Origin of the sequence: Actinoplanes subglobosus, assembly GCF_042650585.1 — a bacterium.
Classification (GTDB): Bacteria; Actinomycetota; Actinomycetes; order Mycobacteriales; family Micromonosporaceae; genus Actinoplanes; species Actinoplanes subglobosus.
Map to the genome: position 1 here is coordinate 1 of NZ_JBHSBL010000016.1, position 50,451 is coordinate 50,451.

The window sequence follows — 50,451 nt, forward strand, 5'->3', positions numbered from 1 at the left end:
GGCGAGTGCTTCCACTGCGAGGACGGCCTCGTCGTAAGCCTTATCCGGATCCGGTTGGCGACCGTATGCCGCCGACCATGCGGCAGCTAGATGATCGGCCGCTTCAGGATCAGCATGATCCCAGGCATCCGCGACCAATGCAGTGGTGGTTGGGTCCTGTCGCCGTTCCAGTCCCTGCCATGTCGCCCGCCAGGCGGAGTTCGCTGCTGCCAGCATGTCTTCCAGCGTGAGGGGATTGCCGTGATTGTCGACCCATAGCCGGGCCGGCGTATTCCAGTCGATCGAGTGGATCGTTGCGTCGACCGCATCCAAGAAGGCTGGGTCCTCAGGCTGTAAGAGCCATGGCTGGGTGGCGGTACGAACGCGCAACATGACCTGACGGGTGTAGTCGCTTAGGCCGTGGCCTGCTCGTAGCGCCCTTCTCGGTCCGTCGGCGTTCTGCAGAACCATGTAAAGCCAGTCGGCCACCTGCGGATAGAGCCACTCCGGCATGCCGTCGACGAGACCATCCATCGGCAGTCCAGCGTTGCGTCGGCTAAGGGGTATCCACGACGAAGCGGCGTCCGGTTGGGCGTCAGTCACCGCGGTGACACTACTCCGCGCACTCGCGGCGGCTCTGTTCCGCTTCTTGCTTCCGGAACGGTTCAGATTTCGGAACGGGGAGGTAGTGGTGTCCACCGTTTCGTTGAGGGCACCCGTCCAGGTGCCGACACCGGCGACGACGTAGCCGTCTGGTCCGGCGCGGTGTGGTCGGGGGTTAGGCCAAGATGGGTCGATGACTGGTCCTGGAGGCGGGCAGCGGCGGCCGTGGTGGCGGTTGCCGCTGCTGGAGGCGTTTCTGTTCGTCGTGCTGGGGGCGTTGACGAACGTCTTCACGGGTCTGCTTCCGGAGTCGTGGAAGTGGGCGCATGACCTGCGGTTGATGGGTGGGGCGTTCGTGGTGGCCGCGGTGCTGACCATCGTGGTCACGTTGGTGCGGCAACGCCGGGACCGACAGGAAGCGGCTGGTGAGCCGGTGCCCGCGGAGCGTGCGGTGACCGCCCGGACGGTGCATGGTCCGGTGATGACTGGGGACGGCGCGGCTATTGCGGGGCCGGTGGTGATCGGCGACGGTGCGACTGTCGTGCAGCATGCCGCGCCGTCGGAGTTGGCGGCGCCGGCGGCGGTGCCGGTGCCCGATGGTCTGGTCAACGTGGTGTCGCCGGGGGTGTTCGTGGGCCGGGCCGCTCAGTTGGCACGGCTCGACGCGGTGCTGGAGCAGCCGGAGACCGTCGTGGTGCAGGCGGTCCATGGGTTGGGTGGGGTGGGTAAGAGCACGCTGGCCGCTGAGTGGGCGTGGCGTCACCGGGATCGGTATCGGCCGGTGTGGTGGATCGACGCGGACACTGCGGCGGCCATCGATGCGGGGTTGGCGGCGTTGGCTGCCGCGTTGCAGACCACGGCGACGGCGGGTCTGCCGTTGGAGGTGTTGCGGGAGCGGGCGGTGCAGTGGCTGGCCTCGCATGACGGCTGGCTGCTGGTGCTGGACAACGTCGATGATCCGCGGGACGTCGCTGCGGTGGTGGGACGGGTGGGCACTGGCCGGGTGTTGGTGACCAGCCGGCGGGCCACCGGCTGGGCGGGTATCGCCACACCGGTCGGTGTGGACGTCCTCGCCCTTGACGATGCCGTGGAGCTGATGCGCCGGGTCCTGGCTCCCGCCGGCCGTGACCACGACGATGCCGGGCTGGCGCGGGTGTGCCGGGAGTTGGGGTGTCTGCCGCTGGCGGTGAAACAGGCCGCGTCGTATCTCGCCGAGACGGGTCTGTCACCGGACGGCTATCTGGATCTGTTGAAGGCCTATCCCGCTGACGTGTTCGCGCACGGTGGCGAGGGCGACGGTGAACGCACCATCGCCCGGGTCTGGCGGGTCACCCTGGACCGGCTTGCCGACACCCCCACGGCCGGGGAGATTCTGCGGGTCGTGGCCTGGTATGCCGCTGACGGCATCCCCCGTAGCCTGCTCGACGGGTTGGCCGACCCGCCAGCGATCGCGCGGGCGGTCGGCCGGCTCACCGCCTACAGCATGATCACGACCGATGAGAGCACGCTGACCGTGCACCGGCTGGTCCAGGCGGTCGCCCGGACCCCTGACCCTGAAGACCCGCACCGGCGACCCGACGACATTCGCACCGGACGACGCCGAGCAGCCACCCAACTGCAGGCCGCGATGCCGGACACCTGGCGGCAGCCGGTCGACTGGCCGCGCTGGCGGGTGCTGGCGCCACAGGTCGAGGCCCTCGCCCAGCACAGCCCTCCGAGAGACGACGACGTGACGGCCAGCCTTCTGTACAACCGGACAGCCTTATTCCTTAAGGATCAGGGTGCCCTGGGTCGGGCGGTGCCGTTGTACGAGCAGGCGTTGGCCGATCGTCGTCGGGCGCTCGGTGACGATCACCCGCAGACGCTGGTCTCGGTGAACAACCTTGCCGGCGCCTACGAGTCGGCCGGGGATCTGGGGCGGGCGGTGCCGTTGTACGAGCAGGCGTTGGCCGATCATCGTCGGGTGCTCGGTGACGATCACCCGCAGACGCTGACCTCGGTGAACAACCTTGCCGGCGCCTATGAGTCGGCCGGGGATCTGGGGCGGGCGGTGCCGTTGTACGAGCAGGCGTTGGCCGATCGGCGTCGGGTGCTCGGTGACGACCACCCGCAGACGCTGAACTCGGTGAACAACCTCGCCTACGCCTACGAGGCGGCCGGGGATCTGGGCCGGGCGGTGCCGTTGTACGAGCAGGCGTTGGCCGATCGGCGTCGGGTGCTCGGTGACGATCACCCGCAGACGCTGACCTCGGTGAACAACCTTGCCGGCGCCTACGAGGCGGCCGGGGATCTGGGGCGGGCGGTGCCGTTGTACGAGCAGGCGTTGGCCGGCTGTCGTCGGGTGCTCGGTGACGATCACCCGCAGACGCTGACCTCGGTGAACAACCTCGCCTACGCCTACCGGTCGGCCGGGGATCTGGGGCGGGCGGTGCCGTTGTACGAGCAGGCGTTGGCCGGCTGTCGTCGGGTGCTCGGTGACGATCACCCGGACACGCTGACCTCGGTGAACAACCTTGCCGGCGCCTACCGGTCGGCCGGGGATCTGGGGCGGGCGGTGCCGTTGTACGAGCAGGCGTTGGCCGGCTGTCGTCGGGTGCTCGGTGACGACCACCCGACAACCAAGATCGTTCGAGAGAACCTTGCTGCGGCTATCCAGGAGCGGTGAGATCTGTCGTTCCACTTCCATGGGCTGCGGAACGCGAGTTGCGCGGCGGGGGAGACGGGGAGCGGGCCCAGGTTGGTGCTGTTCCGGAAGTCGTTCCACAGAGCGCCGTTCCGGAATCGGCGGTCGCGGCGACCTTCGGAACGTTCGCGAGTTGCTGTCATCGCTTGGTCCGGGTGGAGCAGATCGTCGTACGGTCCGGCCGAGCGCGTCTGTCCATCTGACGGGGCCGGTGGTCCCCGCCGGGCTACGTAGCTGTGCTCGACGAGGGCCTGGCGCACGCCGGCGTCGAGCATCGCTTGGGCGATGCTGGCCGTTGTAGCCCTCGCGACGAGGGCAAGGTGCGTAGGGGCGGATGGTGTCGGTCATCAGCGAGTACAGCGCTTCGCGTTCCCACTCGGTGCGGCGCCGTGCGTCCGGGTGGTCGAGAACGTACGACGTGGTCTCGTTGCGGGAGAGGCCCTGGGTCTTGGCCTGTCCGGCCAGGCGGATGGCCAGCCGCGTCACGGTGTGCCAGTCGCCGCCCTGGTACCAGCAGCAGCCCCGGCCACCGCGGCGAGGTACGAGCTGGCGGCCGAGCCTGCGCCACCACGGTTCCGGACTGCCGCGCGCCAGCGCGGTCCGGTCGGCTCAGTCCGGGTCCGGAGTCTGCCGAACTGAGGGGTAGCGGGGACGCCTGCGGCTGGCGGAAGCCATGCGTCACTGGGGGTCATACGCACCCGCCGGCCCGGGCGCCACCGCGCTACGTCCGGACCGGCATCTGTGGGGGGTTCCGCTGCTGAGACCGCCCATCGCGCCGATGCGCGCTACCGGTGTGCCTGATCTGCCGGGCCCGGGTGACTGCCGCGGCGGTTGCGTCTACCAGCCGAAATTCGACGGCTGGAGAGCGCTGCTGTTCCGGCGGGCCGACGGCACCGTCTACCTGCAGTCCCGGCAGCTGCGGGACCTGACACCGTATTTCCCCGACATCGCCGCCGCGGCCGCGGCGACGCTGCCACCGGAGACCGTGCTCGACGGCGAGCTGATCGTATGGGACCCGGCAGCCGGGCGGACCTTGTTCCCTGCCTTGCAGGCCCGGGTCAGCGCCGGACGGCGTCTGCCGACGCTTGCTGCCGCGCAGCCGGCCACGTTCGTGGCGTTCGACGTCCTGGAGCTGTGCGGGACGCTCACCACCGGCGCGCCGCTGTCCGAACGTCGGACCATGCTGGAGGAGATCCTCGGCGATGGGCCGGCGGCGCTGCCGGTGTGCCCGCAGACCGGCGACCTGGACCAGGCACGGCAGTGGTTCGACGAGCTGGCCTGCACCGGTTGCGAGGGCATCGTGGCCAAGGACGATGCCGGCCGGTACCGGGCCGGGCGTCCGGGCTGGTGGAAGATCAAACGGCGCACCACCACCGAGGCCATCGTGGCCGGGGTCCTCGGCACGGTCGAGGCACCCGCGGTGCTGCTGCTCGGCCGGTACACCCCTGACGGCCGGCTGCGGTACGTGGGCCGCACCGTGCCGCTCGCCGCCGTCCAGCGGGCCGAGCTCGCCGGGGCCCTCACCGCGGCCACCGGCGTGCACCCGTGGCCGTGGCCGCTGCCGGCCGCCTGGTCCGGGCAGCTGGACCGGCGGGAACAGCAGGACTACCTACCGGTGGACCCGCGGGTGATCGCCGAGATCGTCGTCGACGAAGCCCACGAACACGGCCGATGGCGGCACCTGGTGAGACTCGAACGGCTGCGCGGTGATCTGCGGCCGCAGGACGTGCCGCCCCCGCCGTGACCGCCGGCCACGGCCAGACCGGCTCAGACCTTCACCCGCAGGCCTTGCCCGGCGACCATGCCCACCGCGGAGGCCCACCACCAGGCGTGCCCGTCGACGTACAGGCACGGGGCGCTCGCGGTGATGTCGTCGCGGATCAGCGGCAGCGCCACGCCGGGGATGAGCAGCCGGATGATGTGGTTGTCGGTGTAGTGCAGGTTCCAGCCGTACCGGCCGTCCCGGTCGGCGGCCGGGTCACGTACCGGCTCGCCGGAGGGTTCGGCGACCCTGGTCATGATCGTCAGGTCGGCCTTCTCGGCAGCCCGGACCCGGACATCGGCGAGAAACGCCTCCAGGGCGATGGCGGCGAGGTCCTCGCTGGCCTGTTCGATCGGCGCGGTGCCAGGGTTGATCATGCCGACACGGTACGCCCGGAACCGGAACCCGGCTTCCCGCCGCGACGTGCGGTGCTCCGGCGGGGCGGCTGTCCCGGGACACGCAGCGAGCGCCACGGGTCGTCCGGCGGCGGGTCGGCCGGCCGGGGTTCCCACAACGCGTTACCCGAGGCCGCAGGTGCTGCCTGGCCCGGTGACGACGGGGCCGGGGGCGGGGGGATCTGGGCCGGCTGGCTGGGGGTGGGTGGCCAGGCCAGTGCTCCGGAGCGGGGGCGGGCGGCGGCGCCGCGGCCGGAGGCGCGCAGGTCCAGGTGCTGGCGGCGTAGCCGGCCCCGGCCAGCGCCGAGACCGGTCCACGAACGGCCGGTGGCTTCCAGGGTCAGGTCGGTGCCAGGCCACGGCTGGGTGGCGATCAGGATCGAGTCCCGGGAGCGGGCGCGGGCCTGCAACGCCCGGGCGACCGACGCGGTCACCGGGCCGGGCGTGTGGACGGCGACGGCGGCGACACCATCCAGCAGCGCCGCGACGATGCTGGGCCAGTCCGGTCCGGGGTCGGGTACGAGCGCGAGCCGGTCCAGCGGGATGCCGGCCTCGGCGGCCGCGACCATCCCGAAGTCCGGCATCCCGACCACGGCCGCCCACGACCCGTCGCGCATCGCCCCGGCCAGCAGCACCTGCAGCACCGTGACGGAACCGACGGCGGCGATGCTCGCCCCGCGGCGCAGACCTCCCGGCCACGGCAGCAGCGGGAGCAGCTCGTTGACGGCGGGCGCGATCCGGGTGAGATCGAGGGAGACGAGCTCGGCGTCGTCGCCGGTCTGCACGGCATGGGCGAGCGCCCCGGTGGTCGCCCGCTGTTCGGCGGCCCGGGCGACCAGGGCCAGCGTGGCGCGCACGTCGGCGGCACGGCCGATCCTGCCGGGGCCGGTCCAGGGGCTGCGGGTTTCGCCCACGGTCACTCCCTTCGGTGGCGCTTGGTGCCGAAGGGGAAGCGGCATCACGGCTGGTCAGATGTCATCGCGACAGCATTTATTAGAACAGGCGTTCTAAGGCAAGGATAGCTGTTGATCATGATCTGTGCACCTGATGGAGTCCGGGTCGCCCGGCGGTCGGGCATCAGAACCAGGCCTCCTCCTGCGGCTGTGCCGCAGTCGGGGCTGACGTCAAAACCGTCAAGCACGGGGAAAGCGTCCGTCGTGGGCGCGCCCGGCCTCCCGCGCGAGGTCGCCCGGGCGGTCCAGGTGAGGTCAAGAGCTGGCACCGGCGGCGGGGGTGGCGTCCGTCGTGGGTGCGCCCGGCCTCCCGCGCCGGGTCGCCGGGTGGTCCGGGTGAGGTCAAGAGCTGGCACTGTGACGGCCGTCTGCGGTGGGCGCGGTTGTCGTCACCGTGCGGGGGTCCGTAGCGGGTCACCGTTACCCCGGCGAGGTCCGGCCCGGTCGCCCGCCAGTGGCGTGGGCAGGCAGGCGAGTCGCCCCTCTCGCAGTCGCTGATGCTGCTGGCCGAATGCAAAGTGCCAGCTCAGCAGCCACATTTTAGTTCCAATTCTCGATCTTTCGGATGGACGCGGTAAGCCAGAAAGGGTATCATTATATATGTGAGGGCGGGACGGCAAACCCGACCGCACAACCAGAAGTCCGCATCCCTGGAGGAAACCGTGAGTACCGAGACCAGCACCGCCACCCCGGTCGAGCGCGACAGCGAGTTCGTCCGTGCCGATCCCCGTGAGCTGATCGTGGGAGCCAACGTCCGGCTCGACCCCCGCCTGGACAAGGGGTTCATCGCCAGCGTCCGCGAGCGCGGCGTGCTCCAGGCGATCACTGCCTACCGCGACGATGAGCAGCGCCTGATCGTGCTGTACGGCCAGCGCCGCACGGTCGCGGCGGTCGAGGTCGGCCTGCCCACCGTGCCGGTGATGGTGGTCGCCCGGCCCGACGAGGTCGACCGGCTCGGCGACCAGGTCATCGAGAACGACCGGCGGGCCGCCCTGACCGTCGGCGAGCGGGTCACCGCTTTCGAGCAGATGGCCGCGTTCGGCCTCAGCGCCGCGCAGATCGCCAAGCGCACCGGCAACCAGGGCAAGGACGACGTGGCCACCGCACTGACCGTGGCCAAGAGCCCGCTGGCCAAAGGCGCGGCCCAGCGCTACGACTTCCTCGACCTGCAACAGGCCGCCGTCGTGGCCGAGTTCGCCGACGACAAGGACGCCGTGACCAGGCTGATCGGCGCCGCGAAAGCAGGCCAGGGCTTCGGCCACCTAGCGCAGCGGCTGCGCGACGATCGCGCCGAGCAGCAGGCGAAGGCCGACAAGACGGCCGAGCTGGCCGCCGCCGGACTGGCCATCGTCGACCAGCCCGAACACGCCGACCCGAAGGTTCGGGAGCTGTACCGCCTGGTCGACGCCGACGAGCAAAAGCTGGACGAGGCGAACCATCGGGAGTGCCCCGGCCACGCCGCGTTCGTCAAACGCGACTGGTACCGGGTCGAGATCACCGACGAGGCCCCCGAGCCCGAAGACGACGACCACGAGGACGAGGAGGACGCCGAGGGGGAGTCGGGTGGCCGGACTCGGGAGGTCTTCGGCTGGACGCCCAAGTTCGTGTGCACCGACTACACCGCCCACGGCCACCAGGAGCGGTTCCGCGCCACCGGAACCAGCGGCCAGCCGAAGGTGGCGGAGATGACCGACCAGGAGCGCGAGACCAAGCGGGCCGAACGCCGGGACGTGATCCAGTCGAACAAGGACTGGGGCAGCGCCACCACGGTGCGCCGCGAGTGGCTGGCCACGTTCCTCACCCGCAAGACCCTGCCGAAGGGCGCGGCGGTGTTCCTCGCGGCCGGTCTCGCCCGGCCGGACATGGACCTGGCCCGGGCCTACGACCTGGCTTACGGACTGCTGAAACTGGACGGCAAGCGGCCGTCCTGGCAGTACGGGCAGGACGCGTTCACCGTCCTGGTCGGTAAGGCCACCGAGGCCCGCGCCCAGGTCCTGGCTCTCGCTCTGGTCGTGGCCGCGTTCGAGTTCCCGCTGAAGGAGAGGAACTCCTGGCGCGGCGCGGACGCGAACACCGTCCGGTACCTGCGGTTCCTGCAGACCTGCGGGTACGAACTCGCCGCGATCGAGCGGCGCGCCTGCGGCGAACCGGCCCCGGTCGCCGACCAGGACACCTCCGACCCCGACAGCCAGGACTGACCGATGCGGTGGCCCGGGTTACCGGGCCACCGCCACCGTCCCGTTGAGGCCCGGCCCGGCCTGGCCCGCCAGCGTCAACTCCCTGGCGGGCCGGGCCGGGCCCGACCGTCGAAAGGACACCCCGATGCCGGTGAGAACCCGGGCCACGACGTGCGCCACCCCGGACGCCGTCACGCCCGGAGGCGATACAGTGACGTCCTCCGCGGTGGACCAGGTCCGCAGCGGACTTCTGGAAGGCGGCCGGGGGGTTGCCGGCGCTGCTTCGGTGGCGTTTCTCCCCGGCCGCCGCCATGACCAGCCAACCGGGACAACGGTGGAGATCAGAACCGTCAGCGGACAGCCGGCCACCGACCGTGCTGGAGCCGCCGAACGCCTGGGCCTGGCCCTGAACACCGTGCGGATGTTCTCGTCGCCGGCCCAACGTGCCACCCGTGGCTTCCCCGCCCCGCTGGCCGAACGCGCCGACGGCCGGGACTGGTTCGCCCTGGCCGACCTCGACGCCTACCAGGCCGCCCGCCCGGTCCCGGCCACACCACCGGCATCCGGCGATCCGGAGGAACTCGTCGACGTCGCCGGCCTCGCCGCTCTGCGTGGTGTCGACCCGGCCACCATCACCGGCTACGTCAAGCTGTCCCGTCCCGACTGGGACGCCGGCCGCGACGGCTACCTGCCGTACCCCGACCATATCGAGCCAGCCGACCACGGCCACACCTACCAGTGGAAACACGCCCGCGCGTACGCATGGGTCGCCCAGCTGCGCCGGAGCCCCGGCCGCACTCCGGGAACCGCCCCCACCGTCGCCGACCTCGAAGCGGTGCTGGCCGAGTCCGGCGACACGACGCTGAAGAACCGCGAGATCGCCGCCGCGCTCAGCGCCCGGCTCGGCGGCCGGCCGGTCAGCATCCAGGTCGTCCAGCGACTCAACCGCAAACGCCACGGACACTCCGCCGGCGACGACACCCGTGAACATGGCTGAACGGTGAGGTGCATGAGGGCGGCTCCCCTGCCGGCGGTGTCTCCGGTTACCTCTTGCTCCATACCAAAGCCGTCGGCGAGGTTGGTGGGATGGTCCCAGCCCGGCCTGGCAGACCGTCGATAGCGGGCCGCTTAGAGCTTGTCTTCGATCTCCTGACCATGACGGCATACCGTCACGACGGAGATCGAGTAGGCGTCACGGTGACGGTTCTGCGTCATGGTCGGTGCCGTGTGCGATCGTGCGGCGTTCCCGCCATGCCCGGGTACGGCAGGCGTTTGAGCAGTACACGGCGTTACGACGACGGTGCACTCGCTTCCACACCACCACGCCGCAGACGGGACAACGCATCATCGCCATGACGTTCTCGGCGCTGGCCAGCGCGGCGGCTGTGGCGTCGGGTACGAAGGGCGTGGCGTACGCGCGGATCACGAACGCCTGGATCTTCTTGGCGCGCTCGGCCCGGCGGCGAGCCCGGTATGCGCGTGCCACACACGCTGGCGAGCAGTATTGCTGACGCGTACTCGCGTCGCGGGCGAGAGCAACGCCGCAGCTCATGCAACGTCTCGGCGGTTGTCCAGCGGACACAGTCTCAGGATCGACTCGCCGACCGCGTTCGTCTACAGCAGGCGTTCGTACGGGCGTCACGGTGACGCCAGAGCGAACGGCCCCCGCCAGCAACATCACTCGGTATGCCTGTTGAGCTGGGAAGACAGGATCAAAGACAAGCTCTTAGCGGGGTCTGCAACGCGGCGTGAGTTATCCACAGCTGCGGGTTGTCCACAGGCCGGAGCGGATTCGGGTGGACGGGCATTGATCGGGTGTATCAGGCTGCCGGGCATGGAGTACATCGAGGCCGCGGCAGCGGTCAGTGACCATCTGGGCGCCGGGGACGACGAGCTGGCGCCGGCTGGCGCGGTGCATCTGGGGCTGACGGCGTGGCAGCACCTGGTCGGCGAGGACCGGATCTGGGACCGGGTGGGGACGGTGCTGCTGGAGGTCCAGGGCCGGCTCTACCTCGATCAGGCCGTGACGATCGAGGCGCAGCCACCTCGGGACGATCCGCAGACCCGGGCCGCGGTGGCGGGTCTGCTCACTGCCCTGGCCCGGCACCACCAGGAGCGGGCCACGGCCGGCGCCGGTGAGCTGCACCTGCGCCTGGACCACGACGCGGCCGCTCAGCAGCTGCGCGCGGCCGCGGCGGTGCTGGCGTGACGATCGGGCATTGGCAAGCCGAGGCATCAGCCGCACTACAGACGGCCGACCAGGCGATGCGAGGACAGTCGGCCACGGCCGCGGAGGCCTATGCGGTGATCGACGCCCGGTCGCGGGTTTACGGGCAGTTGGCCCGGGGCGTGGAGCAGCTCGCCGGTGGCCGGCCGGTGGCCGAGGTTCCCAGCCGGGAGACGGCCGCGCTGCTGATGGACCGTTCAGGGCAGAGCTTGACCCGCCTCTACGTCGGGTTGAGGCTGGCGATGACGGACGGCCGGTACCCGCCGCTGCCGGCGGATCCGGGTGCCGTCGCGGTCGCACTGCGGCGGGCTGCGGATGCGATCGGGGTCGCCGGGGACATCCTGGCCACCCATCTGCCGTCGCGGGGCCGCCGGGCCAGTCCTGAGGGCAGGGCGATCCGGTCCGGTGGCGGTGTGGCGGCGGCGCTCGGCGACATCGCCCGGCTGACCCGGCTGGCCCTGGAGGTCGACGCCCGGCTGGTCGACTGGCTCGACGATCGGTCACCGGCGGCGGCGGAGACGTACCGACCGGTGCTGGAGGCGGCCTGGTGGACGACACAGGGCCGGCTGGCCGACGCCGCCGGTGACCTGGTCGCCGGGGCAGCCGGCCAGCCGCGTCTGCTGGACGAGCTGGAGATGAGCCGCCAGCCATTGGACCCGGTCCCCACGGTCGAGACCGCCGCCGAGGCGATCGCCGCGGTGACGGCCGCCCGGGACTGGTTGTGGCAGCACCGGGACCAGACCGTGGTCGAACACCTACGGCTGGCCACCCGCCTGGGCCTGGAGGTACACGTCGCCCTGGCCGTCGGCGCCGAGAACACCGCGCCGACGCCGGAACTGACGCAGTGGCGGGCGGCGGCAGTGGCGGCCGCCCAGCTGCGGGGGACGCCGGCGGCCTTCACCGCCCGCGACGCGACGGCGGAGCTGGCCGAGGCGCTGCGCTGGGTTCACGGCAACGGCCCGGTCGGCGCCGTCCGGGACCCCTCGCGGGTCCCGGAGCTGGCCCGCCTCGCCGAACGTCTCCCAGGGCTGGCGAACACCCTCTACGCGGGGCTGCGCGACGCCGTACAGCGGGGCGACGTCTTCGTCCCGGGCGAGGCCGTGTTGGTCAGGCCACGGGGGGCACTGGTCTACCGGGCGGTCCAGCAGTGGCGTCCAGGAGTCGCCGCCGACGACGAGGTCCGTGCCGTGGGCCAGATCCTGATGCGGTTGTCCGGACCGGTCGCGGGGGCCGCGGTCGCGGCGGCTGGCTTCCCGGCCCCTACTCGTACGGCGCAGACCTCTACCCGTGCTGTGAAGCCTGCCGGTGGCGTCCCTGCGGCCCGCCGAGGGACCGCCGGCCCGGTCAAGGACGACGGTGACCGAGCCCGCTGAGGCGGCGCTGTCTACGGAAACGGCGACTGTAGGGGAACCCCGTGCGGCGACTGAGCCGCGTCGACCACGACCGCGACACAACGACGACGGCCCGGACAGCGCCAACGCCTGTGCGGGCCGTTCTGGAGCAGGTCGGGTCTGCGGTGTCGGACATGCTTCCTCCGTGCTCAGGCGGTGGTGACGTGCTGCGGCTGCGCGTCGCCGGGGGCGGCCGCGGTGCGGGAGACGTCCTCGGGCGTGTGCGGGGTGGGCGCCGGCCGGGCCGGGGTTCGCCGGGCGGCCCGGGCGGTCGCGGCGAGCGGTTCGGTCAGGCCGAGCTGGTGCAGCTCGTCGGTGCTCCAGCCGTTGTCGCGCAGTCTGGCCAGGGCGGTGACGTACTGCTCGTTGATGTTGTCGAGTTCCCTCAGGGCCACGTCGAGGCGGTGTTTGAGGACTGCAGCCTCGCCGATGCCCGCTGCCCTGCTGCTGAGCAGCTCCAGGGCGGCGCGTTCGGCCCGGGCGTGGATGGTTTTGGGGCTCTCGCGGGTCATCGTCATGCCTCCCCGTGCATTGATGATCTACGTTGCACAACTGCTGAGGGTAGCGGTGTCGATCATTATCTGTGACCCTGGGCTGCGTGATAAGCGTCGGCATGAGCCAGGACAACATGATCGATGACGTGATCTCGGACGTCAGCCGGGCGTTCGCGAAGATGGTCAACGCGTCGAGCGATTTCGCCATGGCGCTGATCGAGTTGCGTATCCAGCGGCTGAGGGAGGCCGCGCGCCGCGACGATGAAGCGGCCCGGGCGGCGCGCGAACAGATGCGGGTGCACCACTTGGCCGACTCGGCGGTGTGGCGCGCGGCGATGCGCCCGCAGTGGTGGCGCGACGCCGGTGCGGAGGACATCAGCCGGGTGTGGCGGGCGGCGTCGACGTGGCAGCACGTCGACCCTCGGGCGGCCGAGGCCCGCCAGGTCGTCATCGACCGGCTCGCCGATCGTGGCGTGCACGTCGACCCGGCGGCGCTGAGCCAGTCCAGCCCGGAGGACATCGCGTGGCTGTCGGACGCGCTGGACCGGGCAGCCGCGGACCGGGCAGCCCGCGCGGCCGCGGCCGGCACCAGGCCCGGCAAGGTCCGGCCGGACCGGGAGCGCAGGAGCGCACCGGGCGAGAACCCGACGGTCATCGACGGTGAAGTCGGGCAAGAGCCGGACCCGCAAGAGCCGCGCCGCACGTGGGCGGAACGCGAGCAGAAGGCCGCCGAGCATGTCCGGGGTGCATGGTCACCCGAGCGCGCGGAGCGGGTGATCGGGTGCGACGCGTGGGGCGTATTGGCGAACCAGCTTGACCAGGTGGAGCAGGCGGGCCACGACGTACAGGCGCTGTTGCGAGGCGTGCCGGACTTCGTCGACCGGGCGCATACCCCGGCCGCGTTCGCGTTCCGCTCGATCGAGGACCGACTAGACGGGCTGGTCGACCTGGGCACCCAGAGCAGCAGCGACTCCCGCGCCACAGCACAGCCGAGTGCGGTGCCGGAGGCAGCACAGGGCAGCCCCACCGTGGGCGGTGCGGAGGCGTCGCGGAGTAGCGCACCGGCACCCGACACGGTCCCGGCGGTTGTGCCCGCTCAGGTTCCGCCGGACGTTTCCGTAGGCGGGGCGCAGGACTCCGTCGGTGACGGCCAGGCCGTGCAGGTCGCCGCCCAGGCGTACCCGATCGCGACCAAGGATGCGGTGGCTGCCGTGGCCGAGAGGGCCGAGGCGGTTACGGCCTCCGCGCCTGCTGGTACACGATCGACGCCTTCGCAGCCCCGCCCACAGCAGGTCCGGAAGGAGCCGCGAGGACTCTGAGTTTCAGCAGTGAATCTTGCGTGACAACTACAGGCTGAGGGGCGCCGCGCGATCGCGCGGCGCCCCTCAGTTTCTGGGTCGGTCAGGGTGCTGGAGGTGATGTCGGTTGGAGAAAGGGGTGGGTCGAGATCGCCAGTCCCAGGAATACGCTGAACGTCGCTGCGGACGCTGTCACGATGCCCCAAGCGGGGAGCCCGAATAGTGCGGCCAGCAGGCCGGCGATGATCGCGAGGAGCATCGCGATGATGAGGGACACGACGATGTAGCAGGTCTTACTCATCGTGTTGCCGTCTCAACGCCCCACGAATCGGGGGGATACGGCGGGAGGCGGCGTGCTCGACGGCACGCCGCTGAAGGCGTAGACACTGGGAGTCCTCTCGGTCCTGTTGATCCGGATGAGCTGCTGATCAGGTCGGCCCGAGCATCTGGAGGTTGCAGCCACCAGAGCGATGTCAGTTGACCTATTCAGCTGCTAGACATCATCCGCGATGCGCTTGTCCTTGTGAAGGGCACAGGACATGTCACCCCGCTTCGAGCGAGCATAAAAGGGGCATATTTCACTAAGATTATTTTTCTTCGCACAACGTAAAAGGCAGGAGAATCGTCGGCTTTAAACGTCATAGTCCGGTCCGTGCGCCAGTCGGTCGAGCGATTCGGGGTCTGCCACCAGGATCCGCCGGTAGCCCGTTTGCACGAGGTTGGCGCTCCGAAGGAACCACAGAGCTTTTTGGGTCGTGGCCGGGGACGCCCCCACGAGCTGGGCTAGCTCCCTTTGGCTTACTGGGACCGAGATCTGAAGGCCGCCCTGCGGCGTCCAGGCTCCGGCATCATGAGCCAGGTCGCTCAGCACTGCCGCGAGTCGGATCGTCACCGGAAGCGACAACTGTTGGGCGTGGCGCCGGTTGGACTCCCGAAGATCGCGTCCTATCTGTTTGATGATCGCAGCACTCACCTCGGAGTATTCCTTCATGAATCCGAGAAGGTGCGGCTGGCGGATCACGGTCGAGACGATGGAATCTTCTCCGGCGGTGACGCTGTAGGCACGTGGCTCCCCGGTGACCGCGCTCTCTGCCCCTAGCAGGGCGCCTACGCCTTTGATACCGGTGAGAACCTCGGGCCCGTTCGCGGTGAGGGTTGTCACCTTCACCCAGCCGTCCCTCACGATCTCGATATGGGTGTCCGAGTCTCCTTGCCTCAGCAGTCGCCGACCCCCGGGCAATCTGCGAGTCACGCCGAGCGCCAAGAGCCCGTCACGCACCGTGGGGGTCAGGGTGTCCAGCAAGTTGGTGGAGGCGATCCTCGGCCGCCGGTTCCGATCGGTCCACCGCGTCCATTCGTCCCACTGGTCGGGCCACCGGACCTCAACGCCTTGCACCGGTTCGGGACCTGCGGTCCGTGCCGGAATGCGGCTCTGTCTGCCGGTCGATGGGCGATCCCCGGCCGCTGTGGTGCCTTCGCAGGCGTCCCACAGGGTCCGGAACTCGGCGAGTTCTCCGGCGAGCGCGCGGACGACCGTCTCAAGCGCCGGCCATTGGGGGCGCTTCTCGCAGCGTAGAACGCGGTGCACCGTGTCGTGGGAGATGTGATGGTCGCTAGCTAAGGCGCGTGTGCTCGGCCGGCCACGCATCCGGTGCAGGTCACCCAGGGCGGCAGCCAGACGCTGCAGGGCCTCGGGGCGTTCCGGGGCCCCTTCCCTCGTCCGAATCACCGCCATCGCGCATTCACATCCTGTGTTGTAGTGGACACACAAGGTTGGTAAAACCGGTTGGGTGACTGAAATGGTCCGAAGAGTGGCGGAGCTCGCACGAGTATGCGAGCAGCTAGATGTGCGATTGTCAGATCCACGGTAGTGTCAGACGTAGACAATCCACAAGCTGACCAGGTCTCCCCGTCCCAAAGTGGGGAGCCTTGCAACACCGAAGCTCGGCCTTTGATCCGGATGAGCGTCGGAACCTAGGCCTCCCGTTGCAGCGGGAGGCCGTTCCGTAGGTCGGCCGATCCATCGGCACACCGCGGGGGCCGCCGCTCGTGCCGACGACCCGACCCACCTTGCCGATGTGCCCGCAGACCCGTCGGCGCTCCCGATCGAAGGCGCCAGGACGGCCTGGATCTGGCTACGGAGCAATCAACTCCGTAGCCAGATCCAGGCCGTCCTGGACGGCATGTTCGATGAGGAGGCGAGCTGCGGTGGCCCTTTGGAGAGGGCGGCTCCAGCGGACCGGCGCCGTTTAGGTGGAGTCCGGTCCGCGAATCCGGTCACCCTGCTGTTCCCGGGGTTGAGGGCGGCCGGTCGGCCACTTGGTCCTCCGCCTGGCCCGCGCGGGGACGAGGGGTGCTCGGCGGAAGCGAAGGCCGGCGACTGGCGCGTAGTGCGCGGTGTTTGAGCACTTTGTCCGCCCAGAGAACCCGGTCGGCGGACTCTTGAGGGATCACCGTCTTCGCCAGGGACACGACGGTGGCGCAAACGATCGCGAACACGGTGAACGCCAGGACTGCCTGCCAGGGCATGCCGATCACTCCGCTGATCAAGCTGGCGAGGCTGCCGATGCCGAGTTCTTTCACGCCGTCACCGCCGCATTCGGGGCGTAGCCGGTGGTCCGGACCCGCTTGCGGAAGTTCGCCAGACGACGTTCGACGGCTTTGACCGTGACACGCAGTTCGGCGGCGATCTGAACTTGGGTCATGCCTTCGGCCAGCATGCCGAGGATGAGTTTGGTGGTCGGGGTGGCCGCCTCGATGATCCTGGCCAGATCGACACGCTGAGCGACGTCGGCGGCGATGTTGCCGGCCAATTGATGACCGACCTGCTCAAAGTCCACGTCATGGCGTGCGGCGAGCCGGTCCAGTTCGCCGGCCCGTTCCTTGGCCCACTTCTCGTAGGCCCGGGGGAATTGCAGCGCGCAGGCGTTGATGAAGTAGGTGCGCAGGGAGACGCCCATCGTCGACGCCACCCACTTGCGCCTGACGATCGCGTAGGTGCGGAAGTGTTCGATGGCGGCGGCGATGATGTCCAGGGCGAGTTCGTCGCGGGCCGCTTCGGAGTTGGTCAGAACGACCATGTCCTCGGGCCGGATCGGAACGCGCCGACCGGGGGCGCAGCGGTCGAGTACCTGCTGGAGCCGGTGGGTGCGCAGGAACGCCTTGACGACAGGCCAGGCATAGAGCCACAGGTCGTCGGACAGCTGCCGGTAGGCCTTGCCGTCCCACGGCCGGTCGATGCTCATCTCGAAGCGCACCTGCTCGATCAGCTGATGCTCGGCGAGCCGGTGCTCGGCGAGCCGGCGCTGCGGTGTGGAGGTGAGTTCGACCTCTTTGGCGATCGCCTCCAGGAGATCGTCGAGGTGAGCGGCGGCGGAGATCATGTGGAAGGGGTTGAGGTCAGGAGCACGAAGACTCCCCGACCTACCCTTCGGTTCCATAGCGGTGTTGTAGCGGGTCATGCCCTCGCCTATGCGAGTGCGTCTCCAAAAACCCCCACCCTGTGACTCAGGTCACATTAACTGCTGTAACTACTTCTTTTAGAAAGTTGTCCACCACGTTGAATTTGGTGTGGCCAGCAGAAATTCGATGTGGCCAGTAGTAACGAGTTCAGCTTCAACTTTGATGACAAGGGTTAGTAAGAAGAAGGTCCCGCTCTCCTGATGAACGCGACACACTGCTCCAGCAGCGTGCTAACTGGAAGGCTTAGCCGGTGGCGGGGTACGCGCTCAGCGACGTGTCTCCTGTAGCGCCGGAAACTCCGGAATAGGCGCTGACGGCGACCGGCGCCAGGCCGGGGGAGGGCTCCCGGTCGGTACCGGTCTTCGCGTCGAGCACCATGGGCGTGTCGCTGGCGGCGCCGTAGACCGCGCCGTGCCAGACGGCGGTGATGGTCGGGGCGGTTCGGCCGGTGGCGGGGAGCTGCCAGAGCTGTTCGCCGCTGGTGGCGTCGAGAGCGAACACCAGCGAGGTGCCCATCGTGCAGACGGTGACCGCGGCCTGGTCGTAGCGGCAGGCCAGCCCCGAAGGGTAGGCGCCGGTGGCGCGGTCGGTGAGCGTGCCGTCGCCGGAGATCCGGGCGTAGAGCCGTTTGCCGCGGCCCTGCTCGGCGAGCAGGACCGCGTACGCCGGGCCAGCCGGGGCCAGTTCGGCATTGCGGACGGTCTCCGTCGACCAGCGTGGGGCGCCGTCGGCGACGCCCACGCCGATGACCTTCTGCGCCAGGCCGGCGTCGGGGGCGGTGAGCCCGACGACGGTGTCGTCGAGCACGGTGGCCGCCTGCAGGGCGGTGTTGCGCCACAGCACCGAGCCGGTGGTCAGGTCGACGCCGACGGTGACCTGCTTGCCGACGGTCAGCACGAGCGTGTTGCCTTGAGCGCCGACGACGGTGACGTACTCCCCGGCGACCGCGGTGAAATCGCCATCGCCTTCGGCGGGGACAGCAGCCACGCTCAGCACGGCTAACTGCTCGCCGGTGCCCGCATCGGCGACCAGCAGCTGCACGGCCTGCTGCGCCGTGGTGGTCCCGGAGGCCGGAATCTGCACCGCGTACGGGATCACCACGGCGGGTTTGCCGGCACGTTGCACCAGATGCGGGGTGTGGCCGACCGGCTTGCCGAGCCCGCCGGGGCGCTGCACCGGCGGGTTGGTAGGAGAGAGCGTGGCTGGCGCCCGGCCAGTGAGCAGATTCGTGACGGTGGCGCCGGTCTCGCCACCGACGAATGCGGTCTGGTCGTAGAGCAGCACGTCCTGGGACCGGCCGTCACCCAGGGGCTGCCCCGTCGCGGCGAACCGCACCGGCGGGTCGAAGGCCTGCCGGGGCGCGGCCGCGGACGAAGCCGGGGTAAGCGGTGTCGACGCCGGGTCAGAGGTGCAGGCGGCCAGAGCTGCCACCGTCAGCAGTGCACCAGCGGCCAGCCGTCGATCCGGCACGTACGCCCCCTTGGTAGTCGTCTGGGTCGATGAAGCGTTGCGGAGCGTAGCAACGCCGATCGGGTGCGGTGTCCGTCCGGTCAGGAACCTCCGGGGCCGAGGAAGAACAGAACCGTGGTTAGCGGTACAAATGATCTTGCTGGCCTGGGTTGCCGGTGATGTACCGGATAACAGGCCGTTATCACGTTCATCGGGGCAGTTTCGACTGACCGAGTAAATCCGCCAACTACTCGCGGGCGGACTCGTCGCCGGTGTCCGCGCGGGCCGGCAGCTCGTCGATATGGCCCTGCTCGGCCAGCAAATGCGCCAACTGAGAGCGGGCGTACCAGTCGCCGGTGTCCGCGCGGGCCCGCAGCTCGTCGATATGGCCCTGCTCGGCCAGCAACTGCGTCAACTGCTCGCGGGCGTACCGATCGCCGGTGTCTGCGCGGGCCCGCCAGAGGGCGATCGCCTCGTCGACGTGGCCCTGCCTGGCCAGCAACTGCGCCAACTGAGAGCGGGCGGACTCGTCGCCGGTGTTCGCGCGGGCCCGCAGTTCGTCGACGTGGCCCTGCTCGGCCAGCAACTGCGCCAATTGAGAGCGGGCGGACCGGTCGCCGGTGTCTGCGCGGGCCCGCCAGAGGGCGATCGCCTCGTCGACGTGGCCCTGCCTGGCCAGCAACTGCGCCAACTGAGAGCGGGCGGACTCGTCGCCGGTGTCCGCGCGGGCCCGCAGCTCGTCGATATGGCCCTGCTCGGCCAGCAACTGCGCCAATTGAGAGCGGGCGTACCGGTCGCCGGTGTTCGCGCGGGCCCGCAGTTCGTCGATATGGCCCTGCTCGGCCAGCAACTGCGCCAATTGAGAGCGGGCGTACCGGTCGCCGGTGTTCGCGCGGGCCCGCAGTTCGTCGACGTGGCCCTGCCTGGCCAGCAACTGCGCCAATTGAGAGCGGGCGTACCAGTCGCCGGTGTTCGCGCGGGCCCGCCAGAGGGCGATCGCCTCGTCGACGTGGCCCTGCCTGGCCAGCAACTGCGCCAACTGAGAGCGGGCGGACCAGTCGCCGGTGTCCGCGCGGGCCCGCAGTTCGTCGACGTGGCCCTGCATGGCCAGCAACTGCGCCAATTGAGAGCGGGCGGACTCGTCGCCGGTGTTCGCGCGGGCCCGCCAGAGGGCGATCGCCTCGTCGACGTGGCCCTGCCTGGCCAGCAACTGCGCCAACCGCTCGCGGGCGGACCGGTCGCCGGTGTCCGCGCGGGCCCGCAGTTCGTCGACGTGGCCCTGCCTGGCCAGCAAATGCGCCAACCGCTCGCGGGCGGACCGGTCGCCGGTGTCCGCGCGGGCCCGCAGTTCGTCGACGTGGCCCTGCCTGGCCAGCAAATGCGCCAACCGCTCGCGGGCGGACTCGTCGCCGGTGTCCGCGCGGGCCCGCAGCTCGTCGACGTGGCCCTGCCTGGCCAGCAAATGCGCCAACCGCTCGCGGGCGGACCGGTCGCCGGTGTCCGCGCGGGCCCGCCAGAGGGCGATCGCCTCGTCGACGTGGCCCTGCTCGGCCAGCAACCGCGCCAACCGCTCGCGGGCGGACTCGTCGCCGGCGTCCACGCGGGCCCGTAGGTGTTGGGGGTGGACGGTGGTGGCGAGGTGATCTTGGAGTAAGACGTGGCGGAACTGGTAGATCGTGCCAGCCTGGCGGAGCACACCACGGTGATGGTGGGCGTCGTGGTAGAAGGCTTCCAGCCGCCAGGGCAGCCATCCGTGCAGGGCAAGCCGGGTGTGGGTGAGCCTAAACCGGATCCAGGTCCACCCGCCGGCGCCGAGCGCGGCGGCGGCCGCGAACACCCCGGCGGCGGTGGCCGCAGCAAGAGCGATCTGGCTGGTACTGGCCGCGACCGGCCAGACGGTAGCGGCGGCCAGAACGCCGCCGATGCCCCCGGAGTACAGGGCGGCCGCGGTGACGTTGCGGCAGTTGTCGCGCAGACTTCCCGTCGGGGCCGGACGGCCTGCCAGGTAGAAGAGCATCTTGGGCGGGGTGCGGGCGGTGAGCAGGCCGCAGATCAGCCCGGCTGTGGCAAGGGCACCGACCAGGGGGGTGAGCGCCGGGGCGATCAGCATGCTGGCCAGTAGCCCGCAGCCCAGTCCCTGGGCTGCGCGCAGAGCATTGTCGCTGCGCTGCCGTGCCCGCCGCGTCCGGTAGCCCGCGCCCGCGGGTAGGTAGGGCTGGTAGCGGGTCGGCCAGAGACGACGGAACCAGCCTGCGGCGCTACCGCCGACCAGCCCTGTCGCGCACACCGCGGCGATCGCCGCGGGCAGTATCCCGCCGGTGGCGTGTCCGCCAAGCCCGGCGATCACCGCGGCGGCGGCGGTGAAGGCGGCCGGGCCAGTGCGGCGCGCCCAGCCGGGACGTGTGGCCAGCAGCTCGGAGGGGATCTGCCACCAGTGCAGGTCGCGGGTGCCGGCCAGATACAGGTGGTAGGCCAGACACCCGATCCACCGGCCGGCCCGCTGCGGGGAATACGACCGGACCCGCCGGCCCCGGTCGTCGCGGACGCCGGTGTCGGTGTAGACGCTGGCGACGAAGCCGTCCATCAGCTGGGCGGTGATGGCCGGGCGGGCGGTCATGGTGCGAAGGTCTGCGGGGTCGGTGTCCGGGTCCTGGTAGGCGGTACGGGCCAGGCTCACCATCAACGGTGTCGACAACGCTGCGGCCAGCGGCCCGCCGGGATGCTCACGCAGGTGGTCGAAGACCGGCTGCCAACGCTTGCGGGCCGGTTCGGGGTATGACAGAAACGCGATCGCGGCCTCGGCACCGACCGGTTCGATCTCGATCACCGCGGCCCGTGACAGCAGTGTCTGGCCGCGGGTGACTGCCTGCTCGTACTCCCGTCCCCGGCAGGTGACCACCACCGGCCGGTCCTGCCCGGCATAGACGTCGATGGCGTCCAACGCCTGCGAATGCCTGCCGGCGGGGAGCTCGTCGAGCCCGTCGAGGATCGGCAGCACCCCGCCCCGACGACCCGCGAGCTGGCGGGCTATCAGCTGGGGGTCGCCGTGGCGGGCCAAGACCTCGCCGTAATCGGCGGCCAGCCGCGCGGCCACGAAGTCTTCCACCGGCCGGGCCGGATCCCAGTCGTTGATCGGCAGCAGCAGCGGCACCGGCTGCCCCGGTTCCGGCCGGTGGAGCAGCCCAAGGGTCAACCGGATCGCCAGGACACTCTTACCCGCACCGGGATCACCCAGGACCAGCAGCTGCCGGTGCGGCAGCTGCCGGAAGGCGTCCACGATCTCGGTGAGATCACCCGACAGTGGCAGCTGCCGCCAGTCACCACGAAGAGGATCCTCGCCGAGGACCACGCCTCGAGCCGCCGCGGGACGCGCGGTCGACGACCAGCGCACCGTCACTGGTGCCGGCCGGTTGTCCACCCGCCGCAGCGTCGCCTCCCGCGTCCAGATCCGATCCACCTCGCTCCCAAGGTCCGCCATCGCCTGCTCGGCCAGCTGGTCAGCGGCTACCTCCTTGTTTTCGTTTGACGTCCGGATCGCCTTGTCGAGGGCTACCAGAGCGATCCCCAGCCCACCCACCGGCAACGCGAAGACGTTCGCCCAGCCCACCCACCGCTCGAACCCGTCAGCATCAGGTGCACCGAACGCCTTCCAAACCACCCAGCAGCCGAGCCCGAGCACACCAACGCCGACCAGGACCCACCCTGTCCGCCGTAACCCCTCGCGCCACCGTCGATTCACGCCCTACATGATGGACACCACACGCCCGCGCACACAGCGAGGCCCTCGCGACGGCGGGATCCATCGGGTAATGGACGGTTATCCGGTACATCCCGCGGCCGGCCACCGCACGCGGCCTTGACCAGTCACAACACGACACCGGCAGGTTATCCGGTACATCACCGGTGGCAGGCCGGGCGAACCCGGTCGACACCTTGACCGACGGTCAAGATCGTTTGAATTGCTAACCGCTGTTCGGATCTTCCTCAGCCCCTGCCTCGTACCTCGAAGTCGGGGAGCTGGGCCAGGACCTCGGCCGGGGCGGGTTCGACCGGCAGTGGCGTGGTGTCGACGTGACCGCGGTCGGGCGCGCACTTGCTGAACGGGCCGTATTCGCCGGTCAGGACGGCGAAGTGGTTGTCGAAGTGGTCGCGCCACCAGATGCTCATGCCAGTGTCCGGGTCGGCGACCCGCAGCGTTTCCCAGGCGCGCCAGAGGGCGTAGAGGCGGCTGATCGCCTCCGGGTGTTTCCACCACCAGGGGCACCAGTTGACGCCGTTCGCCGCTCCCTGGGTGACGCGGCGTTCGACGACCGGGGCGAGGTAGTGGCGCATGAAGGAGTCCACGTCGCTGAACATCGGTGCCGTCGGGGCGCCATCGTCGGGCGGCTTGTCGACGGCCGGCGTCGGTGGCGGCTCGGGGGCCCGGCCGGTCATCTGGTCGAGCAGGGTGGCAAGGTCGGGGATCGCTGCGGATCCGGCCCGTTCGGCCGGGTCGGGGGTGGTCATGGGGGCGTCCCGGTGGGGTCGGCGTCGGCGCCCGGGTCGGTGGCCAGGTTCCAGTCGGTCTGCTGATCGGGGTCGAAGCGGGCGATCGAGGTGCGGATCTGGTCGGCGTACGGGCCGGTCTGCCAGGGTGCGGTGCGGGCCAGGACGGGCCGGGCGCCGGAGCTGTAGACGACCATCCGGCCGCGGGGCAGGGCGTGCAGGGCGGCGATGTCGAGGATGCGTTCGCGGCGGGTGGAGCGCGAGACGCTGTCGGCGGTCCAGCCGCCGGCGCGGTGGCTGGTGGAGCGGACCGTGACGTCGTGCTCGCCGATCAGCTTGCTCAGTTCCTCCAGGAAGTCCGGGTCGGCGACGCCGCCGCCGTAGGTGCGCACGTTGGCGGCGGACCAGAGTTTGCGCATTCCTTCGCGGCCCCACACGTCGACGCCCTGGGCGTAGGACTGCAGGATCGTGATGATCGGCAGGCCCATCGAGCCGTAGAACGAGTACAGGGCGGGCAGTTGCCGCATCCGGCAGATGTTGGCCGCCTCGTCGAGGACCGACAGCAGCGGTGGGTCGAGGCGGCGGCCGCGTGAGGCCCGGGCCTGGGCTTCGCCGGCGCGTAGTACGGCGTCGGTGAGTGCGGCGATCAGTGGGGCGGGGGAGCCGGGGCCGCCTTGGGACAGCAGGTAGAGGGTGCCGGTGCCGGCGACGAAGTCGGCGGGGGAGAACTCGTCGACGCCGGGGTCGGTCGGGGCGGTGACCCAGGCGGACACGGCGGGTTCGGTGAGGCAGGACAGGGAGCGTTCGGCGCCGCCGTAGATGCCGCCGCGGGTCTTGTCGGGCAGGTTGATGACGCCTTCGACGGCGTAGGCGGGCAGCTCGTGGCCGTTGTCGCGGAGCAGCCGCACCGCGGTGTCGTCGCGCGGGTTGGTCGCCCATTTGTAGACGTCCAGGATCGAGCGGTGCCCGACGGCGGCGGCCAGCAGGAGGTTCGCGGTGAGGTCCTCGCTCTTGGGGTCGAAGAACGCGTCGCGGCTGACGCCGGGTTCGCGTTCGGCGGCGGCGAAGTGTTCGGCCAGGCGGCGGGCCTCGGTGATGGTGGTGATGGCGGCGAGGGGGTTCCACCAGAGCCGTTGCGGTTGGCTGCCCCAGATCTGCTGCGGGTCGAACACCGCGATCGTCCCGCGGGTTTCGCGTGGGCCGCGGGTGGCGTCGACGATGTCGCCCTTGACGCTGGTGACCAGCACCGGGCCCGGACTGGCCACGATCGCCGGGATCGCCCGGGCGGTGGTCTTACCGGTCCGGGGGCCCCAGATGTCGACGGCCATGTCCTCCCATGACTGGCGCAGCGGCATCCCCGTGCGTAGCTGGTGGGCGATCAGTACCCCGGCCTCGTCCGGTTCGACGACCTTGACCTCGGCGAGGCTGGGCCGCAGCCGGCGGGCCGAGGCCTGTACGCCCTGGGGGCTGAGGTGGTCGAGTTCGCTGCGGCCGGCCATGTGCCGGGCCTTGGCGTCGACGCGGCTGCCGCGGTGCTTGCGGTGGGTCCACGCCCAGCGCAGACCGATCGCGAGAACGGCCAGCACGACCGCTTCGATCACCGCGGCGATCGTGCAGGCGAGCGTCCAGGAGATCTCGCCGGCGGCGACGGCGAAGGCGGTGTCAAACAGACCCTGGCCGGTGTAGCCGGGCGGCCCGGTCACCGCCACCGGCGCCCACACCGCGGCAGCGACGACCAGGACCGCCACCGCGATCGCGCCGACGAGCACGCCCTGGCCGTTGCCGCCCGGGCCGCGTTCGCCGCTCACGTGCGCTGCCACCGGGCATCGGTGTTGCCCAGCTGTTTCTCGATCTCGGTGGGTTCCAGGTGCAGCGGGATGCCGGGCCGGTTACCGACCTTGATCAGGAAGTTGCCGCGGCCGATCAGGACCTCCTCGCCGTCGGCGCCGGCCGACCAGGACGGCGGCGCCGCCCAGGACAGCACCTCACGGCGTTCGGCCTGCGACAGCTGCCGCACCCGGGACACGGCGTCGAGTTCCTGATCCGAGCAGGCGCCGATCATCATCACCGCGCACCGGTCGGCGAAGCCGCGGGCCTTGGCCCGGTCCTCCGGATCGGGCAGTGCCTCCAGGTCGGCCAGCGAGTGGGTGATGAACGCGGTGCCGGTGCCCTTGGACCGGTTGAGGCGGGTGAGGGCGTCGATGCGGTCGACCATGCCGTGCCCGACCCGCAGCGCCCGCCACATCTCGTCGAGGACCAGGAAGAACGTGCGCGGCGACGCGAGACCGAGGTCGGAGAGCCGGTGCGCGGCCTCGACCTGCCCGAACCCGGCGGCCCAGGTGGTGACCAGCGCGGCGGCGGTGAGCTGGTGGTTGGTCTCGCTGATGTTGGAGATGTCCACGCACAGGGCGGTGGTGTCCAGGTCGATCGGGGCGGTCGTCTGTCCTTCGACCATGGTGCCGAGCGGGCCGTGGATCAAAGCTCGCAACGCCCGGCGCAGGTTCTCGGTCTCTTCGCGGTAGCGGGGTAGGTCGGCGTCGGCGTACCAGAGCGTCACCCAGCGGACCTCGGCCGGCGCGTCCTCGATGACGGCCAGCACGTCGGACAGCAGCGGCTGGGTGTCGGTCTCGCGGTCGGCGAGGTAGCGCAGCGCCGCGGACACCACGGTCAGCTCCCCCGATTCGAGGGGGCCGCCGCGCATCAGGGTGAGCAGCACCGCCGCGGCGTTCAGGCGCCGGTCGACGACCTCGGCGCGCAGTCGTTCGGCTTCCTGGGTGTCGGTGACCCGGGCCAGGACCTGCCGCCACGGGCCGACGTCGAGGGGGTTGAGCCGGTGCAGGCCGGGCCCGACCCGTACGACCCGGCCGCCGAGGGCGGCGACCAGTTCGGCGTAGTCGGGTTTCAGGTCGCCCAAGATCAAGGGTGTGACGCCCTGGGCGACCAGCGACAGCAGCATCCGGCGCACCGCGGTGGACTTGCCCATCGCCGGTTCGGACTGGATCCACACGCTCGGGTTGTTGATCAGCCGGGCGCGTTCGTACCAGCTGATCGGGTCGAAGCAGACGGTGGCGTTGGTGTAGCGGTGCCGGCCCAGCGGCGCGCCGATCGTCGGGGTCGCCGCGCCGGTGCCGTACGGCCACAGCCCGCACACCTGCACGGAGGTGCCGCGGTACTCGGTCGGGGCTTCCACCCAGGACACCTTGCCGCCGCCCGGGCCGGCGAAGCCGTAGCGGGTCGGCCGGCGCGGTGGCCGACCGCCGGTGGTCTTGCCCATCAGCGGGTCTCCATGTGTGTGGTCAGAACGGGATGGTGGCGTGGGTGGGCAGCACCACCCCGGCGGGTAGCCCGGCGGCGAAGGAGGCGGCCTGGGCGCCGTACATCGGGCGCAGCACCATGCGGGCCTCGGAGGCGCGGGAGGCGATCAGCCGGTCGGCCTGCTCGAGTTCGGCGACGGTGTCGACGGTCGCGGTGACCAGCAGGGTGAAGCGGACCATCCCGGCGCCGGCGGCTTCCTCCTGCGCGGCCTGCTCGGCGGCCTCCAGGTCGGCCAGGTCGCGGGCGGACGGGCGTGGCTTCTTACCGACGTTGAACCGGGCGTCGCGTTTGTCGTTCTCCACCAGCCGGACCGCCTCGGCCGGGGCGTAGGGGCGGTAGAACAGGGTGACCCGTTTGCGTTTGAGCTGCGGATCCGGGTCGGTCAGCCGGGAGAAGGTGTTGGAGAAGGTGACGCCGCGGGGTGCTTCGGCCATGCCCCAGGTGCGGCTGACGCCGGAGTCGTGCCGGTAGGAGTCCCAGGACTCCTTGGCCGCGACGGGTCCGGCGGCGTCCCACGGCGGGGCGGCGCCCGGGTCGCGGGCGAGGTCGAGGGCGACGGCCGGGTCGTAGGCGGCGCGCACGACCGCGGCCAGGCTCTGCGGGCTCATCGGCTGGACCCCGCCGGCGCCGGCGGCCGACAGGCCGGTGTGCAGCCCAGGCAGCCGGGAGGCGACCTCGCGGCACACGTCCTGGTGGCTCATCGCGCGCCGACCGGGCGGCACGGTGTAGGTGAGGCTGACCCGGGTCTCGACCACCGCGGCGCCGGCCGGGTAGGTGCGCACCACCTCGTCGAGTACGGCCCGGGCCAGGTCCGGGGCGTGTGGGCTGGTGGTGGCGGCGACCTCGGCGGCGAGCTGGGTGCCCGGGTCCGGGGTCGTCTCGACCGTGACGGCGGCCTGTACCAGGCCGGGTTCGCGGGCCAGGGTGTCGAGCCAGGCGGCCAGGTGCGCCACCCGGGTGTCGAGCACCGACTGGTCGACCAGGTCGCGGCCTTCGGGCGAGCAGCGCAGGGTGACGGTGTAGTGCCGGGACTGCGGGATCACGACCACCCCGAGGTGCCCGGCCCGGCCGGTCTCCACCGCGTAGACCTCGGAGCGGGCCAGTATGCCGGGCAGCTGGTGGTGGGCGGCGACCCGGGAGGCGACCCCGGAGCGGTAGAGGTGCTGACGCCGCGAGTGCCCGCGCCACCAGGCGATCCGGGCGGCGAGCACCTGCAGCCCGGTCCGGCCCTTGATGCGGACTGCCAGCGGCACCAGGAACAGGGCGCCGATCAGCACGGTGACCAGCGCGTACAGCAGCGACACGGACAGCATGAACACCGCCAGCAGGCCGATGCCGAACATACACAGCGTGCCTACCGGGCCGAGCCCGAACAGGCCCGCCCCGTCACCGCGGCGCCAGTTGCCGTAGGTGCGCTGTTTGGTCGTCGTCACTGTTGGTCACCCGTCTCTGCTGCTCCGCCGGCGATCCCGCCGACCTTGCGCACCACGCTGGCCCCGGCCTTGGCGGCCGTTACGCCGGCGACGACCGCGGCACCGGCCGGCCCGGCCGCAGCCGCAGCCCCACCGGCAGCCCCCGCCGCACCACCACCGGCTGCCGCGGCACCCCCGCCGGCCGCCGTACCAACGGTTCCCGCGGTGGCACCGGCGCCGCCACGAGCACCGGCGCCGGTTCCGGCAGGTGGGGGAGTGCCGGCCGGTCCCCGGCCGCCGGTGTCGCCGTTCGGCCCGGACGGGCCGGTCCGGGGTCCGGGGCCGGAGTCACCGGCCGCCGCCGGGCCCGGGCCGATGGCGGCGGGTGCCCGGGTGGGCGGTGGCGCGCCGCTGCCGGAGCCGCCGTTGGCCGCGGGCGGGGCCGGGCGGGCTCCGCCGCCGGCGGTGTGCAGCCGGACCGCGCCGCTGGCGACCTTCCCGGCGCCCTCGGCCACCGTGCCGCCGATGGCGGCACTGCTGGGGCCGGCGACCTGGGCGGCCACCGGAGCCAGCAGGCGCAGCAGCGCGGGCATGACGAAGATCGCGCCGGTGATGACCACGATGCCGGTCATCACCGTCTCGAACGACTCACCGGTGCCCACCATCCAGAACGCGCCGGCGTAGAGCGTCGCGGCGACCGGCTTGTAGAGCAGCGCCCCGCCCAGCCAGGCCAGGTAACGGCTCAGGGTCGCCTTGCCGCCGCCGGTCATGCTGGCCGCCGCGGGCAGCGGCGCCAGCCCGCACAGCAGGATCTTCAGACCGCCGACGGCGATGCTGACCAGCATCTGCACTAGCGACACCAGTACCAGGAACCCGGCGATGCCGATCGCGGCGAACTGGGTGATGCCGAGCATCCCGGCCTGGGGCGCGAACAACGCCACCCGCTGATCGAGGCCGGCACCGACGGACTCGGTGATGATCCACTTGGAGTAGGCGTCGCCGGCCTCGGTCAGGGCGATGGTGATTGGCACGACCAGGCTGGTGACCAGCACCAGCTTGCCCAGCCCGGCGGCGGCGTCGATGCCGGCCCTGCCGTTGCCCAGCACCATCTTCGACGCGGCGAACAGCAGCGCCGCCACGGCCACGGCCGTCACGTACCAGTAGGTGTAGTCGCGCAGGTTGTTGACGATGTCCTGGTTGTCCATGATCGGCGACGGGGTCATGATCCAGCCGGTCACCAACGTCTTGACCGCCCAGCCGGCGGTGACGACCGAGATCTCCGCGATCTCGTTGAAGATCGACTCGACGCCGCCGACGATCACGTCCTCGATCGGGTTGCAGGTGGGATCCACCACCGGCAGGCACGGCATCAGCGGTTACCCCACTCGACGACCCCGCTGAGGTTGCCGGCCTGCCGGCTCACCGACAGCCAGGTGCCGCCCGGCGGCGGCACCATCTGCCAGTCGCCGTCGCGCCACTGCATCGTGGTCGTGACCACGTGATAGCGCGCGGCGCCGGCGGCGGGCGACCGGTAGACCAGCCCGATCACCGCGATGTCGGGGGTGTAGGCCTGATAGAGGTAACCGGCGAGCGGGCTGAGCTCGCCCGGGTCGGCGGTCTGCTCCGGTGCCGACCGCAGCGCGGCCAGCAGCCGGTCCCGGTCGTCGCCCGGCACGAACTGGGTCTGCACGGTCGGCTCCCACGACGTGCGGCCCGCGCTGAACGCCGAGCGGGCGGCGAGCTGGGCCGCCGCGACCAGGGCGCCCTCGGGGGTGCGGGCGTACCCGGACGCCACACCGGCGGCGACCGACCGCGGACCGGCCGTCGCGCTCACCGGGACCGCGTTCTGCCCGGCCAGCTGCCATGTCACGTCGCGCGGCGGGCTCGTGGGCAGCGCGGTGGGCAACGGCGCCGCGACAGCACCGGACGCGGCCGCGCCCGGGCTAGGGGTGCTGGTGCTGCCGGAAACCACGGCCGGGGCGGGCGCCGGCAGGACCGACGGATCCTGTTCGTGCGGCCACACCGCGATCGTCACGCCCAGCGCCACCACCAGGCCCAGGAAACCCGCGGCGGCGATGAACCACGGGCGGGTCCACGGCGACGGGTCGGCGAAGTCGGGCTCGTCCTGCATCGATGCTCCCCGCGGGTAGAAGGTGGTGCCGGGCGCTAGGCCAACGCGTCGACGATGTTGGGCACCACTCCGGCGAAGACACAGGCGCCCAGGAAGATGCCCAGCTTGCCGACCTGCGCGTCGTCGCCGCGGCGGTGCGCCAGGACCATCCCGCCGGCGATGAAGATGCCACCGAGGACCGCGAGCGCGGTGAAGATCCACTTGGCCCACCGCAGGATGGTGATGATCTTGTCGGCGCCGGGAGGCGCCTCGCCGGAGCCCGGATCGGGAGCCGGCTGGGCTACCAGCACCCCCGAGATCGTGTCGACGGCGGCCGACGCCAGGGTGGCCAGGTCGTGGACGAGTTCGTGGATCATTGCGCTCCTACCTCGGTCAGCAGTCGGTCCAGGGCATGGCGAACTGTCTGCACGTCGGGTGGCACACCGACGTCCAAGGGGTCATCGGCGGCCAGGAAGGTCTCCACCCAGCCGACGCGCCAGATCGCGGGCAGCCAGCCCCTGATCAGTTGCAGCCGCTCCGTGACGATCCGCGGCGGCCGTTTCGGTGACGCGTCGACCACCACCAGGCCCATCACGTCGGTGCCCGCCGTCCGGCGGCACTGCTCCACCACAGCCTCGGCCGCGCGCATCCCGGCCGCCGAAGCACGGGCCACCAGCACCACCGGCGGGAGCCGCCAATCCGGCGGGACCTGCGGCCAGGCTGCGCCCATCTCCACGCCGATGCCGGTCAGCTTCGCCATCGTCGTCACCCCGGCGCCGCCATGGCAGCCGACCCACCACAGTGGCGGCACCCCCGCCTCCATGACGCGCTCCGGCATCGGCGCGTGGGGCAAATGCGTGGTGCGAGAGCGCGGTGACGTCACCGCCGCCACGAACGGCTCCGCAATCCACGGCTAATCAAGACGCCCTCCCCCGACGGCAGTGTGATCAATAAGGAACAGACAGTAGCAGCGATTTGCGACAAGATCGCGTGTGTTTAGGTGGCTATGACCTGCCGAAAGGGATAGCCGCCAATGCAATGCGGTGATTAAGGACAGTCGTGCTTTTACGGGGGTAAGGAATATGTCGGTCAATTCGTACAGGCTGGTGAGGATGCCGGGCCGGCTCGTCAGTCGATCCGCGATCACAATGACCGCTGTCATTGCAGCTCACGCCCTCACCGGCTGCACCTCCACCGGCCCGGCCCCGACCAGCGCCACCACCGGACCCGCCCCGGCGTCCGTTGTGGCCGACACCACCACACCCCCCGCCGACACGCCGATCCCTGCGGCGCCGGCCAGCGCCGAGCCGCCCGGCACCGACGACCACGCCGAACCCCCCGCCGCGGCCCGCGCCGCCGCCGCGCCCGCCGTGGCGGCCGGATTCGCCGCCGCCTGGGTACGCCGCGACCTGCCCGCCCGGCAGTGGCTGGCCGCCGTCACGCCCTGGTGCGAGCCCGGCTTCGCCCGGTTGCTGGCCACCACCGACCCGCGCAACCTGCCGTCGAGCAAGGTCGTCGGCACACCGCAGGTGATCCAGGCACCTGCGGCCCGCAGCGCCGAGTACACGGTGAGCACCGACACCGGCACCCTCACCGTCGTCCTGCTCGACTGGCGCGGCCAGTGGCGGGTCTCCGGCAACGACTACCGCCCGCGTTCATGAACCGGCGCTCGCTGATCAGCCTCACCGTGGCGGTCCTGGCCGGCGCCGTCCTGCTCGCCGGCAGCGTCGTGGCCATCCCGATCCTGGCGCTGCTGGACACCGCCGCCCAGGCCTCGGTCTGCGGCGCCCCGCCGATCGCCGGCGCCACACCACCGGAACCCGGCACCGCCCACGACAAGTGGGACGCCCGGCAGGTCACCAACGCCGCGGTGATCGTCTCGGTCGGTAAACAGATGGACGTGCCCGCCTGGGGCTACGTCATCGCCCTGGGCGCCGCCATGCAGGAATCCCGGCTGCTCAACCACGCCAACGACAACCCCGCCTACCCCCAGGTGGCGGCCCTGAGCATGGCGCTGCCACACGAGGCCGTCGGCCACGACAACGACTCCGTCGGCCTGTTCCAGCAACGCCCGATCGAAGGCGCCGGCAGCTGGGGCACCGTGCAGGAACTGATGACGCCGAACATCGCGGCCCGCAAGTTCTACACCGCGCTGCTCAAGGTGCCCGGCTGGGAACAGATGCGCCTCACCGACGCCGCCCAAGCCGTCCAGCGCTCCGGCTACCCGGAGGCCTACCAGAAACACGAAGCCGATGCGAAAGCCCTCGCCGCGCACGTGCTGGGCCTGCCGAACATCGACATGATCGGCGGTGGCGGCCCGGCCGCGCCCTGCGGCACCGGAGCGTTCGAGCCCGTCCCCGTTGGCCCCAACGGCTGGGTCCAGCCGCTCGACAAGAAATTCGTCGTCGGCCCGCCGTTCGGCCAGGACCGCGGCGACCACAAACACGCCGGCGTCGACATCGTCGGCGCCGACATCCGCGGCGAACCCATCCGCGCCGCCGCCGACGCCACCGTCATCCGGGTCGTCTGCAACACCCCCAGCAACAACTGCGACCGCGACGGTGGCATCGGCGTCGGAGGCTGCGGCTGGTACGCCGACCTACGACACCCCGGCAACGTCGTCACCCGCTACTGCCACATGATCCAACGCCCCAGCGTCCAAGAGGGTCAATCCATACCCGCCGGAACCGTCATCGGCTTCGTCGGCAGCAGCGGCAACTCCTCCGGCCCCCACCTGCACTTCGAAGTCCACACCAACGTCACCGACGGCGAACGACTCTCCTACGCCAACGCCGTCGATCCGGTCCAGTTCATGGCAGCACAACAAGCGCCTCTGCCAGTCAGATGAGCGGTGATGTAGAGGCTCATCTAACCTGGCGGGATTCTCAGGATCGTGACGGTCGAGTTGGCAGTTCCGTTACTGCAACTGCCCGCACCGCGACCCCACTCAACCGAGGTCGATGCCGAGAGAAGTTTTCAGGCGACGAATCACCTCTACAGGGATGATGCCTACTTGTCCTACTTGTCCCTTGTTGGAGCTCCTCCAGGAAAGTATGCCAACCAGCTGCCCACTGGTCATGCTGATCACTGGGCCCCCGCCCACTCCGTCCGTGATACCTCCGGAGGCGACGAGATAGTCACCTCGGCGTCCAGTAACCGTCATCACGGTGGCTTCGAACCGCCCGTGGTCAGTCACGCCGCCTGCCACGACCTGGGTGCCTACGAGAGTGTCTGAGTGCGCTGTTGTCAGAGTCAATGCGCGGCTCCTATCCAGCGGCTGTTCGACCCGCAGCGAGGCGGCGTTCGGATTTAGGTGGCCCTCCACCCGAGGCAGGTTTGTCATCTCAAGCAGACGCGCGACACGGAACTCCTGATCGCCGACACCGCGTACCTCGAACATGGCTGATTGATCTTCCTGTTCCTGCCCGCCAAAGGGCCGCCGGGTAACGAATGCTGCGGTGAGCACGATCTCGTCACTCAACATGCAACCGCTTCCGAAAGTCTCCGGGTCCGTGTGGATCTCCACACACGCGGCTCGCAACAGGCGAACGGGATCGAATGCTTCATCCACCATGCTGTGCCGGACCGGGCGGATGCCGCGGATGTCAGTGTCGAAGCCCGGTTTGCCGGCGGAGCGCCAGAGTAGATGAAACCGAGCCGTCTCGATCTTCGCTTCTCGCCCGGGTGCGTGGGTGGCCAGGCTCTCGACAATGAGCTCCAACAGGCCCCAGGCGGGAAGGCGAGGGCTGCTGAAGACGTCGTGGATGCGGGCGACGCTGGCTACGTAGGGGCGCGCACGCTGGTCGCCATCGGACTGAGGCGTGATCTGGTTGCGTATCGTCCGCAGCGACGGCCACCCGGCCGCATGGTGCAGGTCGTGCAGGGCCGCATTTAGTTCTTGGAGCGGTCCGTCCGGAATTTTCGGCGGGGTCAGCTGTGCCATGCCAGATCACCTGACTGTACGAAACTGTCTGATGTTGTCCGACAGTATTACGTACAAGCGGTGATTGAACGACGTTGTCGTTCTCTGTCCGGCAGCGTCTGGACGGCGCTGGAGCGAGTGACGTTTGTAGTGGCCTCGCGAGCCCGCATCCACTACCCGCCACCGTTCGGAGTAATTATGAACCACGAGTCGCTTCTCGACGCCTTCCTGCACGGTCTTGTCCAGCACCTGCCGGCACACCTGATCGCCGCGTTGATCATCGCCTTCGTAGGATGGCTCTGGCGTCGGCGCCGCCGCGCAACCGAGTCACAGACGCAGGTCGCGACCATGTTGGACGCGAGCGGCGTCCCAGTCGCGCCGCAGACGGGATGCCCCCACGCGACCGTCGTGCAGTCAGCCTCGCAAGAGGACACATCGCCTGTGCCGTAACACCTTGTCGGATCGCTGTTCTGCCGGTGCCAGGAGACCGCGCCGTCATCGCCCACCTGGGGGTCGGCTCCGCCGCGGAGCCGACCGCCAGCCAATGATCGGGTTCCGGGCCAGGTGCGGTGCGCGTAGGCGCCAGCAACCAGACGCCGGCAAGGGGGTACCGTCCCCACCGACTGAAAACGCGGCATGGCTACCGGCCAGGGACTGACGAGAGGCGGACAGACTGCCGACCGGGATCGAGAGGCGAGCCTGTCGGGTCGGCTGATGAATGCGGACCTGGAGAGCGATGGGGTGAGTTTCCGGTCAGCACAGTGCCCGATGGTGTTGGGAAAGGCGAAGCTGTCGCCGGTGGACTAATGGTCGTAGCGTTGGCTGGGGTGATCTCACGATCGTGATCACCTCGCTGCTCCAGCGCATTGATGTTCACGTACAACGCGACTCCGGCGAGCAGCAGCCCTAGGGTTGCGACGCTGGCGCTGTAGGTCGCAATTTTGATCTGTTTGCGTTGGCCGCCGCTGTCATCCGGCAGAGCACGAGCTCGAGTCACCGCTTCAGCGCGGATGCCGTCGAGGACTCTTTTGATCTGATCCGTCGAGATTCTCCAGTGCACCGACGGGAGCCACAATGCGTTGGGAGCCGGATCCAGTTGCTGGATCAGTTCGTTGACCAGCGGCAGGTCGGGGCGGAACGCTGGGTCTGCACTAATGGCGTACGCCCGTCCAGGCATCTGGCGGTTTTCGAGAATGGTGACGCCGTGGTGCAGGCCTCTACCGACGCCGGTTCCGAATAGCGTCTCGCGTTGGGCTTCGGACAAGCTAGCGATATCTAGCCGTTCGGAACTCGTCCGCCCACCCTGATTTATCCCCAGGAAGAGCAGTGGAACCGGGGAGAACCGTCGATAGGTTGGCAACGGCTCGGAGGCCGGGTAGCCGTCGAGCTCCTTTGCGGCCCAGTCGGAGACGGCCTGCTTGCCGTGATCTTTGGCGAGAACTGCCAGAGCGCGTAACCCGGTAGACAGCCGGATACCGGTGTCGAGCAACTGGTTCTCGACGTCGCTTCGGTGCGAGATCGGCACAGGAGACACCTTCTTATATAGAGCTGCTCTGCGGGGGCTGTTTTCGTGATGGTCGCCGCGATGGTGTCGGCGGCCATCAGGCCGGTCCTACGGCTGGCCGTCGACGCCGTCGGTGAGGTCGGCTTCCTCGGTGGCGCTGATCGGGTCGGTCACGGTGTTCTGATCGGGTGGCTGGCAGGGCGAGCGTCTCGGTCTCCTCCCACCACCGGTAGTCCCAGCTGGTCTCGACGGTGATCCGGTCGGCCCATGGGAATACGGCCCGGGACGAGGCCCTGGACGGCGCCGACGATCCGGGAGACGGCGGTGTCGAGCCGCTTGCCGCGGATGTTGGCCCGAAGCCCCTTCCGGGACGCGCAGTTTGAAGGTGATCGTGAGCGTCGTGGAGGTGCCCCCGCGGGGTGCCGAAAAACTTCCGGGAATGGGATATTCCCGGAAGTTACTATCCCGTATCCGGTAACCCGCAACCTGCTCCAACGTGGGATCGTCTCTTCGCCTACCCGCACGAGCAGGCATCCGGGGCTAGGGTCGAGACATGACCGGAGACCACCGCAGTGCGGGACGGCTGGACACCGGGCCCACCGATCGCGACGGTGACCCGCAGGACGGTGCGCTACCCCCGACCGGCCTGCCGGAGGGCGGCGGTGCCGGCATCACCGCGGTCACCCTCGACGCCCGCCGCCGGCTCAACCTGCCCCGGGACCTGACCGCCGCCGCCGGACTGGCCGGAACGGTCGTCGTCCTGCCCGGCACCGCCCCCGGCGAGCTGATCCTGGCCACCCCCGCCGCCGCCCTGACCCGGCTGCACCACGCCATCACGGCCGCCCTGGCCGCCGGCGGATCCGCTGGCTCGCTGAGCACCGTGCTGGCCACCCGGCCCGGCCGCGACCACACCGGCCCGCCCGGCCCGCACGCCGGCCCGCTGCCCGCCGCCGGGCCGATCCTGGCCGACACCGCCGTCATCACCGCGATCCTCGACGCCGCCGCGGCCGCCGACCCGGTGGTGCCGCTGCTGCCTCGGCTGCAGCTGGTCGAGGCCGTCGTCGACGAGCTCCTGCACACCGTGCTGGCCGCCGGCCTCCCCCTGGACGGCGGCCCCGCCAGCTTCACCGCCATCATGAACACCCTCACCGCCCTCGGCGTCACCGAGACCGGCCGCGACCACGCCTGGGCCCCCGTCCGGGTCCGCGAATACGAACTGACCAAGGCCGGGGTCCCCACCCTCGCCGAACGCGTCACTCTCGCCGTCGCCGCCACCCGCGACCTGCCCGCCCTGCTCGCCCGGCCCGTGCCCCACACCGACACCGTCCCGATCGGCCCGCACGACTACCGCACCCTGGCCACCACCACGGACACCCGCGCATGAGCGCACCGGTATATAAGGTGTCTCCCCACCCGGCCACACCAGACCCGGCCGCACCGGACCCGGCCGGGCCCGGCACCGACCTGGCCCCCGGCCCCGTCACCGGGGAGATCGTCACCGCCCACCGCGGCGGCGCCCGCCGCCTCGACCTTGACACCTACCTCGCCGCGCACCGGCCCGCCGACCCCCACGACGCCGCCCGCCTGGCCGCCCTCGCTGCTGCCGCCGGCCGCTACGCCGAATCCGCCCAGGCCGCCGCCACGACCCGCAAGTACGACACCGGCTGGGCCGAATTCCAGGCGTTCTGCCGCCAGTTCGGGCTCGACGCCGGACCACCCGCCGACGTCGAGGTCGTCGCTCTCTACCTCGCCCAGATGGCATTGGAAGGTCTCGCCGTCAGCACTCAGGACGGCCGGCTGGCTGCCATCCGCGACCGGCACCTGGACGCCGGCTACCGCTCACCCACCAGCGATGACCGGTTCAAACGCATCCGCGACGGCGTGCGCCGCACCCACGGCGTGCGCGCCGACGGCAAAGCCCCGATCAGCCTGCCCCTGCTGGCCGCCATGCTCACCGCCCGCACCCCCGGCCCCCGCCCCGCCGACACCGCGTCGGCCACCGACCGGCTCACCTGGCTCGGCGCGCTACGCGACCGCTGCCTGCTCACCCTCGGCTTCTTCGCCGCCACCCGCCGCAGCGAACTCACCGCCCTGACCGTCGACCACCTGCAACTGGACGAACAAGGCCTGCGCGTGCTCATCGCCCGATCCAAACGCGACCAGGAAGGCGCCGGCCGCATCGTCGACATCCCCTACGCCCCACCCGACCTGGCCTGGTTCTGCCCCGTCCGGCACACCCTGACCTGGCTCGACGCCACCGGCCGTCGCCCCCACCTGCACCGCCCCGGCCAGCCCCGGCCCGGCACCGTCCCGCTGCTCTCCGGCCTCACCCGCGGCGCCGCCGTCCGCACCACCGCCCTCACCGACCGCGCCGTCGCCGACATCGTCAAAGCCGCCGCCACCGCCGCCGGCCAGCCCACCGAAATCGTCGCCAACCTTGCCGGACACTCCCTGCGCGCCGGATTCGCCACCGCCGCCGACGCCGCCCACGTCCCCGAACAGATCACCGCCCGCGTCCTCGGCCACACCGGCACCACCACCAGCCACTACATCCGGCACACCTTCGACGGCACCGCTCACCGAGCCATCTACCACAGCGCCCGCAGCATCGACACCGGAACATAGCCAAGAGCAAAGAGCACCATCGAACTGCTCGTTGACGGCCGCCTTGGCGCGGGAGTACGGAATCAACCGGAGACGCTGTACCCGTCCCTACGCGACCCGGCGACCACGTTGGCCGGATGATCCCCTTCCTGCCCGGCAAGGCTCACGGCTCGCCGGGCACGCTACCTCCGGGCTTCTCCAGGAGACCGGGACAGAAAGGGTCAGGTCTCGGGGGCCTCCTGGGCCAGTTTCTGGCGTACCTGTTCGAGCATGGCGGTGCCGTCGGCCAGGTCGGGGTGCCCGACCTGCCGGGCCAGCTCCACCACCTGCTCCAGCTGGGCCACCGCCGCCACCAGATCACCGCTGTCCCGGTAGGCCATCCGTCCGGAGACTTTCAGAAAGCGGACTCGTCGAGGTCCATCAGCTCGAGATCGGTGGCTTCGAGGATGGCGCGTTCGGCTTTCAGCTTGGGCAGGTTTGACTGGGCGAAGAACTTCGCGGCGGCGATCTTGCCGGTGTAGAACACGATCAGGACGACCGCGGGTACGTCGACGTACCCGTCACCGGACCGCTCCGACGTCGAGATCGCCCGACGCCTCCCCACGCTGCCGCTCAAGATCGGCGACCAGCGCCCCGCATTCGAGGAAAGATCAGGGAGTACCTGCCGCTATGAGCACAAACATGCCCGACCTGTCGAGCTACAAGATCACCCTCTGGCCGCCCGACGCGGCGTACGAGTGGTACCTCTCCGACCACCCATGGGCCGCCGCCGAACGCACCCGCCGCCGCGAGGCCGAGCACCGCTTCGAGCTGGACAATGCCCGCAAGGTCCAGGAATGGATCGAGCGCACCCGCGCGTCCGACGCGGCCGGTGAGTTGCTCGACCGGCCGGACGGCTGGCGTGACGACCTGGTCGGCCTCGCCGAGAACATGGCTCCCGTGGTCGCCGACAACCACACTGTCGCGTCCGTCGAGTCGGCCGAGCCCGACGACCTGTGGGTTGCCAACGCCCGCCGCAAGCTGGAAAACGCTCGCCGGGCCTCCGGCGATCACGACTACACCTACCCGGCCCACCTGCTTGGCGCGAGCGCGGCCGCGTACCCGCCGCCGGGCTGGAACGCGCCGCAATGACTCTTCAGTGGTCAACGCTGTTTGCGGCTGGTGACACGTTTCTTACAGGCACCCCAAGACCGGCGAAGCCGCTGACTCATCGGCTTGCTGCCGCGAGGAAGCCTGCTGCCCGCTTCCCGAGCGCGGTCGACATCCAGTCGCCTCTGCCTAGCTCACCGGACAGGTCTTGCTCGAGCATCCGGTGAACAGCGTGCTGTCGCGCAAGATGGTGCCGGCCGGCGATTGCTCACCCGCTGACCGGGCTCGTGGCCGGGATCGCGGTGATCAACCGGTGTGACTGCGGGAGCCTTGGCGTGGGTGGCGGAGGGCTGGTGAAGTTGATGTCAGCGATTAGGTACGTGTCTGCCCGACCTGAGCGGATGCCAAGCGGGGGAAGTGTTCATTCAGCCAGCCAGAGAACCCGCCGATTGGTGAATAGTCGTCCTCGCCATCCCGCATACGGCGAGGGGTATGGCTCTGGCGAATGGGGTTCTGGTGGCGGAGCAAGATGGTCACGAGGCTGCGGACCAGCCCACGAGTCAGACCTCCGCCCGCGGCGAGAACACGCCGCCCGACACTCGGCCGGCCAATCACGGTCACGTCGAGCTCAGTCGGTGGGACACGAAACTCGTTACAGAGACCACGCCAAAGGTGATGGTCGAACAGTGGGGCGCGTCCGCTTCGGCCATGGAGGGAAACTCCTCATCCTCCGGTGCCGTGTCCGCCCCCGAGCAACCAAACGCTGGCACCGAGACTGAGAATGTCGGACGAGACGGCTGACGGTGGTAGCGGGTTCTATGCCTGGACCGGGGGAGGACTGCCACCACTTTCGACTGCAGGCGCGCTGCCGCTCTCGACAGGCTTTTGCCATGCTTCGACGAACGCGTTGTCAGCAGCCTCGCGGATCTGTTCAATCCGATCCACGAAGGCACTGAAGTCCTGGTTTGTGGCGTACGGACCCGCCTTCATCAAGAACCGGTTCAACTCGCGTTCTAACTGGTTCGCCGTCGTCATCGCCTGCGTTCCGGACGTCTGGAATCCGAACAGCTGGGCGGTCCCCTCGGCCACCGCGGTAAGAGCACCTACACCCGCAATGACCTCGCGCGGCACGGCTGACCAGGCAGAGAGTACCGGTACGGCAACCCCCGTAAGGATCACAACCATTCGCAGGATCCGATGCCATCGGAGCTGCTTCGTCGAGTAGTCGCCGAGCTTGGCGATTTCCGCCTGTAGATTCAGGAGGTACTGCCGCTGGGCTACGACCGCCGGGTCGACGTCACTCACTCGACGTTTGACTTCTCAGACCCGGCAGCGGGGGAGGCTGTCGAAGAGCTGCCGTTGGAGGACCCGTCGGTACTGCCCGATGGAGCAGGCCGAGGCGTGCCCCAATTGTCGACGGCGCTCTGTGGTGTTGTGCTGGTGTTGAGGCTGGTGTCCCAGCGACTACGTTGCTCCTGTGCCCCGCTGGCCATGGTGCGTGCTCCCGTGAAATCGCCATTCTCGAATGCGATCCGTCGCGCCTCTGCCGCGTTGGATCTAGCCGTGCTTTCGCCCTCCGGCATGTCGATGCCTCCTCAATCGGTTGCCCCGCCCCTGCAGATACCTGAACAACGGTATCGACCTGGCAAGACGCAGGTTCAAGTGTGGCGTGCAACGGCGACAGCGGGGGCCCGGTCTTCTCGTTGATATCCGACCCCAACCGGATCATCGCAAAGGGCACCAGCATCGGGTACGACTCGGCAGCCCCCGCCCCATGCACGGGTGTCCCAGAGGGGCCCGGGCGCGCGCCCTGCAGTTGGCGCGTGTACTACACCGAAATCGGCACGGGGCTGCGGCTGCACAACGCGTCAATCATCACAGGCTGATCCGCCTTGCACGGGTCGCCCTGACCGGCAGAGGGTGCCGGTCAGGGCCAACCACGCTTCCGCTCCTGTGAGGCAGGCCGGGAACGGCCAGGGGCCGGGTTTCTCGCCTAGGTCACGTGAACAGGTCCGAGATGCTGGGATCGGCCTGCTCTGACAGCGGGCCGTACATACGGCGAATCAGGTCTTGTTGGGTGCCCGTCCCATCGGCCGCCGCTGTTGAGACGGGCCCGCATCCAGCCAGTATCTCGACGAACTCACAAGTGTCTGCTCCCGGGCCGCGACTTAGTCACCGGGCTTAGCGGCTGCCCCGACCGGCCGCTGCCAGCGACGTCACGAAGACCCTGGCCGCGATCTGCCCGCGCCGGCCGCGCAAGGACCCCGCCAAGGTTCCCCGGGGGGCGTCACGAACCTTGTTTCCATCGGCCGTTCCGGTTCTGTGACGGCTTGTCATCCGAGCTTAGGTGGCCCATCAATACGCCCAAGGCCCTGCTGACGGAACGGTACGTCACAAGGAAAGCCATGGGTGCGGTAAGCAAACCAGACAAGATCACCCCGGATGTGCCGGGACCGGTCCATGTGACCACCGTGAGCACCAACGCAATGATGGTGATCACGGCGGCCGCCGCCCCGGCGAGGATTCGGATGGTGACCCGCGCTGCATGAGCGCTGTGCGCACTGGTGTCGCGAGTGTCCTCGGCCCGCGGGTCGGTAAGCAAGCCTCCGTCACGCTCGCTCGCCCGGACAGGAACCCGTCCGGGCTTGGCCGCCTTCGTCTGAGCGTCCAGACGCGCCACCGTCTCGGCATAGACAGCGTCGAGGTGCGACCTGCTGTGGGTGACCCGGGCTTCGTTGCCGAGGTCGCGCAGTCCAGCATCCAACGCCGCGTCATCGCGATTTTCAAACCTCACCTGTCCACCTCCTTGCCGTTCCACCCCGTCAACCGCGGTGACTTCCGCAGCGTCCGGAACGCTTTGCCAAGTAACTTCTCTGCGGCGTGTCGGCTGATGCCCATCCGCAGCGCGATCGCGGCCGGACTCAGGTCCTGTTGATAGTGCAGGTAGAGCGCCTCCTGCTGCCGTTCGGTAAGTTCCCCGGCAGCCTCAGCGAGGTCGATTCGTAGGTCGGCGTACCACATCGGGTCAGCCTGTGATTCCACACTCGTGTGCGGGACAGCCCGGGCGGCGTCCCGCCGCCGATCCTGACCGAACCGGCGTACTCCGCGCCACATCCGGTCCGCGAGGCTGTTGTCGGACAGGGCGGTGATCGCGGTATCGCCGGGTTGCTGCTCGCCGCGTCGCTTCTGCTTCCGGAAGTGGTTCCGCGCAAGATCGTGCGCGATGTTCATGAGTTCCCACAGCGGATGCTGGTGCTCGATGAAGTAGCCGGGGTTACCGCCGACGCGGACCCACACCTCCTGCGCCAGTTCCTCGGCCAGATCCCGGTTCCCGGACCGGAAGGTCAAACGGCTCACGATCTCGGTGTGATGCGCGGTGACCAAGGTCCACAACTGATGGTTGCGGACCTCTTTGTCAGGCATCGGCTCGTTCACGAAAGGGGAGCCTTTGTGGGGGAGCCGAGCGTGACAGCCCACTCGGCTCCGTCACGGGTGCGATAGGTGACCTGGCCGCCCAGGCCGGCGGCAGCCACCTGCGTGGTGAGGGCGGTGAGCGTTGCGAGCTCTGAACTCTCGCCAGACCTTCGCACCCGTGCAACGAACGATCCGGTAGCGGCCGCAGCCCACGGCGCGATAGCCGCGGCTTCGGAGAAGTATTCGGTGATGTCGATCAACTCGACCGCCCCTTCCTCGGTAGGTCGTCCTTCACATAGGAATGGGCCACCAGAAACGGCCAGCGCTACCCCCTGCCAAGAAAACTTCTGAAGACGACCCGGATCGTCGGGCTTCGGCCCGCCGCCGTACGACCCGGTCGGTGCCGGCGACCTGTAGTGGGTGGTCGGGAGAGCAGCCGCGTGGCGCGTACGGGCAGGGTGCCGGCGCCGCGGGCGACGGGTAGACCACGACGATTCCGGATTCCGGCTACGACCACTACCGCGACCACCCGAATCCGCACCTCGACCATGGCCCGTGGATAGGCCTGCGAGCCGACCGGACCGGCCCTCGCCACGGCACCTGCGCACGAGGGAGATCCGGCAACACCAGGCCCCCGCCGCCGGTGCCGCCCGCCACCCGCGCCAGCTGGCGCGGGCGGTCGCGCCCGGACAGCGGTTGAGGTCAGACCACACCAGGACGATCACCGGCATCCGACCTATCCAGTCGCGAGGTGAACAAGGCCGGTGCTCCCCGACGCGTCACCGGCGACTCTGCCTTAGCGGCCACCGGCGTCGGGCCTGAAGCTGTTCGTCGAGTTCGGTGCGCCAGGCCTCGCGGCGGGGGTCGTCGTGGGTGCCGGGGCCGAGGGCGACGGTGGGATCGGTGACTTCGTAGGTGACCCGGTAGGCCAGCAGTTCGGTGGCCAGTTGCATCCACGCGTCGACGTCCTCGGCGACGGGCTGATGGCCCACGGCGAAGACGAGCCAGGTGGGCAGCAGCGCCCCGTCGGCGACGGCGGTGTCGAGCCGGGCCCGCAGCCGGGCGGCCAGCTGGGCCCGGGCGGAGGTGCCGGTCATCACCTGCGGGCCGTGAACCTCCCGGTGCTCGTCGTCCTGCTCGAGTTTGCGGCGGGCGTCGGCGGCGTCCTTGCGCAGCCGCGGCAGCTGCTGCTGGGTGCCCTCGATCGTCGCGACCGCCGTCCGGAACGCCACCGCTGCACTGGCGTGCCCAGGGGTACCCATCGCGGTGGCGGCGAGCGTGGCGCTGTGCTGCAGGGCCAGCTCGGTGTTCTGCGTGATCCGCTTGAGGGCGTTGTCCAGCCCGGTGATCTCCCGCTGCTCGGCGGCCCGCTGGGCCGGGGTCAGCAGCACCGACTCGGACTCGTTGCCGCGGCGGGCCCGGGCGGCCAGCTGCCGCAGCGTGTCGTCGGTACCGTCCAGCGGCGCCGGGGTGAGATCGTGGTCGGCCCGCAGCCGGCGTTCCATCCAGCCCATCGAGGAGGCCAGGTCCCGCACCGTCGCCGCGATCGCGTCCAGGTCGTCGCGTACGGCGGTCCGGAGCTCGCCCTGGGCGTCGCGGACCTGTTCCAGCCCGCTGTCGAGTTCGTCGGCGTGGTCGTCGACGTCACGGATGCGGCCGGACAGCCGCCGCTGTTCGGTCTGCAGGTCGTCGACGTCGTCGGCGAGCGAGGACACCTTCTGCTGCAGCCGTTTGAGTGCCGTCGCGGTGTCGGAGCTGCTGTTGGCCGGGTAGCTCACCGGGGCACCTCCGCGTCGTCGTCGGGAGCGGCAGCCCAGAGCGCGAACGCGGCGATCAGGCCGACGACGACCCCGGCGAGCGCCCAGGCGGTCAGGAACCCGGCGACCACGGTCACGATGAGCCCGGCCGTCAGCGCCACCACCACCAGGGCACCGGCCCGCAGCCGATGACCGCTGACCGGGGACCGCTGCTCCGCCGCCGTCAGCCCGCCCGCCACGATCGTCGTGGGGATCACCGCGATCAGGTACCACCAGGTGGCCCGGTGGGTCGCCATCAGCAGCGCCGAGGCGATCAGCGCCAGCGCGGCCAGCCCGCCGGCGACGTACACGATCGCGCTGGAGATCTTCCGCAGCCGGGCGTCACGCCGCCGCGGCACCCGTTCCTCGAAGTCCAGCAGCCGGTCAGTCGCCGCGAACACCGTCAGCACCTGCCCGGCCCGGTCCGGGCTGCCCTTGCCGAGCCCGGCCAGCGCGGTGTGCGCCTGCCGGAGCTCCTCCTGCAGCCGCCGCACCTGCGCCGCGTCAGCCTCATCCGCCTTCCCCATTTACGCCTACCTTCCGTGATCGATCGACTACGAAGCGACGGATGTCACTGTATGGTGCGGGAGGCGGAATCCGGGTGACCCGGGCACACGAGATGCCCGTGTGGGTCAGGCCCCCGGGGTGTTTCCGGGCGCTCGGCCGGGGAGCAGCGTGTCCTGGACAGCGGAAAGCCCGGCCCTGTGGCCAGGACCGGGCTACCGGGGTAGTGCGGGGTCAGTTCGGTGGCGTGGCCAGGTCGGCGATCATCGTGGCGAGCTTGCGGAGTCCGGCGGCGGTGGTGCGATGCGGCGCGGGTCTGTTTTGTCAGCGGCAAACGGGTGCCGTTTTCCGTTTGGCGATAATCGGGTGCGCAAGCTCGAGACCGGGACTCGTGCCCTCGCTGCGGCCGGTCCGGCAGGGGCCGCGGGGCTGACTGGTGAGAGTGCTTGGAACCCCCGTACTGCACTTCAAGGCCTGGACCGTCGGCTGTCGCTAGGAGGCAACTACGGCGATCTCCGAGAGTGCTTCCTTGGATACGTAATGTCATACCCGCCCGGTACGGTGCTGGGCCATGACGGATGAGACGGATGCGAGAGGATCGATCTCCGCGGCGGCCCAGGCTGCGCTCTGGGTACTGAGCAACGGGCGGTGCTACTACCCCCGTTGCACCGAGCCGGTGGTGAAGCTGGCTCGGTTGAACGTCTATCGGAAGAACGTTCAAATAGCCCACATTCATGGCGTCAAGCCGGAATCCGCCCGGTACAAGAAGATGCCGGCTGCGGAGCGGGACGGCTTCGGCAACTTGATGCTGATGTGCACGCCGCATCACGCCGAGATCGACAACAAGAGGGATGGTGAGACCCGGTACCCCGCGGAGCTTCTCCGTAAGTGGAAGAAGGAGCACGAGGGCAGGCACGGCGTGGCGCTTGAGAAGCTCGGGCAACTGGATCTGGACCGGCTCGGGGATGCCTTGGCCGAGGTGTTCGTGCCCCCGGTCGATCGTCTCAATGCAATCGCTGACCAGCTAGAGCGTACGGGGATCGACAACAAGAGGGCCGTGGCCCAGCTACGGCAGATCGCAGCCGCGCTGTCCGATGTGCCACCGGGGGCCGATGCCACTACAGCTCGGAGGCTTGCGTACGCAGCGGAAGTGTTCGCAACTGTCAGCCTCGGATCCACCGCCCGCCTGCTCGCCGAGAGCGCGGAGTACTACAGCCATTCCGACCTTGCGGCCACCGCAAACCGGCTGCTGGAGGCGGCACAGATGTCGCGGTACAGCTAAAGGACCTTCTCAGGCCTTTTTAGCCATGACGACACGCTGTCGACGCCGAGGACGCATCCCAGGATGGCGTCGGCATACGACCGAGCATATAAAGGCCGCCGGAGGGGTTGGCGGCCGCGATCAGACAGCAGCTGACGTAGGGCTTGGGAAAGCAGCCGGGGGCGTGTACGAGCAGGATGCTGGCGCCACAGGCGACGGGTAGACCGCGACGATCCCGATCCCGGATTCCGGCTACGACCTGCTGGTAAAGCAGGCCCACGCCGAGGAGGCGATCGCTCTGTTGCGGGCCCTCACGGACGTCGGCGACCGGGACGCCCGCGAGCGGTTGCCGGAGCTGCTCCGCCGGTCGAGACCGCCTCACTGAGAGCCCGGGGGACAAACCGTGGGAAGGCGTTCTTCCCGGGGGTAACCGGGGTCATGGTTTGTCCACGTCGGCATCGTTGGTGATGTTGCGGCGGAGGAGCAGGGCAAGGACTTTGCGGGCGTCGCGGCGGCGTGTGGGGTGCCGAGCAAGCAGTGCAGTCACCGCGGCGAGGGTGGTGGCGGTGGCGTAGAGCAGGCTTGCGGCGGCCACGAGGGTGGTGCTGTCGTGCATGACTGCGGTCAGCTGGCTGATCATCTCGGGCTCCCGGGCTGTGTTGTGGATGGTGGAGCCCCATGTCAGCTGTCCTGCCAATGTCCGTCGAGGCGGTCGGACAGATAGCGGACACTGTGGTCGACGGTGATTGCTACTAGGGTTTCGCGCGTGACAGAGCCGTCCGTCGATGACCCGGTCGCGGTGTTCCAGCAGCGGTTGCAGCAGCTGAAGACCGAGTGTGGTGGTCCGTCGTTTGGAGAGTTGTCGCGTCTGTTCACGAAGCTCGGCTATCCGCTGACGCGTGGCACAATCCAAGCGAAGGTGACAGGTAGGGCGGTGCCGGATTGGCCGTTCGTGAAAGCCTTCGTACGTGCCTGCCACCGGCATGTCGGTCGTGGTGCGGAACCGGATCTGCAGCCGTGGCGTGACGCGCATCAACAGATGATCACCGGAGGGGCCAAGCCGCCGGTGGGGGAGCCGTATCGGCGGCTGGACGCTTTCGGTGAGGATGACGCGCTCTGGTTCTACGGCCGTGATGACGCTGTCGAGCAGGTGCTGGCCGCGGTTCGGAGGCCACGGCCGGCGGTGTTGCTACTGGGCCCGTCGGGGTCGGGGAAGTCGTCGTTGGTGCATGCGGGGGTGCTGCCCGCGTTACGTGACGGTGAGCTGCCTGGCAGCGACCAGTGGATCCGGATGTCGGTGCGGCCGCGGCAGAATCTACTCGCCGAGCTAGACCAGGCTGGCCTGCCCACCTTCGGCGGATCGCTGCCGGAGGCGATCGACAGGCTGCTGGCCGATCGGTCGACCGAGTGTCGGCTGGTGCTGATCATCGACCAGTTCGAGGAACTACTCACCCCCACGGTCCAGCCGGAGGCAGAACGGGTTCGGTTGAGCGCGTTGGCGCAGGTGTCCGCGGTGGCAGGGTTGGCGCGGTTGGTGTTGATCCTGGTCATGCGTGACGACTTCTACCCGCAGCTGAGCGCGCAGGTCAGTCAGTTGCGTGCCGGGCTGGTTCTGATCGATCTCCCGGCGATGCTGAGCAAAGCACAGCTCGACGACATCGTCCGAGGTCCGGCGAAGACTGCCAAACTGACCTGGGATGCGCAGTTGGCGGACCGGATCGTCGCCGATGTGCTGGCCGACTACAACCCCCGACCGCCACGCACCGGCACCGGCACCGAACCAGACACCAGCCTCGAACTCGATGCTGGCGCCAACGGGGCAGGTCAAGTCCGGCAGGTACCGGTCACGGTGCTGCCGCTACTGGAGCTGGCCCTCTATCAGGTATGGACCCGCCGTGCCGGTACCCGGTTGACTCACGACGGCTACCGGAATGCCGGCGGGATCCGGGGTGCGCTGTCCTCCTGGTGCAGCGCGGTGGTCGATGAGTTGCCCGGCGATGAGAAGGACTGCGCCCGGCAAATCCTGACCGCGTTGGTCCGGCCCGCTGATCCCGACCGCGGTGTGCCTGCGGTCCGTCAGCAGGTCCCGATCCACACCTTGCGCCAGCTGATCACTCTCAGCCCCACCGATCCCGCCGGCGCTGTCCCGGTCGATCGGGTCTTGGCCATGCTCACCGAACAGCGGATCATCACCACCAGTACCCTGCACGACACCGGCACCCCGGACAACCGACCCGAGAACCATAGGTACCAGGAGAAGGCCCGGGTACCGGTCGCGGAACTGGTCCACGACGCGCTGATCCGTGACTGGCCGGATCTGCAGACATGGATCAGCGCTGATCACCGCTTCCAGAACTGGCTACGCCGCACCGGCGAACGCCACCGCCGATGGCAACAACATCCCACCGGCGATGACCTGCTACATGGCAGCGACCTGGCTGAAGGCATCGACTGGGCCACCCGACGACGGCTACCCGACGACTTCGCTGTGTTCCTGCACGCCAGCCACGACCATCAACAAGCCCGCACCCGCCGCACCCGCCGGACCAACCGCGTCCTGGCCGCTCTGCTCACCATTGTCGTGGTGGCCGCGGCGTCTGCCCTCTGGCAATGGCGCACCGCAGTCACCGCCAAGAACGCCGCAGTCACCGCCCAACAGATTGCGTTGTCCCGGCAACTCGCTGCGCAATCGGCTGCCGTGCTACCCACTAATTCGGCCGTCGCCGACCTATTGGCTGTCAAGGCCTACCGCACCAGCCCTACCATCGAAGCCGTCGACAGCCTCCACAACGCGGTTGCGCAACCCATCGTCAGCACCTTGGCCGGCTATACCGAGCCGGTGTCCGCGGTGGCGTACAGCCCGGATGGCACCCACCTGGCCAGCACCGGAAACGAGGAGACGGTGCGGGTGTGGGATCTGACTACCGGCACCTTTCGTACCCTGACCGGTCACACCAGCGGGGTGAGCGCGGTGGCGTACAGCCCCGACGGCAGACAGCTGGCCACCGGCAGCGGCGACAGCACGGTGCTGGTGTGGGACCTGGCCACCGGCACCTCACGCACCCTCACCGGCGACACCGACATCATGTCCGCCCTCGCCGGCGACACCGGAATCACGTCCGCGGTGGCGTTCAGCCCGGACGGCAGACAGCTGGCCACCGCCAACTCCGGCGAGACGGTGCGGGTGTGGGATCTGGCCGCTGGCACCTCCCGTAGCCTGACCGGCCACCCCGGCTCGGTAGACGCGGTGGCGTACAGCCCTGACGGCAGACAGCTGGCCACCGCCAGCGGCGACAGGACGGTGCGGGTGTGGGATCTGGCCGCGGGCACCTCCCGTAGCCTGACCGGCCACCCCGGCTCGGTGTACGCGATGGCGTACAGCCCTGACGGCAGACTGGCCACCGCCGGCGACGACGGGACGGTGCGGGTGTGGGATCTGGCGGCGGGCACCTCCCGCATCCTGACCGGCCACACCGGCCCGCTATACGCGGTGGCGTTCAACCCCGACGGCACCCACCTGGCCACCGCCGGCGACGACGGGACGGTGCGGGTGTGGGATCTGGCCGCCGGCACCTACCGTGGCCTGACCGGCCACAACGCCTCGGTCTACGCGGTGGCGTTCAGCCCGGACGGCACTCACCTGGCCACCGCCAGCGGCGACAGGACGGTGCGGGTGTGGGACCTGACCAGCACCGCCTCCAGCACCCTCACCGGCCATACCAGCCCGGTGAACGCGGTGGCGTACAGCCCCGACGGCACCCACCTGGCCAGCACCGGAAACGACAAAATGGTGCGAGTGTGGGACCTGACTTCCCGCACCTCCCGTACCCTGACCGGCCACACCAAAGGAGTGAGCGCGGTGGCGTACAGCCCGGACGGCACCCACGTGGCCACCGCCAGCGGCGACAGGACGGTGCGGGTGTGGGATCTGACTACCGGCGCCTCCCGTACCCTGACCGGCCACATCAGCGGGGTGAACGCGGTGGCGTACAGCCCCGACGGCGAACAGTTGGCCGCCGCCAACTCCGACGGGACGGTAGGGGTGTGGGATCTGACTACCGGCGCCTCCCGTAGCCTGACCGGTCATACCCGCTGGGTGAGCGCGGTGGCGTACAGCCCGGACGGCACCCACGTGGCCACCGCCAGCGGCGACGACACGGTG

Annotated in this window: 44 protein-coding genes; 14 read left to right on the plus strand and 30 right to left on the minus strand. The window is 69.9% G+C overall.

What is annotated here, in order from left to right; genetic code table 11:
• On the minus strand, nucleotides 1–582 hold a 582-nt coding region (locus ACFO0C_RS17330; RefSeq protein ID WP_378067677.1), incomplete at its 3' end, for a hypothetical protein.
• A gap of 193 nt (nucleotides 583–775) precedes the next feature.
• Here ACFO0C_RS17330 and fxsT point away from each other — a divergent pair.
• Both fxsT and ACFO0C_RS17340 read left to right on the plus strand, forming a co-directional pair.
• Nucleotides 776–3,247, plus strand: coding sequence for an FxSxx-COOH system tetratricopeptide repeat protein (gene fxsT / locus ACFO0C_RS17335; RefSeq protein WP_378067678.1), 2,472 nt, complete (start codon nucleotides 776–778; stop codon nucleotides 3,245–3,247).
• Nucleotides 3,248–4,058: 811 nt separating this feature from the next.
• Nucleotides 4,059–5,009, plus strand: a complete 951-nt coding sequence (locus tag ACFO0C_RS17340) for an ATP-dependent DNA ligase (RefSeq protein WP_378067679.1) — start codon at nucleotides 4,059–4,061, stop codon at nucleotides 5,007–5,009.
• A gap of 23 nt (nucleotides 5,010–5,032) precedes the next feature.
• On the opposite strand, the gene ACFO0C_RS17345 is transcribed toward ACFO0C_RS17340, so the two are convergent.
• Nucleotides 5,033–5,404, minus strand: coding sequence for a hypothetical protein (locus tag ACFO0C_RS17345; protein WP_378067680.1), 372 nt, complete (start codon nucleotides 5,402–5,404; stop codon nucleotides 5,033–5,035).
• The gene (locus ACFO0C_RS17350; RefSeq protein ID WP_378067681.1) at nucleotides 5,401–6,336 is read right to left on the minus strand and encodes a hypothetical protein; all 936 of its coding nucleotides are present in this window, start codon (nucleotides 6,334–6,336) and stop codon (nucleotides 5,401–5,403) included. Before ACFO0C_RS17350 ends, ACFO0C_RS17345 begins: the two co-directional genes overlap by 4 nt.
• 701 nt (nucleotides 6,337–7,037) lie before the next feature.
• On the opposite strand from ACFO0C_RS17350, the gene ACFO0C_RS17355 reads away from it, so the two are divergent.
• Nucleotides 7,038–8,573, plus strand: coding sequence for a ParB/RepB/Spo0J family partition protein (locus tag ACFO0C_RS17355; protein ID WP_378067682.1), 1,536 nt, complete (start codon nucleotides 7,038–7,040; stop codon nucleotides 8,571–8,573).
• An 18-nt stretch (nucleotides 8,574–8,591) separates the two neighbouring features.
• On the opposite strand, the gene ACFO0C_RS17360 is transcribed toward ACFO0C_RS17355, so the two are convergent.
• Entirely contained in the window at nucleotides 8,592–8,747 is a 156-nt protein-coding gene (locus ACFO0C_RS17360) for a hypothetical protein (RefSeq protein ID WP_378067683.1), read from the minus strand.
• Between the two features lie 139 nt (nucleotides 8,748–8,886).
• On the opposite strand from ACFO0C_RS17360, the gene ACFO0C_RS17365 reads away from it, so the two are divergent.
• A complete protein-coding gene (locus ACFO0C_RS17365; RefSeq protein ID WP_378067684.1) occupies nucleotides 8,887–9,549 on the plus strand; it encodes a hypothetical protein in 663 nt (220 codons plus the stop codon).
• 195 nt (nucleotides 9,550–9,744) lie between these two features.
• On the opposite strand, the gene ACFO0C_RS17370 is transcribed toward ACFO0C_RS17365, so the two are convergent.
• On the minus strand, nucleotides 9,745–10,038 hold the full coding sequence (locus tag ACFO0C_RS17370) for a hypothetical protein (protein WP_378067685.1): 294 nt from the start codon (nucleotides 10,036–10,038) through the stop codon (nucleotides 9,745–9,747).
• A 348-nt stretch (nucleotides 10,039–10,386) separates the two neighbouring features.
• Here ACFO0C_RS17370 and ACFO0C_RS17375 point away from each other — a divergent pair, with 348 nt between their 5' ends.
• On the plus strand, nucleotides 10,387–10,761 hold the full coding sequence (locus ACFO0C_RS17375; RefSeq protein WP_378067686.1) for a hypothetical protein: 375 nt from the start codon (nucleotides 10,387–10,389) through the stop codon (nucleotides 10,759–10,761).
• Nucleotides 10,758–12,152 carry a hypothetical protein gene (locus tag ACFO0C_RS17380; protein WP_378067687.1) on the plus strand — a complete coding sequence of 465 codons (1,395 nt, stop codon included), beginning with the start codon at nucleotides 10,758–10,760 and terminating at the stop codon, nucleotides 12,150–12,152. Before ACFO0C_RS17375 ends, ACFO0C_RS17380 begins: the two co-directional genes overlap by 4 nt.
• Nucleotides 12,153–12,319: 167 nt before the next feature.
• On the opposite strand, the gene ACFO0C_RS17385 is transcribed toward ACFO0C_RS17380, so the two are convergent.
• Nucleotides 12,320–12,682 (minus strand): hypothetical protein, encoded by a 363-nt coding sequence (locus ACFO0C_RS17385; protein ID WP_378067688.1) that lies wholly within the window; start codon nucleotides 12,680–12,682, stop codon nucleotides 12,320–12,322.
• A gap of 86 nt (nucleotides 12,683–12,768) precedes the next feature.
• Between ACFO0C_RS17385 and ACFO0C_RS17390 the strand changes: the two genes are divergently transcribed.
• Nucleotides 12,769–13,983, plus strand: coding sequence for a hypothetical protein (locus ACFO0C_RS17390; protein ID WP_378067689.1), 1,215 nt, complete (start codon nucleotides 12,769–12,771; stop codon nucleotides 13,981–13,983).
• A 610-nt stretch (nucleotides 13,984–14,593) separates the two neighbouring features.
• Here the strand turns inward: ACFO0C_RS17390 and ACFO0C_RS17395 are convergent.
• The 13 genes from ACFO0C_RS17395 to ACFO0C_RS17455 form a co-directional block, all read right to left on the minus strand.
• Nucleotides 14,594–15,697 (minus strand): Crp/Fnr family transcriptional regulator, encoded by a 1,104-nt coding sequence (locus tag ACFO0C_RS17395; RefSeq protein WP_378067690.1) that lies wholly within the window; start codon nucleotides 15,695–15,697, stop codon nucleotides 14,594–14,596.
• A gap of 542 nt (nucleotides 15,698–16,239) precedes the next feature.
• On the minus strand, nucleotides 16,240–16,545 hold the full coding sequence (locus ACFO0C_RS17400; RefSeq protein ID WP_378067691.1) for a hypothetical protein: 306 nt from the start codon (nucleotides 16,543–16,545) through the stop codon (nucleotides 16,240–16,242).
• Nucleotides 16,542–17,345, minus strand: coding sequence for a hypothetical protein (locus tag ACFO0C_RS17405; protein WP_378067692.1), 804 nt, complete (start codon nucleotides 17,343–17,345; stop codon nucleotides 16,542–16,544). Before ACFO0C_RS17405 ends, ACFO0C_RS17400 begins: the two co-directional genes overlap by 4 nt.
• A gap of 322 nt (nucleotides 17,346–17,667) precedes the next feature.
• Complete coding sequence (locus ACFO0C_RS17410) at nucleotides 17,668–18,894, minus strand: hypothetical protein (RefSeq protein WP_378067693.1); 1,227 nt, start codon at nucleotides 18,892–18,894, stop codon at nucleotides 17,668–17,670.
• Between the two features lie 226 nt (nucleotides 18,895–19,120).
• Nucleotides 19,121–22,612, minus strand: coding sequence for a hypothetical protein (locus ACFO0C_RS17415; protein ID WP_378067694.1), 3,492 nt, complete (start codon nucleotides 22,610–22,612; stop codon nucleotides 19,121–19,123).
• 245 nt (nucleotides 22,613–22,857) lie between these two features.
• Nucleotides 22,858–23,379 carry a DUF4913 domain-containing protein gene (locus tag ACFO0C_RS17420; protein WP_378067695.1) on the minus strand — a complete coding sequence of 174 codons (522 nt, stop codon included), beginning with the start codon at nucleotides 23,377–23,379 and terminating at the stop codon, nucleotides 22,858–22,860.
• The gene (locus ACFO0C_RS17425; RefSeq protein ID WP_378067696.1) at nucleotides 23,376–25,166 is read right to left on the minus strand and encodes a type IV secretory system conjugative DNA transfer family protein; all 1,791 of its coding nucleotides are present in this window, start codon (nucleotides 25,164–25,166) and stop codon (nucleotides 23,376–23,378) included. Before ACFO0C_RS17425 ends, ACFO0C_RS17420 begins: the two co-directional genes overlap by 4 nt.
• Nucleotides 25,163–26,632, minus strand: coding sequence for an ATP/GTP-binding protein (locus ACFO0C_RS17430; RefSeq protein WP_378067697.1), 1,470 nt, complete (start codon nucleotides 26,630–26,632; stop codon nucleotides 25,163–25,165). The genes ACFO0C_RS17425 and ACFO0C_RS17430 overlap by 4 nt, the downstream gene beginning before the upstream one ends.
• Nucleotides 26,633–26,654: 22 nt before the next feature.
• Entirely contained in the window at nucleotides 26,655–28,106 is a 1,452-nt protein-coding gene (locus ACFO0C_RS17435) for an SCO6880 family protein (RefSeq protein ID WP_378067698.1), read from the minus strand.
• Complete coding sequence (locus ACFO0C_RS17440; RefSeq protein ID WP_378067699.1) at nucleotides 28,103–29,455, minus strand: hypothetical protein; 1,353 nt, start codon at nucleotides 29,453–29,455, stop codon at nucleotides 28,103–28,105. The genes ACFO0C_RS17435 and ACFO0C_RS17440 overlap by 4 nt, the downstream gene beginning before the upstream one ends.
• The gene (locus tag ACFO0C_RS17445) at nucleotides 29,455–30,216 is read right to left on the minus strand and encodes a hypothetical protein (protein ID WP_378067700.1); all 762 of its coding nucleotides are present in this window, start codon (nucleotides 30,214–30,216) and stop codon (nucleotides 29,455–29,457) included. The genes ACFO0C_RS17440 and ACFO0C_RS17445 overlap by 1 nt, the downstream gene beginning before the upstream one ends.
• A 35-nt stretch (nucleotides 30,217–30,251) precedes the next feature.
• Nucleotides 30,252–30,572, minus strand: a complete 321-nt coding sequence (locus ACFO0C_RS17450) for a hypothetical protein (protein ID WP_378067701.1) — start codon at nucleotides 30,570–30,572, stop codon at nucleotides 30,252–30,254.
• Entirely contained in the window at nucleotides 30,569–31,018 is a 450-nt protein-coding gene (locus ACFO0C_RS17455) for a DUF6668 family protein (protein WP_378067702.1), read from the minus strand. The genes ACFO0C_RS17450 and ACFO0C_RS17455 overlap by 4 nt, the downstream gene beginning before the upstream one ends.
• 325 nt (nucleotides 31,019–31,343) lie before the next feature.
• On the opposite strand from ACFO0C_RS17455, the gene ACFO0C_RS17460 reads away from it, so the two are divergent.
• Both ACFO0C_RS17460 and ACFO0C_RS17465 read left to right on the plus strand, forming a co-directional pair.
• The gene (locus ACFO0C_RS17460; protein ID WP_378067703.1) at nucleotides 31,344–31,856 is read left to right on the plus strand and encodes a hypothetical protein; all 513 of its coding nucleotides are present in this window, start codon (nucleotides 31,344–31,346) and stop codon (nucleotides 31,854–31,856) included.
• Nucleotides 31,853–33,043, plus strand: a complete 1,191-nt coding sequence (locus ACFO0C_RS17465) for a M23 family metallopeptidase (protein ID WP_378067704.1) — start codon at nucleotides 31,853–31,855, stop codon at nucleotides 33,041–33,043. Before ACFO0C_RS17460 ends, ACFO0C_RS17465 begins: the two co-directional genes overlap by 4 nt.
• Before the next feature lie 99 nt (nucleotides 33,044–33,142).
• Here the strand turns inward: ACFO0C_RS17465 and ACFO0C_RS17470 are convergent, their stop codons facing one another.
• Both ACFO0C_RS17470 and ACFO0C_RS17475 read right to left on the minus strand, forming a co-directional pair.
• Entirely contained in the window at nucleotides 33,143–34,138 is a 996-nt protein-coding gene (locus tag ACFO0C_RS17470; RefSeq protein ID WP_378067705.1) for a trypsin-like serine protease, read from the minus strand.
• A 619-nt stretch (nucleotides 34,139–34,757) separates the two neighbouring features.
• Nucleotides 34,758–35,642, minus strand: a complete 885-nt coding sequence (locus ACFO0C_RS17475; protein WP_378067706.1) for an AbiTii domain-containing protein — start codon at nucleotides 35,640–35,642, stop codon at nucleotides 34,758–34,760.
• A gap of 532 nt (nucleotides 35,643–36,174) precedes the next feature.
• Between ACFO0C_RS17475 and ACFO0C_RS17480 the strand changes: the two genes are divergently transcribed.
• The gene (locus ACFO0C_RS17480; RefSeq protein WP_378067707.1) at nucleotides 36,175–37,005 is read left to right on the plus strand and encodes a hypothetical protein; all 831 of its coding nucleotides are present in this window, start codon (nucleotides 36,175–36,177) and stop codon (nucleotides 37,003–37,005) included.
• Nucleotides 37,002–38,246: a hypothetical protein gene (locus ACFO0C_RS17485; RefSeq protein WP_378067708.1), complete on the plus strand. Its 1,245-nt coding sequence runs from the start codon at nucleotides 37,002–37,004 to the stop codon at nucleotides 38,244–38,246. The genes ACFO0C_RS17480 and ACFO0C_RS17485 overlap by 4 nt, the downstream gene beginning before the upstream one ends.
• Nucleotides 38,247–38,446: 200 nt before the next feature.
• Here the strand turns inward: ACFO0C_RS17485 and ACFO0C_RS17490 are convergent, their stop codons facing one another.
• Both ACFO0C_RS17490 and ACFO0C_RS17495 read right to left on the minus strand, forming a co-directional pair.
• Nucleotides 38,447–38,605 (minus strand): hypothetical protein, encoded by a 159-nt coding sequence (locus tag ACFO0C_RS17490; protein WP_378067709.1) that lies wholly within the window; start codon nucleotides 38,603–38,605, stop codon nucleotides 38,447–38,449.
• Between the two features lie 14 nt (nucleotides 38,606–38,619).
• Entirely contained in the window at nucleotides 38,620–38,829 is a 210-nt protein-coding gene (locus ACFO0C_RS17495; protein ID WP_378067710.1) for an acyl-CoA dehydrogenase C-terminal domain-containing protein, read from the minus strand.
• A gap of 65 nt (nucleotides 38,830–38,894) precedes the next feature.
• Between ACFO0C_RS17495 and ACFO0C_RS17500 the strand changes: the two genes are divergently transcribed.
• Nucleotides 38,895–39,356 carry a hypothetical protein gene (locus ACFO0C_RS17500; protein ID WP_378067711.1) on the plus strand — a complete coding sequence of 154 codons (462 nt, stop codon included), beginning with the start codon at nucleotides 38,895–38,897 and terminating at the stop codon, nucleotides 39,354–39,356.
• A 774-nt stretch (nucleotides 39,357–40,130) separates the two neighbouring features.
• Here ACFO0C_RS17500 and ACFO0C_RS17505 read toward each other — a convergent pair.
• From ACFO0C_RS17505 to ACFO0C_RS17530, 6 genes are all read right to left on the minus strand, one after another.
• Complete coding sequence (locus tag ACFO0C_RS17505) at nucleotides 40,131–40,619, minus strand: DUF4231 domain-containing protein (protein WP_378067712.1); 489 nt, start codon at nucleotides 40,617–40,619, stop codon at nucleotides 40,131–40,133.
• Between the two features lie 982 nt (nucleotides 40,620–41,601).
• On the minus strand, nucleotides 41,602–42,108 hold the full coding sequence (locus ACFO0C_RS17510; RefSeq protein WP_378067713.1) for a hypothetical protein: 507 nt from the start codon (nucleotides 42,106–42,108) through the stop codon (nucleotides 41,602–41,604).
• Nucleotides 42,105–42,737 (minus strand): RNA polymerase sigma factor, encoded by a 633-nt coding sequence (locus ACFO0C_RS17515; protein WP_378067714.1) that lies wholly within the window; start codon nucleotides 42,735–42,737, stop codon nucleotides 42,105–42,107. Before ACFO0C_RS17515 ends, ACFO0C_RS17510 begins: the two co-directional genes overlap by 4 nt.
• Before the next feature lie 8 nt (nucleotides 42,738–42,745).
• A complete protein-coding gene (locus tag ACFO0C_RS17520) occupies nucleotides 42,746–42,988 on the minus strand; it encodes a hypothetical protein (protein ID WP_378067715.1) in 243 nt (80 codons plus the stop codon).
• A gap of 519 nt (nucleotides 42,989–43,507) precedes the next feature.
• The gene (locus ACFO0C_RS17525; protein ID WP_378067716.1) at nucleotides 43,508–44,506 is read right to left on the minus strand and encodes a hypothetical protein; all 999 of its coding nucleotides are present in this window, start codon (nucleotides 44,504–44,506) and stop codon (nucleotides 43,508–43,510) included.
• Nucleotides 44,503–45,051 (minus strand): hypothetical protein, encoded by a 549-nt coding sequence (locus ACFO0C_RS17530; protein ID WP_378067717.1) that lies wholly within the window; start codon nucleotides 45,049–45,051, stop codon nucleotides 44,503–44,505. The genes ACFO0C_RS17525 and ACFO0C_RS17530 overlap by 4 nt, the downstream gene beginning before the upstream one ends.
• A gap of 548 nt (nucleotides 45,052–45,599) precedes the next feature.
• Here ACFO0C_RS17530 and ACFO0C_RS17535 point away from each other — a divergent pair.
• Nucleotides 45,600–46,310: a hypothetical protein gene (locus ACFO0C_RS17535; protein WP_378067718.1), complete on the plus strand. Its 711-nt coding sequence runs from the start codon at nucleotides 45,600–45,602 to the stop codon at nucleotides 46,308–46,310.
• Nucleotides 46,311–46,725: 415 nt separating this feature from the next.
• On the opposite strand, the gene ACFO0C_RS17540 is transcribed toward ACFO0C_RS17535, so the two are convergent.
• Nucleotides 46,726–46,929, minus strand: coding sequence for a hypothetical protein (locus tag ACFO0C_RS17540; protein WP_378067719.1), 204 nt, complete (start codon nucleotides 46,927–46,929; stop codon nucleotides 46,726–46,728).
• Nucleotides 46,930–47,328: 399 nt separating this feature from the next.
• Here ACFO0C_RS17540 and ACFO0C_RS17545 point away from each other — a divergent pair.
• On the plus strand, nucleotides 47,329–50,451 hold a 3,123-nt coding region (locus tag ACFO0C_RS17545), incomplete at its 3' end, for an nSTAND1 domain-containing NTPase (RefSeq protein WP_378067720.1).

Coding starts and splice junctions, on each gene's coding strand:
- ACFO0C_RS17515 (WP_378067714.1), bottom strand. CDS start 42,737: ATGCCTGACAAAGAGGTCCGCAACCATCAGTTGTGGACCTTGGTCACC.
- ACFO0C_RS17405 (WP_378067692.1), bottom strand. CDS start 17,345: ATGATCTCCGCCGCCGCTCACCTCGACGATCTCCTGGAGGCGATCGCC.
- ACFO0C_RS17430 (WP_378067697.1), bottom strand. CDS start 26,632: ATGGGCAAGACCACCGGCGGTCGGCCACCGCGCCGGCCGACCCGCTAC.
- ACFO0C_RS17345 (WP_378067680.1), bottom strand. CDS start 5,404: ATGATCAACCCTGGCACCGCGCCGATCGAACAGGCCAGCGAGGACCTC.
- ACFO0C_RS17450 (WP_378067701.1), bottom strand. CDS start 30,572: ATGATCCACGAACTCGTCCACGACCTGGCCACCCTGGCGTCGGCCGCC.
- ACFO0C_RS17420 (WP_378067695.1), bottom strand. CDS start 23,379: ATGACCACCCCCGACCCGGCCGAACGGGCCGGATCCGCAGCGATCCCC.
- ACFO0C_RS17455 (WP_378067702.1), bottom strand. CDS start 31,018: ATGGAGGCGGGGGTGCCGCCACTGTGGTGGGTCGGCTGCCATGGCGGC.
- ACFO0C_RS17535 (WP_378067718.1), top strand. CDS start 45,600: ATGACGGATGAGACGGATGCGAGAGGATCGATCTCCGCGGCGGCCCAG.
- ACFO0C_RS17465 (WP_378067704.1), top strand. CDS start 31,853: ATGAACCGGCGCTCGCTGATCAGCCTCACCGTGGCGGTCCTGGCCGGC.
- fxsT (WP_378067678.1), top strand. CDS start 776: ATGACTGGTCCTGGAGGCGGGCAGCGGCGGCCGTGGTGGCGGTTGCCG.
- ACFO0C_RS17530 (WP_378067717.1), bottom strand. CDS start 45,051: ATGGGGAAGGCGGATGAGGCTGACGCGGCGCAGGTGCGGCGGCTGCAG.
- ACFO0C_RS17375 (WP_378067686.1), top strand. CDS start 10,387: ATGGAGTACATCGAGGCCGCGGCAGCGGTCAGTGACCATCTGGGCGCC.
- ACFO0C_RS17490 (WP_378067709.1), bottom strand. CDS start 38,605: ATGGCCTACCGGGACAGCGGTGATCTGGTGGCGGCGGTGGCCCAGCTG.
- ACFO0C_RS17540 (WP_378067719.1), bottom strand. CDS start 46,929: ATGATCAGCCAGCTGACCGCAGTCATGCACGACAGCACCACCCTCGTG.
- ACFO0C_RS17485 (WP_378067708.1), top strand. CDS start 37,002: ATGAGCGCACCGGTATATAAGGTGTCTCCCCACCCGGCCACACCAGAC.
- ACFO0C_RS17460 (WP_378067703.1), top strand. CDS start 31,344: ATGACCGCTGTCATTGCAGCTCACGCCCTCACCGGCTGCACCTCCACC.
- ACFO0C_RS17470 (WP_378067705.1), bottom strand. CDS start 34,138: ATGGCACAGCTGACCCCGCCGAAAATTCCGGACGGACCGCTCCAAGAA.
- ACFO0C_RS17440 (WP_378067699.1), bottom strand. CDS start 29,455: ATGCCGTGCCTGCCGGTGGTGGATCCCACCTGCAACCCGATCGAGGAC.
- ACFO0C_RS17395 (WP_378067690.1), bottom strand. CDS start 15,697: ATGGCGGTGATTCGGACGAGGGAAGGGGCCCCGGAACGCCCCGAGGCC.
- ACFO0C_RS17385 (WP_378067688.1), bottom strand. CDS start 12,682: ATGACCCGCGAGAGCCCCAAAACCATCCACGCCCGGGCCGAACGCGCC.
- ACFO0C_RS17445 (WP_378067700.1), bottom strand. CDS start 30,216: ATGCAGGACGAGCCCGACTTCGCCGACCCGTCGCCGTGGACCCGCCCG.
- ACFO0C_RS17500 (WP_378067711.1), top strand. CDS start 38,895: ATGAGCACAAACATGCCCGACCTGTCGAGCTACAAGATCACCCTCTGG.
- ACFO0C_RS17480 (WP_378067707.1), top strand. CDS start 36,175: ATGACCGGAGACCACCGCAGTGCGGGACGGCTGGACACCGGGCCCACC.